The sequence below is a fragment of the Verrucomicrobiota bacterium genome (assembly GCA_016871675.1).
Lineage (GTDB): Bacteria > Verrucomicrobiota > Verrucomicrobiia > Limisphaerales > VHCN01 > VHCN01.
Map to the genome: position 1 here is coordinate 1 of VHCN01000015.1, position 57,671 is coordinate 57,671.

The following is a 57,671-nucleotide window of genomic DNA, read 5'->3' on the forward strand; positions in this document are numbered from 1 at the left end:
GCGCCACCGGCTCTTTAAGCCCAAACGGATTGCGTTCAAGGATGACCTTGAACTGCTCCTTGTTGTCCGCGCCCGAAGCCGCAACGCCGAGCATGAGCGCGAGAGCCACGCTGGTGCCGGGGCAGCGAAGGTTGCGGGCGAGTGTCATGGGGCGAATGTAGCCGACGGTGGAAAGAACACCACTCAAAAGTCCGGGTTGCGCCGGCGCGGGAGCCGTGGATTTGCTTGGCTTGCGCAATCGCGGTGTGGCTAGATGCGTGCATGAACCGATTCCTCTCCGCGCTGGTGCTGTCAGCCGTTGCCGCCGCGACTTCCAACGCGGCCCCGCTCAAGGCGCTGATCATTGACGGACAGAACAATCACGACTGGAAAAACACCACGCCCGTCATCCGGCGCATTTTGGAGACGACCGGTCGGTTCACGGTCGAGGTCGCGACGAGCCCGGCGAAGGGAGGCGAGATGGCGGGCTTCAAGCCGCGGTTCGCGGGGAACGACGTGCTTGTGTCCAATTACAACGGCGAGCCGTGGAGCGAGGAGACCCAAAAGGCGTTCGTCGAATACGTCCGCGGCGGAGGCGGATTTGTGACCGTGCACGCGGCGAACAACTCCTTCCCCGATTGGCCCGAATACAACGCGATGATCGGCGTCGGCGGCTGGGGCGGGCGCACCGAGAAGAGCGGTCCTTACATCCGGCTGCGCGACGGCAAGTTCGTGAACGACACCACGGCCGGTCGCGGCGGAAGCCACGGCAAGCAGCATGACTTCCTGGTCGAGGTGCGCGACTCCACGCATCCGATCACCGCCGGACTGCCGACCAAGTGGATGCACGTGAAGGATGAACTTTACGACCGCCTCCGCGGTCCCGCGGCAAACGTAACGGTGCTCGCGACCGCGTTCGCCGACCCCGCGCAAGGCGGCTCCGGCGAGCACGAGCCGATGCTCATGGTCATCCCGTTCGGCAAGGGCCGCGTGTTCCACACCACGCTCGGCCACGGCGTGGACGCGCTCAAGTGCGTCGGCGCCGCGAGCACGCTCGCGCGAGGCGCGGAGTGGGCGGCGACGGGCAAGGTCACGCTGAAGCCGCTCGAGAATTTCCCGACCGCCGAGAAAACGAGCAAGCTCGACTGATCCATGAACAACCGCGCTACTGGCTTCGCCGCGCTGCTCGCCTTCTCGCTGGGCGCGGCCACGGGCGCCGAGCCTTCGCCGCTCGTCGCGCAGGCGCGCGCTTCGCTGGAGAAGGCCACGGCATACCTGCGCACCATCTCGACGGAGGGCGGCTACTTGTGGCGCTACTCGCCAGACCTCACCGAACGCGCCGGGGAGGTGAAAGCCACGGCGACGCAGGTGTGGATTCAGCCGCCCGGCACGCCCGCGGTCGGCGCGGCCTTTCTCGAAGCCTTCGCCGCGACGAAAGACGCCCGCCATCTCGACGCCGCGCGCGCCGCTGCCGTCGCCCTTGCGACGGGGCAGCTCGAATCCGGCGGATGGGATTATCTCATCGAGTTCGATTCTGAAAAGTCGCGCGCGTGGTTCCGGCGCACCGACGCCGGCAAGCTTCAGCCCGCCGAAGCCGCCGCGAGGAAGAACATCTCGACCTACGACGACGACAATTCGCAGAGCGCGGTGCGATTCCTGCTCGACTACTGCGACGTCGCGAAATCATCGGCCGACCCGCGTGATGGCGGCGTCCGCGCCGCGCTCGACTACGGATTGAAGAAGCTCATGGAGGCGCAGTATCCGAACGGAGCGTGGCCGCAGCGGTTCGACGGCAAGCCGCGGAACGCCGCCGATTATCCGATCTTGAAGGCCACCCTGCCGAAGGAGTATCCGCGCGAATACACGCGCGAGAACTACTTCCGCCATTACACGCTCAACGACAACACGCAGCGTGACTGCGTCCGCACCGCGCTCGACGCCTTCCACCGCACCGGGCGGCGGGAATTCCTCGAGGCGGCGAAGCGAGGCGGTGATTTCCTGATCCTCGCGCAACTGCCCGAGCCGCAGCCCGTGTGGGCGCAGCAATACAACGCGAGGATGGAGCCCGCATGGGCGCGCGCGTTCGAGCCGCCCGCGGCGTGCGGCAACGAGAGCATCGGCGCGATGCGCACGCTCGTGGAAATCTTCCTCGAGACCGGCGACGCAAAGTATCTCGCCCCCATTCCGGCGGCGCTCGAGTGGTTCAAGCGCTCGGAAATCGCGCCGAATGTGTGGGCCCGCTACTACGAATTGCACACCAACAAGCAGCTCTTCGGCGACCGCGATGGGAAGATCTATTACCGCATCGAGGACATCAGCGCCGAGCGCCGGGGTGGCTACAGTTGGCGCGGCGAATACGGCGTGAACAGCTTCCGCAACTACTTTGAGAACGTGCAGCGCGTCGGCCGCGAGGAATGGAACGCGCGCCGCGCGCCCAAGCCGCGCACACCGCGCCGCGCGGCCGAGCACGCTCAATCCCTCGAACCGCGCGTGAAGTCCATCCTCGCCGCGCAGGACGCGCAGGGCCGGTGGATCACCCGGCGGCGCGGGACGCGCGCCGAGTTCACGAGCACGGACTTGATCGAGACCAGCGCGTTCATCGCGAACATGGCCGTGCTCAGCGAGTTCATCGAGGCGTCGCAGTGAGTCTGGTCAACACGTCCGCGCGGCGGTTCGGCGAGCTTGAATCCCCGCGCGGGTGAGCGTAACCATTCATCAGTAGCTGTGAGACCAACCTGCACCGAGAGCACCGGCACGCGACCGCCGATTCAGAGCAGGCTCGCGGATTCCGCCCGCTGTGACGGCGTTTCGCGCCGGGACTTTCTCCACCTCGGCGTGCTCAGTTCGTTCGGGCTGAGCTTGCCGGACTTGTTCCGACTTCAAGCCGCGCAGCATTCGCCGAAGCCGCAGGTGCGCTCGACATCGTGCATCCTCATCTGGCTCGATGGCGGGCCGAGTCATCTCGAGATGTTCGATCTCAAGCCCGACGCGCCGGTCGAGGTCCGCGGAGAATTCAAGCCCATCGGCACGAGCGTGCCGGGCGTGCGCATCTGCGAGCATCTGCCGCGCACGGCAATGTTGATGCACGAGGTCGCGCTGATCCGATCGCTGACGCACGAGCTTGGCAACCACGACACCGGCAGTCACTACCTGCTCACCGGCCATCGGCCAACGCCCGTGGTCGAGTATCCGAGCCTCGGCAGCATCGTCGCCCGCGAGACGGGCTTTGGCGCGGCGCTGCCGCCGTTCGTTGCGATTCCCGAGCCGGTGGCGGCATTGCGCGCGGGTTATTTGCCGGCGTCGTTCGGGCCGTTCGCGGTCGGCGGCGACCCGTCGAAGCCCGACTTCCGCGTGCGCGATCTCGAACCGCCCGCTGGCGTGAGCTTCGATCGCGTCGAACATCGCCGCGCGATGCAGCAGGCGCTCGACGGCTTCTCGCGCCACGTCGAGGAAGGCGCCGCGACAAGGAGCCGCGACACGTTTTACGAGCAGGCGTTTCGATTGCTCACGTCGCCGCAGGCGAAGGCGGCGTTCGACTTGAACGCGGAAAAACCCGGCGCGCGCGAACGTTACGGGCGGTCGCGACTTGGCACGGGCTGTCTGCTTGCGCGGCGGCTTGTCGAGTCGGGCGCGAGGTTCGTGTCCGTGGTGGACACGGGCTGGGACATGCACCAGCAGATTTTCAAGGCGATGCCCGACGCGCTTTTCCCCGGCAGCGGCAAGCTGCCCGCGCTCGACCGCGCTTACTCGTCGCTTCTCGCTGATTTGCGCGAGCGCGGACTGCTTGACTCCACGCTCGTGGTGCTGATGGGTGAATTCGGCCGCACGCCGAAGCTCAACTCGCTCGGCGGCCGCGATCATTGGCCGCGCGCGGGCTTCGTGTGCCTCGCGGGCGGCGGCGTCAAGGGCGGGCAGGTCATCGGCGCCACGGACGCATACGGTGAAGTGCCAGCAGAACGGCCGGTGCGACCGGAGGACCTCGCGTTCACGATCCTGAAACTGCTGGGCGTGGACCCGGCGAAGGAATACCAGACGAGCGCGGGACGGCCGCTGAGAATCCTGGGCGAGGGAAGTTTCGTCTCGGAACTCGTGTGAGAGCGACAAGACGCAGCGGGATGCGCGGCTCGAGACCGGACGGCGCGAGATTTCAGCGGGTGGCGAATCCGTTCGGCGCGCGTTTCATCACCACAATCCTCCTTCTTGGCTGTGCAATCACATCGCAGTCGTTCGCTGCGCCGGGAACTCCGGTCACCGCGCTCGCGTTCTCGCCGGATGGAGAAAGCGTCGTCGCATCAGCACACAAGTCCATCGTGGTGCGCGCGGTGAAGGACGGGAAAGTGCATCGCTCGATCGGCTGCGAGTTTCCGAGAGTGTCGTCGCTTGCGTTCGACCGCGACGGTTCGTTGCTCGCCGTGGCGGGCGGGACTCCCGGCGAGCGCGGTTCGATGACTCTGCTGGACTGGAAGAGTTCGAAGGTGCTTGCGCGACTCGATGGCTTCGATGACCTCGTGACGAGCGTCGCGTTCTCGCCGGACAACGCGCGGGTGGCAGTCGCGAGCGCGGACCATTCTGCGAAAGTCGCTCGGCTCGAAGGCCGGTCGCTCAAGGCCGGCTTCGCGCTCGCGGGTCACTCCGGACCGGTGCTTGGCGTGGCGTTCAGCACGGACGGGACGATGATCGTGACGGCGAGCGGGGACCGCACGGTGCGCGTGTGGGATGGGCGCGATGGGAAGTTGCTGCGGACGTTCAGCCATCACACGGCGACGGTTCACGCAGTGGCGTTCCGTCCGCCCGCGCCCGCCGGCGCGGCTGGAGTCGCGGCGTTCTGCGCGACGGCGAGCGATGACAAAACGGTGCGCGTCTGGCAGCCGGACATCGGGCGCATGGTGCGCATCATCCGCGGTCACGAAGGTCCGGTGCACTCGCTCGCGTGGAGCCCCGACGGCGCGAGGTTGTTCACCGCGGGCAGCGACGGGATGGTTCGCGCCTTCGACGGCGGGAGCGACCAACGCTTGCAAGAGTGGCGCGCGAGCGACGATTGGATTTACTCCGTGGCAGTGCACGCGAAGGCCGACACGATGGCCACGGGCGACTGGAGCGGCAGCGTGCGGCTGTGGTCAATCTTGGAGGGCGCGGCGAAACGCGTGTGGTGAAGGGCTGAATTAAGCCTTGAACCGAACCGCGCCCGTGCGGTTCAGTTTCCACACCCATTTGACCGGGGCATCGACCGCACGCGGAGCCCGGGATTCGAGGATGAGCGACGAAGTCCAATTCACGTGTGCCTGCGGCGTTTGCTCGGGGCACATTTCCTTTCCGCCGGATTACGCCGGGACGGCCGTGACGTGCCCGCATTGCAGCGAGGCGACGATGTTGCCGACACTCGACCAACTGGCGCCCGCCGAGGCGCTGCAACCGGCCGAACCCGAACCCGCCCCCGAGCCGGAGCCTCCAGCGCAGCCGCGCCGCGCCGAGGCCAGGCCCGTTCCCCGCGCGCAAGCTCGAGCCGCGGCTTCCGCCTACAAGGCTGCCGCCGCGCGTGCGAAACTGGAACCCGCGAAGGGGCCGGCGAAGCAACCACCTCCGAAGAAACCGGCCGGGCAACGGCCGCTGCCCGTTCTGGACGATCCGTTGCAGGATGAACTCACGCGGATGGCAAACACCGTGCGTTGTTCCGAGTGCGGCGCAAAGATCGAGAAGGGTTCGAGGGTCTGTCCGAAGTGCGGCGCGGTGCTCTCAACGGCCGTGAAGTTTGTGCGCCGGTTCGGCGGCCTCGTGATGCTCGGGCTGGCCGCGTGGCTTCTCGTGACGTGGCCTTACCAGTGGCCCGCGTTCCTCGCCAAGCACGCGTTGCGCCCCCCCGAGGTGCGCATCCAGGCGGAAGTGCTCAAGTTCGGGATCCAAAACGAGGCCGACAACAACCTGCGATTTGTTCGCGGCGTGGTGACGAACCACGCGCCCGTCCAGTTGTTCGACGTGAAGCTGGAGTTCACACTCGTGGACCGCAACAACGGGACGCTGAGCACGATCGCGATGGACCAGATCAAAGTGCTTGAGCCACGCAAGACTTGGAACTTCAAGGCGCTCGTGCTCGATCCTGACGCCGTGTCGGTGAAGACCAACCAGATCACGTGGATCCGGTGAACCGGCGGCGCGGGGCGGGGCGGGCGTCCGATGGAAACAACGGGGCGGTGCCCGCGGACTTTGTTTCAACGTCGAATTCTGCTAGGATCAGCCTATGAAAGACACGGCACCGGTCCCGGTCACAGTGCTCACAGGCTTCCTCGGCGCGGGGAAGACGACGCTGCTCAATCACATTCTCACCCAGCCGCACGGTCGCAAGTGCGCGGTCATCATCAATGAGTTCGGAGCCGTTTCGATCGACCACCAGCTCGTGGTGAACGCAGACGAGGAGATCGTGGAGTTGAACAACGGCTGCCTGTGCTGCCGCATGCGCGGCGATTTGGTGAAGAGCATCGCCGGACTTTTCCAAAGGCAAAAGCGGTTCGATTACATCCTCGTCGAGACGACCGGGCTGGCGGACCCAAGTCCGATCGCGCATACGTTTTTCCTTCCCGAGCTCGCGGGCAAGCTGCGGCTCGACGCGATCGTGACGGTGGCGGACGCGAAGCATCTCGAAAAGGAACTCGCCGACGCGCCGGAGGCGTCGGCGCAGATTGCGTTTGCCGACGTGGTGCTGCTGAACAAGACGGATCTGGTATCCGCCACGGACCTGGATCGCGTCGAGTCGCGCATCCGCCGGATGAACCGGCTTGCCCGGTTGCACCGCACGCGGGACTCGCGCGTGGAACTCGAAAAGATCCTCGGCATCCAGGCGCGCGAACTGGCGGCGCCGATCGAAGTCGAGGAGGCGGAACACCGGCACGATCACCACGGGCACACGTCGGAATGCGCCCCAGACTGCGATCACGACCACGGCCCTGGCGGACATCACCACGAGCCCGGTGGGCATGAACACGCGCACGACGATAAGGTGACGTCATTCCTCATCGCCGAGGAACGCGCATTGGACTTGAAGCGGACGGAAAAGTGGCTCTCGGAACTGCTCGTGGGCAAGGGCGGCGACCTTTACCGCTCGAAAGGCATCCTGCACATCAAGGGACAGCCCAAGCGCGTCGTCTTCCAGGGCGTGCAGATGATGTTCGATGCGAAGCCGGAGCGATTCTGGAATCCCGACGAGAAGCGAAAGAGCCAGGTCGTGTTCATCGGGAAGGAACTCGACGAGGCGGCGATCCGGGCGGGATTCGCCGGCTGTCTGGCGGAGTGAGGCGGCCCCAACCACTGTCACCTCACCCGATGCCCCTCTACGAATACGAACTGTGCGACGGCACGTGCGCGGCGTGCGGCGGGCGCTTCACGCTGCGACGCCCGCTGGATGCCGCGCCGTTGGAGAAGTGCCCGGCCTGCCGCAAGCCCGTTCGGAAAATCATCTCCAGCTTCAACACGCCGAAGATCATCAAGCCCGCGTCCATCTCGGACGCCAAGAAGGCGGGGTTCACCGTGCTCAAGCGCACGGGCAAGGGGGAATACGAGAAGCAGTAGCGAATCATCAGGCTGGCCAGCCGCGGGCCGTTCGTGGTTTTTCCGTATTGGTGGCGAGGCGCGGGGTGGTAACCTGCAAGCGATTCAGGTGGGCATCGCGAGGTTTGACTTTGACGCGGTCATCACTACGATGAGGCAGAGTTTCCAATCGAACCCGTCCACGCAAGAACCGACGTGCCAGTCAAAGACGACAATCTGATCGAAATCCTGTCGGACATGGGCGTCGTCACGGACGAGCAATTGTCCGAGGCGCGAGCCGGGGAGGCCGAGGCTGCGGAGCGGGGTGAGGGAGTGGTCGACCTGCTGGTGTCGAAGAAATACCTCGCCCCGATCGACATCACCCGCGCGCGCGCGATCCAGTTCGGCGCGGAATTCATCGACCTGGACGACGTGCGGCTCGACGACGAGGTGATCACCGCCGTCCCGCGCAACATCGCCAAGAAATACAACGTGGTGCCCGTGTTCGCCGACGCGAACAGCATCACCGTGGCGTTGAGCGACCCTTCGGACCTGGACAAGATCGACACGCTCCAGCACCTGCTGAAGAAGGAGCAGTTCGACTATCGCGTCGCGCCGGAGGACCAGATCGAGTCGGCGATCAACCGCTACTACGGCGCGGGCGACGATCAAGTGGCGGAGATGCTCACGCATTTCACGCAGGGCGACATTGATCTCGGCAACATCGGCACCGGGGAGAATTCGTTCTCCAGCGAGGACGAAGTGGATTCCGACGCGCCCCTGATCAAGCTTGTCAACACGATCATCATCGAGGCGTTCAAGATGCGGGCATCGGACATTCACATCGAGCCCATGGAGAAGCGGTTGCGCATCCGATACCGGATCGATGGCTGCTTGCAGGAAGTTCAGTCCCCGCCCAAGCGGCTTCAAAACGCGATCGTCAGCCGGCTCAAGATTCAATCCGGCATGTCGATCGCCGAGAAGCGCATCCCGCAGGACGGACGCATCCAGCTCACGGTCACCAACAAGCCGCTGGACTTCCGCGTCAACTGCCTTCCGTGCAGCCACGGCGAAAGCATCGTCATGCGTATTCTCGACAAGACCGGCATCCGGCTGGGATTGTCGGAACTGGGCTTCCTCACGGATGACCAGCAGACCTTCGAGCGGCTCATCGGGTTGCCGGACGGCATCCTCCTCGTCACCGGCCCCACGGGCTCGGGCAAGACGACCACACTTTACTCCTGCCTCAATTACATCAACCGGCCCGACCGCAAGATCATCACCGTTGAAGACCCCGTCGAGTATCAGCTCGCGGGCATCAACCAGGTGCAAGTCAGCGAGACCATCGGGCTGACGTTTGCGACAGCGCTGCGCGCCATGCTGCGGCAGGCGCCCAACGTCGTCATGCTGGGTGAGATTCGCGACCTTGAGACGGCTTCCATCGCGATCAACGCCTCGCTGACGGGCCACCTGGTCTTCTCGACGCTTCACACGAACGACGCGCCCAGCGCCGTGACCCGTCTCATTGACATCGGCGTGAAGCCCTTCCTCGTGGCGTCCTCAGCGCGTTCGATGATGGCGCAGCGCCTCGTTCGCAAGATTTGCAAGAAGTGCATGATGTCCTCCGTCCCCTCCGAGGAGGAACTCAAAGCGCTCGGCATCGACATGACCAAACTGACCGGCGCGAACTTCATGAAGGGGGCCGGATGCAAGGACTGCAACAAGTCCGGCCACCGAGGCCGGTTTGGGATTTTCGAGATCTTCCTCATCGACGACCACGCCCGGAAGTTAATCTATGAACGTGTGCCCGCGTCCGTGCTCCGCGCGCGCGCGTTGGAAATGGGCATGCGCAGTTTGCGCGACGACGGGGCGCGCAAGGTCGTCGCCGGCCTCACCACGGCCGACGAAGTCATCAAGGCCACCACCTCGGATCATTGACCAGCGCAGCGCGAGACTCACACACCATGTCCTACTCGATGTCAGACCTGCTGCAGCTCGTGGTGAGCGAGGGCGCCTCGGACCTTCACATCCGCGTCGGCATCCCGCCCGCCATCCGGACGCACGGCGAGCTCGAGCGCGTGCAGGGGCCGATGCTCACACCCGAGGACACCGAGGAACTGATGAACAGCATCACCGGCGAGGACCACATCCAGGCGGTGCGCACGAAGGGCGGGGCGGACTTCGGTTTTGCGTTTGGCGAACTCGCCCGGTTCCGCGTGAGCGTGTTCAAGGAGCGCGGCAACTTTGCGCTCGTTTTGCGGCAGATTCCGACGCGCCTGCTGACGATCGACCAGATCGGCCTGTCGCGGGACTTGGTGAACACCTTGCTCAACAAGCCGCGCGGGCTGATCCTCGTGACGGGGCCGACTGGCTCGGGCAAGTCCACCACGCTCGCCTCGATGATCAACATCATGAATGAAACGCGCACCGACGCGCACATCATCACCATCGAGGACCCGATCGAATTCTACCACAAGCACAAGAAGGCGGTCATCACGCAGCGCGAGGTGCACATCGACGTGCCGAGCTTCGCCGAGGCCCTCCGGCGCGCGTTGCGGCAGGACCCCGACGTGGTGCTCGTCGGCGAGTTGCGCGACTTGGAGACGATCGAGGCGGCGGTGACCGCGGCCGAGACGGGCCACCTGGTCTTCGGCACGCTGCACACGAATTCCGCGGCGAAGACCATCGACCGCATCGTGAACGCGTTCCCAATGCAGCAACAGGAAACCATCCGCATCCAGCTATCCACTGTGCTCCAGGCCGTCATCGCGCAGATCCTCGTGCCCACCTGCGACAAGCCCGGCCGCGTGGCGGTCCACGACATCATGATCAACACGCCGTCCATCAACGCGCTGATTCGCGACAACAAGACGTTTCGCATCGCCTCCGACCAGCAGACCGGCGCCAAGTATGGCATGATCACCCTCGACCAGAACCTGCTCGACAAATACAAAGCCGGCCGGATTTCGCGCGAGGACTGCATCAACCGGTGCAACGACTCGCAGACCATCCTGCAGAAGCTCCAGGAAATCGACGCCGAGAAGGCGTCCAAACAATAGGCGCCATGTCCGCCAACGTCACCGACCCGCTGCTCGCGCTCATCCGCGACCAGGCGCTGATCGACGACCTTCAAATCGAGGAAGTCATTCAGGAGAACACCCGGTCGGGCAAGAGCATCAGCTCGATTCTCATCGAGCGGCAGATTCTCGACCTCGACGGGCAGCTCCAGATGATGGCCGAACACCTCGCCACCGAGGTGGTCCGAAACGTCCACGAACTGGAGATTGCGCCCGATGTCCTCAAGGCCATGCCGCCCGCGACGGCGCGCATGTATCAGTGCCTTCCGTTGGAAATGACCGGTGACACGCTCAAGGTCGCGTTCGCCGACCCGATGAACCCGTCGCAGATCGACCAGGTCAGCTTCATCGTCCACAAGGAGATCATCCCGGTCGTCGCCGACCCGGCGCAGGTTGTCACGGCACTCACCAAGCACTACGCGGAGCAGGCCGAGAGCTTCGATGAAATCCTGCTGGAACTTGGCGGCGGCGGCGAGGAGCTGGTCAAGGAGGTTGAATCGACCGCAACCTCGGCGCAGCAAACCGAGCAGGCCATCGAGGCGATGGCCAATGAGACACCGATCATCCGGTTTGTGAACCTCGTCCTGTTTCAAGCCGTGCAGGACCGCGCGAGCGACATCCACTTTGAGCCGTTTGAGGACGAGTTCAAGATTCGCTACCGCGTGGACGGCGCGCTGTATGAGATGGCCCCGCCGCCCAAGTATCTTGGCCTGCCGGTCACATCGCGCATCAAGATTCTGGCGAACATGAACATCTCGGAGCGGCGCCTGCCGCAGGACGGGCGCATTTCGATGTCGCTCGGCGGGAAGAAAATCGACCTGCGTGTCTCGACCCTTCCGACCCGGTTCGGAGAATCGGTGGTGCTCCGCGTTTTGGACCGTTCCTCCGTGAACCTGGAACTGGAGAGCATCGGGCTGCCCGATCCCATCTACCGGCCGGTGGTTGAGATAATCAGCCAGCCCAACGGCATTTTCATCGTCACGGGGCCGACCGGTTGCGGGAAGACGACGACGCTTTACTCGTGCCTGAAAAAGGTCAACGTGATCGACACCAAGCTGCTCACATCCGAAGACCCCGTGGAATATGACCTCGAGGGCGTGATGCAGGTGCAGGTGAACGAGGCGCAGGGGCTCACGTTTGCCAAGGCGCTGCGCGCCTTCCTCCGGCAGGACCCGGACATCATCATGCTCGGGGAAATGCGCGACCTGGAAACGGCGCAGATCGCGGTGCAATCCTCGCTCACCGGTCACTTGGTGCTCACGACGCTTCACACGAACGACGCGCCCGGCGCCGTCACCCGCATGGTCGACATGGGCGTGGAACCGTTCCTCATTTCGTCCACGCTGCTCGGCGCCATCGGGCAGCGGCTCGTCCGCAAGATTTGCGCGAAGTGCCGCGCGCCCTTTGAACCGACCGAAAGCCAGCTTTCGCAACTGAACCTGTCCGCCTACGATGTCGGCGACAAGACGTTCTACTACGGGCGCGGCTGCGCCGAGTGCAACGACACCGGTTACAAGGGACGAAAGGGCATCTTCGAGCTGCTCGTCGTCTCCGAGGCCATCCGGACGATGATCAACGACCGCGCGCCCGCCGTCGTCCTGCGGCAGAAGGCGGTTGAGCTTGGAATGAGCACGCTGCGCGAAGACGGATTGCGGTGCATTTTCGACGGCAGCACGACGGTTGAAGAAGTGATCAAATACACCTAACCCAAGCCTCCCATGCCCAGCTACAACTACACCGCCCTTGACCAAAAGGGAAAGGAAACCAAGGGCACCCTCGAAGTCTCCACACAGAGCGAGGCGCTCAGCCGCCTCAAGGAGATGGGCTACTTCCCCACCAAGGTCACCGAGTCCGAGAAGAAGAAGGATGATGAGAAGGACAAGAAACAGGATTCCAAGGCAGCCAAGAAACCCGCGCCAGGGAAGAAGGGCGCGAAGAAGGGGATCGACCTCAACTTCAACATCAAGATTCCCGGTCTTTACGGGAAGGTGAAGTCCAAGACGCTCTGCACGTTCACCCGCCAGCTCGCGACGCTCATCGATGCCGGTTTGCCACTGCTCCGCGGCCTTCTCGTGCTTCAGAAGCAGGAGCGCGATGCGACGCTAAAGGACATCCTCGGACAGCTCGCGACCTCGATCGAGGGCGGCAGCACCTTCTCGGAGGCTCTCGCGCAGCATCCCAAGGCCTTCAACCGCCTGTTCGTGAACATGGTCAAGGCCGGTGAACTTGGCGGCGTGCTCGAAGTCGTCCTCAACCGTCTGGCCGAGTTCCAGGAAAAGGCGCAGAAGATCAAGGGCAAGGTCGTCGCTGCGATGTTCTATCCCGTCGCCGTGCTCGTCGTGGCCGTCGCGATCGTAGGCGTGCTGATGGTGTTCGTCGTGCCGAAGTTCGAGGAAATCTTCAAGGACCTGCTGAACGGCCAGCCCATGCCTGGATTCACCACGCTCGTGCTGAGCATTGCGCACATGATCAGGGACAACATTATGGGCACGCTGGGCATCGTCGCGGGCGTTGTGATCGTCTTCAAGCTGTTCGTCCGCACCAAGATTGGCCGGCGCCTGTTCGACCGCTTCAAGCTAATCATGCCCGTGATGGGACCCGTCATCAGCAAGGTCGCCATCTCCCGCTTCACCCGCACGCTCGGCACCCTCGTGAGTTCTGGCGTGCCCATTCTCCAGGCGCTGAGCATCGTCAAGGAAACCTCCGGCAATGTCTGCGTCGCCAACGCTGTCGCATCCGTCCACGAAAGCGTGAAGGAAGGCGAAACGATCACCGCGCCGCTCGAGGCCTCGCGCATCTTCCCCCCCATGGTCATCAGCATGGTGGACGTCGGCGAACAAACCGGCGCACTGCCTGAAATGCTCATGAAGATTGCCGACAACTTCGACGAAGAAGTCGACAACGCCGTCTCCGCGATGACCTCGTTGCTCGAGCCGATCATGATCGTGTTCCTCGCCGTGATCGTCGGCTCCATCGTCATCGCGATGTTCCTTCCTCTGATCGCGATCATGGACAGCATCGGCGACGATTCTGGCCCGGCGCCTGCGCAGAAGCAGGGCGTGAAGGGCGACTGATCCTAAGGCTCGGGCAAGTGTTCACCGCGACAGCCGCCGGCGATGCCGGCGGCTGTTTCGTTCGCGTCATCATCGGGTGAAGACCCGATTGCACCGCTCGGCGCGCGCTGGTAAATACATTGTAATCACATTGCATTGGCGATGGACTGACGCGGAGATCACATGGAATTCGATTGGGCCAACCGGCAGTTTGAACTCGAGGGCAACTTGACCACCCTCACGATCGAGGAGTCGTTCGAGGACCCGTTCGTCGTCCGGCTTCTGCCCGACTCGGGCCCCTATTCCGGGCAGGCACGGTTTTTCAGCCTCGGCAAGTCTTCCAACGGCACCGGCGTGTTCAGCGTCTACCGCACGAATGGCAAGCAGGTCCGCGTGCTGAGCGCGCGCGAATTCGAGCCCGAGGACCTCTTCTTCTATCAGCGGCGGCAAAACCAACTGCTCGCGGCAAAGGACTGATGCGCACTCTTCTTCCAACCGGTGACCGCACCGGGAACGCGGCGGCCCTGCCCGCAACCAAGCCAGCCGCCGAAGCCCTCGTCGTGCTCTCGCGGTGGGAGGACGTCCCCGTGTTCGAGTCCGAAGCCGAGGAAGCCGCCTTCTGGCAGCGCACCCGGCTGGACCTTCGACTGATGGACGCCTCCGTGGCGGACGCTGCCGAAGTTTCCGAATCCGTCACCATCACGCTGCGCATCGACCCGCGGATGCTCTCGCGCATCAAGCGCCTCGCGCGGTCGCGCTTCCTGAACTACCAGAGCATGATCAAGCAATGGCTCAGCGAAAGGATGGAGCAGGAACTCAGGGAACGATGAACATGAACGCCGCCGCGACACGAAGATCACCCGCGCTTCCGCGCACGATGCGCGGCTTCACGCTTGTCGAGATGCTCGTCGTCCTCGGCATCATCGGCATTCTTTCCGCGATCGTCGTCGGGGCCGTCTCCCAAGTCGGTCCCAAGAAGATGATCTCTGTCACCAAGGCGAAGCGCTTCGAACTCGCCACGTTCATCGAGCTCTACAAGACCGACCTCGGTTCTTACCCGCGCGACAACCCCGCCAATCCCGGCACCAACACGCTCTTTTACGAGCTGACGGGCGTCCTCTTCACCAACAACCTTGTCACGCCTGCCAACGCCACCTTCACTTCGCCGCTCGACTCGACGAACAACCTCACCTCCGCGCAGCTCAACGCGGTGTTTGGGACGGTCGGCATCCAGAACGTCGCCCGTCCCGGCAGCCGGCCGAAGTCCTACATCAAGAACCCCGTCGAGGGCCACGATTACAGGCCGGTGCGAGTCGGCGTGAACACCGTGATGCTCCTCACCCCGCCGCCCGCGGCGCAGAAGAACCCCGCGGCGACAGTCACCTGGAACTACGACGCGTCCTCGACCCGCCGGCGCAACATGGCCGGATTCGACCTTTGGGTTGAACTCGTCGTCAAAGGCACGACCAACCGCTACGGAAACTGGTAACCATCCACGCCATGAACCCCAAGACCCAACCCCTGCACTCCGCTCGACTCCGCGCCTTCACGCTCATCGAGCTGCTCGTCGTCATCAGCATCATCGCGGTTCTCGCCGGCCTCCTGCTTCCTGCGGTATCGGCGGCCAAGACGAAAGCCAAGGCCGCGCTTGTGAAGAAGGATCTTGCGGACATCAACAATGCCATCCACTCCTACAAGGCGGAATACGGCGGCCGGGTTCCGATTGGCTTCTCGACGAACGCCGACGTCACATTTGGCTCGGCCGCATTCGGCACGGGCATCTCCAACAGCCATCCCATCGGCATCCTCCTCGCCGTCACGAATTCCGCCAACGGCGTCGCCAACGCCAACACCGTCCACCGCTACAACCCGCGCAAGGTCGCGTTCCTCAACGCGAAGATGCTCGATGCCGCCGAGGTGCGGAAGCAGGGCATCGGCGGCGACGGCACGTTCCGCGACCCGTGGGAAAATCCCTACATCATCAGCATTGACGCCGACCAGGACGGGTGGTGCACCGACGGCTTCTACTCGCTCGCCGCCGTCTCGCGGAAGTCCACCACCATCGGCCACGACGGCTGGACGGAGAACAACCCCGTGGGAACGCCCAACGTGTTCCGGCTGCGCACCGAATCGCTCGCGTGGTCGTTCGGTCCCGACGGCAGGGCCGATGCGGCGGCACCGGCCGGCACGGGCGACAACAAGGACAACATCGTGAGCTGGAAGTGAGTTCATGAACGGACTTTGCACAACGCCGGGCAGGGCAGGGGACCGCCGCGCCTTGCGGCCGGCCCGCCGGCCGGCCGTGTTTCGCGAGGCCGCGTTCACCTTGCTGGAAATGCTCGTCGTCATCGGCATCATCGGCATCGTCACGGCGCTCGCGCTCCCATCGCTCCGGATGAACAAGGGCAACGTGATGACCGCCGCAAGCCGGCAGGTGCTTGAAGACCTCCAGATTGCGCGGCTCCGCGCCATCAGCGGGCGCACCACCGTCTTCGTCGTGTTCTTTCCGCACCAAGGCGCGGTCTGGAACGGCGTGTCCTACGGCATCGCTGTCAACGCGGCGCAGAGCAACTACTTCACAACCAACCGCGCCGGGAACGCGCTGCTCAACGGCCAGCTCGCCTCCTACGCGCTCTACACCAAGCACAGCGTCGGCGACCAGCCCGGCTCCGACAACCCGCGCTACATCACCGAGTGGAAGACCCTTCCCGACGGCACGTTCTTCCCGCCGGCCATCTTCATCAACACCACCATCGCACCCGCCATCTTCTTCAACATCACCAACACCACCGAGACGTTTCCCGTTCCCGACACGGCCAGCGCCATCCGGTATCCGCTGCCCTACATCGCCTTCGACGCCAACGGCCGGTTGCTCGGCCGCACGGCGGACATCGGGATTCCGCTCACGCTCGGGAGCGTGTTCCTGTTCAAGGATCCCACGGGCGAGACAAACCAGGTCATCGACCCCGACGTGATCGAGACGCCGCCGGGAAACTGGACGAACAACTTCGTGCGGCTGCGCATCAACTGGATCACCGGCCGCGCCAAGGTCGAGCGGCCCGAACTGCCATGACCACCCGCACGACCCCATGCCGCCGCCGGGCGCACGACGCGTTCACGATGATCGAGGTTGCGATCAGCATCGCCATCGTCGCCTTCGCGCTCGTCGCCATCATCGGCGTGCTGCCCACCGGGTTGAGCGTCCAGCGCGAAAACCGCGAGGACACCATCATCACCCACGACGCGAACTTCTTCCTCGAGGCGATGCTCAGCGGTTCCAACAGCGCGAGCTTCGCCATCCTCGCCACGAACATGGACTTCATGGACGTCTACATTTCGGGCGTCCACCAAGGCACTCAAACGCCGTCGTTCACCAACGGCAACCTCCCCGTGGATCGCATCGTGAGCTTCCTCTCGATGCCGCAAGCGGGCGGCAACTCGGCGGTCGGCCGGTTCCGGTCGCTGAGTTCCTCCCTCTCCGACCGCGCCGCGGGGACCAACGGGCTCGCGTTCACGTATCTCGTGACCTCGGAAATCGTGCCGATCACGGATTACACCGCCACGCTCACGGCCTACACGAACTACGCGCGCTACCTGACGCAAAACCTGTTCGAGGTGCGGCTCAACTTCCGGTGGCCGGTCTTTGGCGAAGGCACCAACTACACGCTCGGCGCGGGCAAGCTCACCGTGCGCCGTCTGGTTGCCGGGGCGCTCACGCAGGACACCAACGCGCTCTACTACTTCCAGCCGGGAAGTTACTTCGGCCCATGAACCGCGCGACAAACCCACGCCGGACGCTGCACGCGGTGACGCTGCTGGAACTGCTCATCTCGGTGAGCCTGACCATGCTGATCATCCTCGCGCTCTACCAGATGTTCGCGCGCACACAGAAGGCGATGCACGGCAGCATCGTGGCCGGCGACCTCACGGAGAACGGCCGCGCCTGCCTCGACATGATCCGGCGCGAAGTCGAGACGCTCACGCCCGCCGGCACGCCGCTGAACCCCTCGCCGTTCGTGACCAACCTGTGGATCGACACCGCGACCTACGGGACCAACGCGCTCCGGTTCGGGGGTGGCGGCCCGCTGCTCAACAGCGAATTGCACGACTTCTTCTTCCTCGGCTTCGACCCGAGCGCGCTCGCCACGCCGAAGAACTGGACCGCCGTCGGGTATCGCGTCGCCGACCCGAACAACGCGCTCCTGCCCGTGGCCAACGGCGTCGGCACGCTCTACCGGTTCTACACCAATGCCACGCGCGCGAGTTCCAACATGGCGTTCCTGCGTGACTACATCAGCCCGCCCTCGATGGCGGTCACGAACTACTTCCAGCGCGTCGCCGACGGCGTCGTGCACCTGACCCTCCGCGTGGTGACCAACGGTGTGCCCGTGGCGCCGCTCGGCGGCACGAACATCACCTTCACCGGCACGAACGCGCCGTCGCTCGTCGAGCTGGAAATCGGGTTCCTCGAATCGCCCATCTTCGCGCAGGCGCGCGGCATGCCCTACGTGACGGCGACGAACTACCTCTCCAGCCGCGGCAATCACGTCCACTTCTTCCGCACGCTCATCCCCGTGCGCGCCACACCGCAATGAGAACGCGCCCCCCATCCTCGCGGCGCGCCGTCGCCCTCATCGTCACGCTTATCATGCTCTCGGTGGTCACGTTTCTGGCCATCGCGTTCCTCGCCATCTCGCGGCGCGAACGCACGTCGGTGATCATCCAGGGCGCGTCGCAGGACGCGTATCACATGGGCGTGACCGGCTACAACCGCGCGCTCGCCGAGGTCATCTCCAAGATCCTCGCCACGGGCGACAAGGCGAACTACGGGCTCGTGGTCTCGACGAACTTCATCAACCTGCTTCAAGGCAGCCCGTTCACGCCGGGCAACTACACGAGCGTGAACTATTACGCCGTGGCCAATGGCGCCGACCAGCTTACGAACCTCGCCAACCTGCTCTACAGCCCGCGGCCGCCCGTTTACGTCGTCACCAACTTCGCCACGGGCGCGAGCGAGTTCCGGTTCTACCTCGATTTCAACCGCAACCGCCGTTACGAGAGCAACGGCGTGCTGTGGGAACTCAACGACCTCGGCACCACCAACGGCTTCGGCACGGCGCGGTTCTTCGTCGGCGACCCGGAATGGATCGGCCTCCTGCTGTATCCCGGCGTTCCCCACGGGCCGACCAATCCGTTCGTCGGGCGCTTCGCGTTCATGGTGCTGCCGGCGAGCAAGTCGCTCGACCTGAACTTCATTCACAACCGCGCCAAGCGCCCCGTCGGCGTGGGCGGCGCGACGCGCGAGGGTTTCTGGCGCAACCAGGGCGTCGGCTCGTGGGAGATCAACCTGGCGGGCATGCTCGTGGACTTGAACACGAACGTGTGGCTGCCCGGCGGCTACGGTTACACGCTCGGGCCGGGCTTCTCGGTCGGGGGCGCGTTCGGCGACGCCAACGGGCTGCTCACCTACCGGCTGCAAAACTGGGCGTTCCTCGACTCGATGGCCGGCATGTATGGCGCACTGGGCGCGAGTGGTTGCACGAACGCGGGCACGGATCTCTACACGGACGGCGACACCGCCGGCACGCTGATGCTCAGCCCGTCGCCCGCGCCGAACTACGAGGTGTCGCCCAAGCAGAATGCCAACTGGCCCGGCGGCGACAACACCAACGCCAACGCGCGGCCCTACCTCGACTTCCAGGAACTCTTCAACACGACTCGCCCGTCGTATGCGCTGTTCGTCACGAACTTCCTGAACCTCGGCGGCAGCAACAGCACTTACAATCGCTACACCGCGTATCGGCTCCTGGAGCAACTGGGCGTGGACTCCGACGTGCCGCGCGGCAAGCTCAACCTCAACTGGACCAATGCCCTTGCTGGGCCGCCCGAGACGGTGACGGCCTACCAGAACTGGAACGGCACCAACTTCTTCCTCGCGGCCGCGCACCAGATGATCCGCGCGAGCCTCGTCACCCAATACGTCACCGTCCCCGTGCCCGGCACGAATTACTACTTCGGCACCAACCTGCTCAGCACCAATCTCCCGCCGGTCCTTTCCTCCACGAACATCACGATCTGGCCGTATTCCGAGTATTCGCCCGAGGTGCACCGGCTCCTGCAAGTTGCGGCAAACATTTACGACTCGACCACGAACCGCCCGCTCGGCGCGCTGCCCGCCAATGCCTACGGCCCCTTCTTCCCCACCGTGCTGCGGCCTTACTTCGACACGGTTGTCGCCGGTGGCCTCACCAACATCATCGTCGCGGGCTACGTGCAGGAATCGGCGACCAACTTCCTTTCCTACACGAACCTCGACCTCTCGATCTCCAACCACGTGGACGCCATCCTCACCAACGGCACCTACGTGGACACGGTGAGCGGGGCGACGCTCTCGTTCCGATCGCAGAGCCTGGTGAACGGCCAGCCCGTCATCATCGGCGCGAAGAAGGGCTTCCCGAACTTCAACGAGTTCGTGATGCAGACCGTGGTGCAGGGCACGCGCAAGCTTGAGTTCGTGAAGTCCAACGCCGTGGACCGGTTCCCGTGGCAGACCAACCAGATGCTCATCCTCGGCATCTCCAACCGGTTCGGCGTCGAGTGCTGGAATTCCTACGCGCTCGCCTACCCGCGCCGGCTTGCGGTGATGGTCACGAACCGCTTCACCTACGTGCTCACGAACGAGTTCGGCCTCGTGCTTTCCAACTCCATCGTCGTGAGTTCCAACAAGACGCTCGCCGCGGGCGCGTGGACCGGCACCGGCACGCCGCTCACGTTCCAGCTCCCGCTCTTCAACACCGCGATCCTCCTGACCAATTCCGCCTACAGCACGAGCTACCCGAGCGCGTTTCCGGCGACCAACCTTGGCGGCTTCACGCTCGTCACCTCGAATTCCTTCGACCGTGGCAACGGCTTCCAGGTTCCGCAATTCGGCCTGCTCGTCACCAACCACCTGCGCTACACGCTGGTGGACCTGGACGCCGTGCCGCCGCGCGTGGTGGACTACGTGAACCTCACGAACCTCAACGGGTTCGTGGACGTGATGCGCTCGCTCGGCGTCACCACCGGGCCGTGGGATTCCGTGACCGTGTATCAATCCGGCGATGTCGTCATCACGAACGGCTTCTACTACACGTCCATCCGGCCGAGCACGAACATCCCGCCCATCGGCAGCCCGCTCAGCGTCGGCTACTGGCAGGTGCAGACCCGCCCCTCGACGAACTACAATGCCGGGAGCTTCTGGAACAACCTGCGCGTCGGAGGCGCGGCCTCGACCAATACGGCGGCGCCGACCGTCGGCATCACGAACCAGATCTGGGTCGGCCTCAACACCAATCTCGCCATCGTGGCCAACTGGCGGCAATGGAGTTCCGACACGCCCATCACGCGCGAAATCCAGCGCTTCCAGTATTTCATGAACACCACGGCGACGAACTTCGGTTCGTTCACCAACCGACTCGGCCCGTTGCAGGCGCGGATGCAATGCCCCTTCAGCCCCACGCGCAAGATCGTCCAAAACCTGAGCTGGGAGGTGAACGACCCGTTCGTCCACTACACCACGCGCGACATCACGCCGTTCTCGCGGACCAACCTCGCGCAGCAGATCAACTACATCATCCCGCCGTTTGCCTCCGTGCTGCCGCCGATGAGCTTCGGCCTCACCAACACCACGTATCGCCCGTGGGGGGGCAACCCGAATTCAACCGTGCAAGACGGGACCGAGTTCGCATTGTGGCTCAAGGACCCGGGCATCTGGCGTTCCGACGACTGGGATTTCCCGTCCGCGAAGTTCCCGAACATCGGCTGGCTCGGCCGGGTGCACCGCGGAACGCCGTGGCAGACGATTTACATGAAGTCCACCGTGATGAACGTGAGCAACTGGAACCAGTGGGGCCGCAGCCCGGAGACGCACCCGACGAACGACTGGAAACTGTTCGACCTCTTCAGCGCGTGGCCGAACAACAACGCCGCCCGCAGCCTGCTCTCCATCAACCAGACCAACCTCGCCGCGTGGTCCGCGGTGCTCTCGGCGGCCATCGTCCTCTCCAACAACGTCACCGCCGCCACCGGCCCGTTCACCCCGCCCAGCGCGAGCGCGATCGTCGCCAACCCCGCCGGCGTGGACACCAACGTCCATTACATCTTCCACGGCATCCAGCAGCGCCGGATGCAGATGACGAACTTCTCGCGCCTCGGCGACGTCCTCTCCGTGCCCGAGCTCACCACGATTTCACCCTACCTCAACCTCTTCAACGGGGACATCAACCGCACGTTCGGCTCGCTCACGAACGTGCGGCCGCAGCTCATCAACTCGCTGACCTACGAGCAGATGTATTCGCTCACGGACGCCATCTACGAACGCATCCCGCAGCAGATTCTCGGATTGCTCACGGTCGAGGACTCGCCGCGGTTTGTCATTTACGCGTGGGGGCAATCGCTCCGGCCCGCGGACCGTTCGGCGGTGGTCGCGCCGGGGCCGTTCTTCGGGATGATCACCAACTACACGATTTCCGCCGAGTATGCGTTGCGCGCCGTGGTGCGCGTCGAAAACCTCCCGACGCTCCGCATGGCGCCGCCCATCGGTGGCCCGCGGGTGATCGTCGAGAGCTTCCGGCAGTTGCCAAACGAATAGCGCGGGAAGACTTGCGAATGGGCACGATGCGCAAAGCGATGATGACGCGGGACACCGGGAAGGGAGACCGCGCGGCAGCGGCGTCGCCGTGCTTTTGCCCAGACCGCTCCGGAATCGCCTGTATTGGCGCGGTCCAACAAAACTCCCAAACTGTGAACAGCCTCCGGCCAACCGCTTGAGCCGCGTATGAACTGGCGCCCACGAACCTGGATGATCATCAGCCTGCTGTGCTTCGCGGCGGCGTGGGTCTTCTGGCACCTCGGCGAGCGGCGGCGCGCGGGCGGTTCGCCCCCACCGGCCACCGCGCCCAAGTCCGAGTCCACGCCTTCGCGCTGGTCCTCGTGGCTGCCGGGCACGCGCAGCTTCAAATCCGCCCCCGCCGATCCCCGCCACAAGCCGTTCGCGCTCATCGCCTCGGGCGCCGATCCGCGCTTCCCGTTCCGGCTTTCGAACACGACCCGGCAGGGCGACGCCATCTTTCGCAGCGAAACCGCAATCCTCCTGCGGCACGCGCACTACGACACCGCGGACGGCCCGCTGCCCGCGATTCCGGCGCACCTCCGCGCCGGCCCGAACCCGGGCAGTTACATTGTGCAGGTTCGCGGCGTGATCGACGTTCCCTTCCGCGATGCCCTCCACGCCTCGGGCGCGGCCATCGTCAGCTACATTCCGAACAACGCGTATCTCGTCGTCGCCACGCCCGACAGCGCGGCGCAGATCGCGCGGGACCCGCGCACGCAGGCGGTGCTGCCGTTCGAGCCCTACTACAAGCTCAGCAGCAGCCTCATCGGCGACGCCGTCAACCGCGTCTCGCAGGCGCCCGACCGCGAATTGAACATCGTGCTTTTTCCCGGCGGGCGGCCGCGCGTCGACGCGCAGCTTGCCGCGCTTGGCGCCGAGACGCTGGCCGAGCAGCGGTCGCCGTTCGGCCCCGTGTTGACGGTCCGCGCCGGCGGCGAGAGCTTCATCACGCTCGCGCAGATGCCGGAAGTGCAGTTGGTCGAGCTGAGCAAGCGGCGCGTGCTGATGAACGACCTCGCGCGCACGCGCGTCGGCGTGTCGAGCAACTCCATCGCGCCCGCAAACTTCCTCGGCCTCACCGGCACGGGCATCCGGATTGCGATCAATGATTCAGGCGTTCAGGGAACGCATGGAGATTTGGCGGGCCGGATCATCATTGACGGAGGCAACCCCGGCGCAAACGCGGACGGGACCGGCCACGGCACGCACGTGGCGGGAACCGTCGCCGGTTCGGGTGCTGGTTCCGGGGGCGTCACCGTCACGAATGGCACTATTCTCGCAGCCCAAGTCCGCGGCATGGCGCACGCGGCGCGGCTGTATCCGCAGAACATCCTTGGCCTCATCACCGACGAGCAGCTCCAGACCAACGCGGCGCGGACCAACATCATCATTTCCTGCAATGCGTGGGGCCGGACCATCTACGAATACGACATCAGCTCGGCGAGCTGGGACGCCGCGACGCGCGACGCGTGGCAGCAGTTGCCGGGCGACCAGCAGACGACCTACGTCTTCTCGGCGGGCAACGATGGCAATGGCAACGCCGGCGGCTTCGGAGGCGTGCAGTCGTCGATCACCTCTCCCGGCAACGCCAAAAACGTGATCACGGTCGGCGCCATCGAGCAGGAGCGGCTGATCATTTCGACCAACGGCTTCCTCGACGGCGGCGCCGACTCGCGCGATCAGGTGGCTGACTTTTCGAGCCGCGGCAATGTCGGTCCCGGCGTCGAGGGCCCGTTCGGGCGGTTCAAGCCGGACGTGGTCGCGCCCGGCACGTTCGTCCTTTCCTGCAAGGAGAGCTCGTTCGTGAATCCGTTCCCGCAGCTCGCCGCGCTCGACGCGGCCATGAACCCCTCGGGCACCTACCGCTTCGAGTCGGGCACGAGCATGGCCGCGGCCGTGGTGTCCGGCATGCTCGCGCTCATGCAGCAGTATTTTACGGCCGCACCGTATTCGCGGACGAACAGCCCCGCGCTGAACAAGGCGCTGCTGATCAACGGCACCCGGTCCGTGAACGGTTCCTACAACCGGCAGGTGAACAACCAGCTCAACTATCAGGGCTGGGGTCTCGTGCAGTTCACCAACAGCATCCCGAGCAACAACGTCGCTTCGAGCGCGATTCAGTTCGTGGACCAAAGCCCGACGAACGCCGTTGCGACGGGCGACGTGCGCGTCTACCGCGTCACGATAAACAATCCGACAGCATCGCTTCAGACCAACTTCCCGCTCCGGGTCTCGCTTGTCTGGACCGACCCGCCGGGCAATCCGGCCGCCGGACCGAAGCTGGTCAACGACCTGGACCTCGTGGTTTCCAACTCGGTCTCCGGCACGAACATCTTCGTTTACGAGGGCAACAACATCGCGGGGAGCGACTTCACCTCGGTTTCGACGCCGGGATCGGCCCGCGTGAGCGACATTCTCAACAACGTCGAGAACGTGTTCATCCAGGCGCCGCTTCCGGCGAACGTTTTCGACATCTACGTCATCGGCCGCCGCGTCAACGTGAACGCCGTCACCGGCAACACCAACGGCATCGTGCAGGACTTCGCCCTCGTGGTCTCGACGGATTATCCGAACAGCATCGCGCTCGCGCAGCAGCTGTCCTTCGTGACCAACACCACGCTGCTCAATGTCACCAACGGGCTGCCGCTCATCGACCAGCGCGTGGGGGCCAACTTCCAGACGTCCAATGTTCCAAACGGACTCTTCACGAGCGTCGGCTCCACCAACCAGTGGCGGTTCTACGTGTTCAGCAACCTGTTCATCCCGGCGTTCACCAACATCACCACCAACTTCTTCGTCGGCACGACCAATTTCTTCACCAACGTCGTGCGCGTCCCGATCACCAACGGCTCGAACGTCGCCTTCTCCCTCGTCCTCCCCCCGAACCTCTCCCGGCCGCGGCGCAGCGCCGAGGCGGACATTGACCTTTACGTGACCCGCGGCGACCCGACGCTCACGAACCTCTCGCCGACCGTCATCAGCAACTGCCTCCGTGGCGCGCCCGGCTACTTTGCCTCCACCAACCGCGGCGGCAGCGAGTCGATCATCTTCAGCCCCGCGACTCCCGCCGACGTGTTCTACATTGGCGTGAAATCGGAGGACCAGCAGGGCGCCTCGTTCGCCCTCAGTGTCATCTCGACCGACCAGCCCTTCGCGAGCACCAACGCAAACGGGGGCATCACCGTGAACTTCTTCCCCGTGCCGATGGACATCCCCGACGGCTCGCCGGACTCGCCGAGCGGCATCACGCTCTTCGGCATCTGCCCGACCGCCACGAACATCAGTTCCATTCGGATTACGAATGTGCTCGTCCACGAAAACCTTGGCGACCTCGTGGGGCGGCTCGGGCACAACGGCATCTACGTCACGCTCAACAACCATTCCATCGGTTTGAACACCGCGGGCGGTTACGTCACGAACACGCTCGTTTACGACGACTACCTGAACCCCACCGACGGGCCGGAGTTCATCACCGACTTCGTGGGGCAGAACGCCATCGGGCTGTGGACGCTGACCTTTGTGGACAGCGCGCTGGAGCACACCGGGCGCGTGGACCGCGTGAACTTCACGCTCAGTCCCAGCACGAACCAGTTCACCAACACCGTCACGCTCTTCTCCAACCAGTGCACGGTTCAATTCGTGGACGTCCCGGTCGGTGCCACCAACCTCATCATCAACGTGCAGCAGGTCAGCTCGTCCGGGACGAGCGTGGACTTCTTCGTCGGCTACGGCTACACGCCGACGGCGCAAAGCAATGACTTCAGCCGCCTCGGCGTCACGACGAACTTCACCTACAACATCAACACTCTCAGTTCACCGCCGCTCCGGCCGGGGGTTTGGTTTGTCCAAATCTGCAATACCACGCCAAACACCAATCAGGTCACGATCAGCTTTACCCTGGAGTTCGACTATTCCACGACCACGACCATCACCTACGACGCCCGCGCGCCAACCGTCCTGCTGGACGACTACCGCACGAATGTCTACATCACCAATCTCGACAATCGCGTCATTACCGGCGTCGAGGTCGGCATGGAGATTGATACCCCGATGGGTTCGGACTACGCCGTGTATTTGGTGAGCCCGGCGCTGCGCAAGGTCCTGCTCTTCGAGAATCGCGGCGGCACCAACGGCGGCATCTTCGCCAACTTCACCGAGGACACCAACAAGGTGACCGTCGTCATCACCAACCTCGCGCCCGTCGGCTACCAGACGTTTCCGACGATCGTGCCGATCAAATGGATCCGGCCGCCGTTCACGAACCTCCTCTCGCCGCCGCAGTTCGTGAACAGCAACCTGCACAGCTACGGGCTCTCATCGAGCGACAGCGCCTTCGGCATGGCGTTCCTTGGAAACCAGCTTGTCATCGCCGGCCAGCTCACCAACGGCCAGCCTTACAGCGACGGCCAGTATGTCGCCTACCGGACGCCGGTGACGAACAACGCGGTGTCGCGCCTCTCGTTCACCAACTGGCCCGGCCCGCTCGGCGGCCTGCGCAACGGCGATTCGTCGTTCGGGTCCGCCGCCATCACCACCGAGGGGATGTTCCTCGCCGGAGTCACGCGGGATTATTTCCCGACGCCGCAGACACCGAGCGGCGGCGCCAGCCCGGACATCTACGACCTCGACACCGGGTGCACCAACGGCACGCTCACCATCACCTACCAGTTCTTCACCGTGCCCGACCAGATGACGGTCTATTACCAGGGCGTGCTGCTCACGAACACGGGCTTTGTCAGCAACGGGCCGGCCAGTGGGCCGTTCCCGCCGCAGACGTTCAGCATCAACTACGCGGGCTCGAACTCGTTCGTCCGCATCATCATGAACGAGTTCAGCGGCAACACCGGGACCGCGTGGAACTACAGCGTGTCCGTGAGTTGCGCCACGTTCCCGCTGTATTCGTGGGCGACGGTCGCCGGCTTGAACGGCTCTCCCGGCTACGTGGACGCCGCGGGAGCGGCGGCGCGGTTCACGAGCCCCGGCGGCGTCGCGCTGGACACCACGGGGCTCGCCTACATCGCCGACACACTCAACCACCGGCTCCGCAACATGACCACCGTCGGCAACGTCACTTTTCTCGCGGGCACGGGCGTGCCGGGATTCTTCGATGGCCCGGTGGGCGTCGCGATGTTCAACACGCCGCGCGGTCTGGTGGTCAGCAACAACGCCGCGGTGTTCGTGGCCGACGAACTCAACCACCGCATCCGTCGCGTCTCGGGCGGCGCGGTCTCGACCTTCGCGGGTTCGACCGCTGGCTTTGCGAACGGACCGGCAGCGGCGGCACAATTCCAAAGTCCCTACGACGTGAAGTTTGACGCCGCGGGCAATGCCTACGTCGCCGACTCCGGCAACCGGCGCATCCGGATGATCGACACCGCCGGCAACGTGACCACCTACGCGGGCACCGGCGCCGCGGGTTCCGCGAACGGCCCGCGCCTGACCGCGACCTTCACGACGCCGCGCGCCATTGCCATCGACGTAGCGGGCAACATGTATGTGGCCGACACCGTGGCGAACAATGTCCGGCGCATCAGCGCGGCGGGCATCGTGACCACGCTTGCCGGCGGCTTCAACTCGCCCGAGGGAATCACCGTGGACCTCACGGGCACGGTCTTCGTGTCCGACACCGGGGGGCACGTCATCAAGAAAGTCACGCCGGGCGGCCTCGTCTCGATCATCGGCGGCAGCGGCGTGCCGGGCGATGCGCCGGGCGTGGGGACCGCGGCCACGTTCAACCTGCCGCGCGGGATCGCCATCCGCCCGGACGGCAACCTCGTCATCGCAAACTCCGGCGCCCACACCATCCGCGAGTCCGTGAACACCGTCAGCCCCAACCGCGAGAAGGCGGTGGTGCTGAACTATCCGAACTCCGGTCCCGTCGTCGGTGGCGCGGCCGGCAACGGCGGTGCCTGGGTGAGCCGCATCGTCACCAACAACGTCTTCGGCGTCGACCGCGACGACCGGTTCAACGCCGTGCTCACGCAGAACGAGAACGGGACGAACTACATTTATGTGACCGGCGCCTCCGGCAACATTCCCGGCACGAACAAGTTCTTCATGTCCAAGGCGCGCACGAACGGCGCCGGAATCTGGATCGCGCAGGACAACCCCGCGGCGTTGCCGCAGTTCTCGGCCACGAACCGCTTCCACAGTTTCGGCATGGCGCTCGCGAGCCTTTACACCACGAACATCGTCGCCGTGGGTTACACCAACGGCGCTCTCAGCGTGGACTTCCCGTATCTCGTGATCGTCTCGACCAACGGCACCGTGAACCTCGGCCGCACCAACCCGGCCGCCGGCCGCTACCACGGCGTCACCGTTCTGAATTCCAACATCTTCGCGGTCGGCACGTCCTCGACCAACACGGGCGGCTCGAACATCGTGGACAAATACACGCTCAACGGCACCTTCGTCGACCGCCTCTCCGTCAAACTCTCCCCGCTTCAGAACGACACGCTCTTCGGCGTGACCGGCGCGGGCTGCTCCGGCCGGCTCTACGCCGTCGGCGTGCGGTCCAACGCGGTCGGCACTTCGGACGGCATCCTGCTCGAGATCAACCCCGGCCTGACGGCGACTGCGGGAACAATGTCCATCCTTACGACGAACATCGTGAGCGTGACCGGCAATCCCGCAAACGCAGCCACCGCGGTCACGACCGATGGCAACGACCTTTACGTGACCGGCCACACTTACAACGGCAGCGAGCGCGACATGTTCCTGTTCCGTTACCGCATCAAGAACTGGTATCAACCCGAGGAGTCCCTGCGGCAGTTCATCGGCGACACGACGCGCGTCACCAACGGCGCCGTCATCAACGGCGCGTGGTCGCTGGAGATTTGGGACAACCGCATCAGCAACGCGCTGCCGGTTCCGCCGCGCGTGATGTGCTGGAATCTCACCTTCAGCTACGCGCCTGTCGGCACACCCGCGGGTTTGGTCGTCTCGGGCGGCGTCATCACCCCGCTGCTGCTTTCCACGGGGCCGCAATATCTCTCGGTGCAGACTCCGGGCGTGGCGTCGCGCGCGACAAACACCATCACCGCGAGCGGCCCGGTGACGGTCGTTTACAATCTCAACGGCGTTCCAGTGCCCGGTGCGAACGGCAACGTGACGCTGCAAACCTTCACGAACGGCGGGACATTCGTGCTCGGGACGGGAGGCGTGGCATCCTTCAAGGCCGGGCAGCGTTACTACCTCGGGATTCTCCCCGGCGAAGGCGCGTCGACCGGAACGATCAAGGTGAACTTCGACCAGGAAGGGCTGCCGCCCGTGCCCTCGCTCGGCAACGGGATCTTGACTTCCGGTTCGCTCGTGAACGGGGCGGGCATGGATTACTGGCAATTCAACGTCCCTCCGGGCGCGTCGGCCACGCTGTTCGAACTCACGCCGGCGGGCGGGAACCTGGACCTCTACGTGCGCAAGGCCAACACGGGCTTCCCACCCTCCGCGCAACTCGACACGACGCAGTTTGACTACCGCAGCATCAACCTCGGAACCCGCACCGACCAGATCCTGCTCGTGCCAGGCACGGGCTTCGTCCCGCTCTCCTCCGGTGTCTGGTATGTCGGCGTCGGCAACGCGGACTCGCGGCCCGTCGCCTACAACCTGCGCGCGACAAGTTACGGCGGCACACCCTACAGTGTGGTGCCGGTGGTCACCGGCGTTGCTTCCGCGGGCACCACGCCGCCGGGCAACGCGCCAAGCACGATGTTCAAGCTCACGGTTCCCGCCGGCACGCCATCAGCGCTCTTCCAAGTCACCAGCCTGACTGGCGGCGGCGATCTGATCGTCCGGCGCGGTGCGTATCCCACGCGATCGACGAACGACTTTTTCAGCACGTTGCCCGGCACGGCGCTCGAGACGGTCGTCGTCCGGACGAATGCAACCGTGGCGGGCCTCGGCGGCGACTGGTTCTTCGGCGTCCTGAACAACGACCCGTATCACATCAACTACTCCGTGCTCGCGCGGCTGCCAACGAACGGACTGCTTGTAAGCGCTGCGCCCATCGTGCTGCCGAACGCCGCCCCGCCGCCCGTGCTGTTGACGAACCGCCACTTCGGCCTCGATGTCGGCACGTTGCCCGGTGAGAAATACCGCGTCGAATACACCACCAACTTCATCAACTGGATTGCGCTTGGCACTTACGTTTCCCCGGCGAACGGTTCGCTCTCCTTCGTCCACACCAACGCCCTGACCAACCGCACCCTCTACTACCGCATCCTGCAGGTGCCGTAACCCCGGTTGTTCCGCGGTGAACCCTTGCCGACGCGGAGAGCTTCCGATAGCTTCCCGCGCATGGACAACCCGCTGCCCCAATTGCCACCGCAGATTCCCACGCCGCCCCCCTCCGCGCCTGCCGCGCCGCCCCGCGCGACTACTCCCGCCCCGCCGCCGCGCAAGGGTGGCCGCGGCTGGATGATCCTCTCGCTGTTCCTCGGCGCGATCCTGCTGCTGACCTGGATCGCCAGCCTCCTCAGCATGTTCACGGGCATGGGCGGCGGCATCGCGCAGGTCGAGAACAAGATTTATGAGGTCCACGTCGTAAAGCCCTCGAAGGACCGCACGGACGACAAGATTGCGCTCATCGAGATCAACGGCGTCATCATGAGCCTCGGCGGCGGTGCGCATGACCCCGTCACGCTCATCAAGGACCAGCTCCGCCTCGCCTCAAAGGATGACGATGTGAAGGCCGTGATCCTGAAAGTGGACTCGCCCGGTGGCGAAGTGCTCGCATCCGACGACATCTACCGCGCGATCCGCGAGTTTCAGAAGGAGCACAAGAAGCCCGTCATCGCGTGCATGGGGTCGCTCGCGGCGTCCGGCGGCTACTACGTCAGCGCGCCGTGCCGCTGGATCGTCGCGAACGAACTCACGCTCACCGGCAGCATCGGCGTCATCATGCAAAGCATCAACTTCCGCGGCCTCATGGACAAGGTGGGCGTCGAACCGATGACGTTCAAAAGCGGCAAATTCAAGGACATGCTCAGCAGCACCAAAAAGCCCGAGGAAATCCTCCCCGAGGAAAAACGGATGCTTCAGACGCTCATCGACGAGGTTTACGGCAAGTTTCAGTCCATCGTCGAACAGGGCAGGGGCGAGGCGAAGACCGCGAACGGCTCCGACGGTCGCGCGCTCGTCGCCAACTGGAAGGATTTTGCCGACGGCCGCATCTTCTCCGGCAAGCAGGCCCTCGAACTCGGTTACGTCGACGAATTGGGCACGCTCGACACCGCGCTCGCCCGCGCCAGGAAAATCGCGGGCATCTCCGACGCCACGCTCATCAAGTATCAACCCCCGTTCGATTTCGGAAGCCTGTTCCGCCTGCTCGGCCAGAGCGAGGCCAAGTCCGTGAAAATCGACATCGGCATGGACGTTCCACGGCTCCAGCTCGGCCGCCTCTACTTCATTTCCACCTCGGTGATTCCGTGAGATGAAGGGCGTCACCGTCATCCACCACCCGCTCATCCGGCAAAATCTCTCTCGCCTTCGCGACGAGCGCACCGGGCCGCAGGAGTTCCGCCGGTTGCTCGGCGAGGTCGCGGCGCTGATGGTCTACGAGGCGACGCGCTCCTTCGCGCTGCGGGAAACCACCGTGCGCACGCCGCTCGCGCGGACCCGCGGCCACGAGCTCGAGCGCGAAGTGCTGCTCGTGCCCGTCTTGCGCGCGGGGCTCGGGATGCTCGAACCCATTCTGCAACTCATTCCGCACGCGCGCGTCGGGTTCATCGGTCTCAAGCGCGAAGAAACCACGCTTCACGCCGTCACCTACCACAAAAGTCTTCCGCGCCGGCTCGGCAATTTCGAGGTCATCCTTATGGACCCGATGCTCGCCACCGGTGGCAGCGCCGTCAGCGCCATGCAATTGCTTGCCGAGCGAGGGGCCCGCCACGCGCGGATGGTGAACCTGCTCGCGGCGCCCGAGGGCATCCGGGCCGTGCGGCGTCACTGCCCAAATCTGCCGATCTTCACGGCCGCCATTGACGAGCGATTGAACGAGCGCGGTTTCATCGTCCCCGGCCTTGGCGACGCCGGTGACCGGTTGTTTGGCGTGTAAGTCCGCCGCCCGCGGCGTGGCGATGCGGGATCTGAAGGGCGTTTCGACTTTGCCGGCGCGTTTCCAATCTCTCGCTTGCCAAACCACTCGCGAGGTCTAATCTCCGAACCCGTGCCCCGAGAGAATTTCCTGATGGTTTCAGACAGCGAGCGTGACGCGGACATGCTCTATGCCGTTGGGATGTTCGTGCCGGACGCCTTCATTTGCCTTCGCATCAACGGCCGCTGCCACATCGTGATGAGCGACCTGGAGATCGACCGCGCGCGCCGTGAAGCTCCGCATTGCCGCGTGCTCTCGTGGACGCACTACTCGAACCACCTTCACAAGGCGGGTGTTCGGAATGTCACCCATGCGCAGGTGATCAATGCCATCCTCCGCGAGCGCGGCCTGCGCAGCATTCAAGTGCCGGAGCAATTCCCCGTCGGCCTTGTGCGACGGCTGCGCGACCTCGGGCTGCGCGTCGGATTGATGAAAGGCCCCTGCTTCCCCGAGCGCCAGCACAAGCGCGCCGACGAGGTGAAGAAAATCTCCGCCGCGCTCATGATGGCCGAGGTGGGCCTGTCCGAGGCGCATCAAGCGTTGAAGAACGCCAAGGTCGGCCGCAACCGGCGGCTCCTCTACCACAACGTCCCGCTGACATCGGAGAAGCTCCGCTCGATCATCGACACGGCCATCATCCAGTCCGGCGGGTTGGCGGCCCACACCATCGTCGCGGGCGGACGCCAGTCCTGCGACCCGCACGAGCGGGGCCACGGCCCGCTCCGGGCCAACGAGCCCATCGTGGTGGACGTGTTTCCGCGATCGCAAAAAACGGGATACTTCGGCGACATCACCCGAACCTTCGTGAAGGGCCGTGCCGCGGAGCCGCTTCGGAAGCTGTATCACACGGTCGCGCTCGGTCAGGCGCTCGCGTTCAAGCAATTCAAAGCCGGCGCGCGCGGTGTCGAGGTCCACAAGTCGATCGAAGACTTTTTCACCCAGCAGGGCTACAAGACTTGCAGACACAACGGCCGGATGGAGGGATTCTTCCACGGCACCGGCCACGGGCTCGGCATGGAAATCCACGAGGCGCCGCGCGTCGCGCCGAACTCGCGGGACATCCTGTGCCGCGGGCACGTCGTCACGGTTGAGCCGGGGCTCTACTACCCCGAACTCGGCGGCGTGCGGTTGGAGGATGTCGCCCTCGTGACCGCGAATGGCGCGCGCAACCTGACGAAGTTCGAGAAAGTGCTCGAAGTGTGACGCGGCGTGTGCCGTGGCACGGGGCGACGGGCGTGCGGGTCGCATCAGCGGGCTTCCGCGGTTTGTTTCCGATGGATTTGTTTACGCGCCGGCTGGCATCCTGATAGCTTGATGGCCCGTGCGGCGGCGGGTTCGAGATCAAGAAGAAGCCGGTTTGCCGGAGATGGGCGAAACAAACCAGAATACAATTCCATTATACAGACATGACTTACATCCTGTTCATCCTCCCCGCACTGCTGCTCGCGCTCTACGCGCAATACAAGCTCTCGTCCACCTACGGCCGATACTCGAAAATCGGCTCGGCGGGCGGCATCACCGGTGCCGAGGCCGCAAGGGAAATCCTCGACCGCGCCGGGCTGTCAAGCGTGCCCGTTGAGGAAGTCCCCGGCCACCTGACGGACCACTACGATCCTTCGAAGAAGGCGCTGCGCCTCTCCTCCGAGAACTACCACGGCTCGTCGATCGCGGCGATTGGCGTTGCGGCGCACGAAGCCGGGCATGCGCTTCAGCACAAGCAGGCCTACTCGCTGTTCGAAGTCCGCATGGCGCTTGTGCCCGTGACGCAGTTCGCCACGCTGGCCTCGTTCGGCCTCTTCCTCGTCGGCATGTTCATCCAGATGTCCAACCTCATTCTCCTGGGCATCGTGATCTACGGCATCCTGTTCGCCTTCCAACTGGTCACGCTCCCCGTCGAGTATGACGCCAGCAGCCGTGCCAAGGCCGAACTCATCCGGCTCGGCCTCGTCCGCGACCACGAGCGCGCGGGGGTCAGTTCGGTGCTCAGTGCCGCGGCGCTCACTTACGTCGCCGCGATGGTGATGGCATTGATGCAGTTGCTTCACTGGGTGCTCATCTTTACGCACTCGCGCGACCGGGATTGACGTGGCACTCACTTCTGCGCGGCGCGCCCGCCGGATTACAAGCCATGCCACGAGCCTTGAAGCCAAGAGCCACGTCCAAACCCGCGCCGCGCCGCAGGCGGGCCGTGCGCCCGGAGCCGGCGTTGCCCGGCACCCCGGCACCCGCGCCCCGCGTCGTGGTTGTCCGCGAGGAAGTTCCCCCACTCAGCGCCCGCGAGCGCGGCTCCTACGATGGCGACAGCGCGATCAAGCTCTACCTTCGCGAAGTCGGCCAGGTTGCGTTGCTCACACCGCGGGAGGAGATCGAACTCGCCGCCAGGATCAAGAAAGGTGACAAGGCGGCGCGCGAGCACATGATCAAGGCCAACCTCCGGCTGGTGGTGAAGATCGCCCACGATTACGAGTTCTTCGGCCTGCCCCTGCTCGACTTGATCAACGAGGGCAACATCGGCCTGATGAAGGCCGTGGAGCGCTTCGACCCGAAGAAGGGCGGCAAGCTCTCCACCTACGGGGCATGGTGGATCAAGCAGTCCATCAAGCGTGCGCTCGCCAATCAGTCCAAGACCATCCGGCTCCCGGTCCATCTCGTGGACAAGATCGCCAAGATGCGCCGCGTGGCGTTGAAGCTCCAGGAGGCGTTCGGCCGCGAGCCCACCGACGAGGAACTCGCCGAGGAAATGGGGATGACTCCGCTGAAGGTCGCGCAGATGCGCAGCGCCGCCATTCGCCCCACCTCACTCGACGCGAACATCAACGACAACCCGGATTCGGCCAACTACTCCGAGGTCATCGCCGACGAATCCGCAACCACCCCTTACGAGGATCTTGAGGACAAGACCGTCACCGCAATGCTCCAGGAGATGGTCAAGACGCTGCCCGAGCGCGAAGCGACGATCATCCGGTTTCGATTCGGCCTCGACGGCGGCCCCGAGCGCACGCTCGAGGAAGTCGGCGTGAAGTTTGGCGTCACCCGCGAGCGCGTCCGCCAGATTCAGAACTTCTCGCTGCGCAAACTGCGCCGGATGATCGAGAAGCTTGAACGCACCCCGGAATAGTGGTATCGCTCCCGCCGCCTTTTCATGAGCGAATCCCGCGTCACGTCCGCCGAATTGGAGCGCGCCATCCGCAACGTCCCGGACTTCCCCAAGCCGGGAATCCAGTTCAAGGACATCACGCCCGTCCTCGAAAACGCCCGCCTTTTTGCCGGGTGCATTGACCTGCTCACCGACCGCATCCGCCCCGGCACGGTGGACACCGTGGTCGGCATCGACGCCCGGGGCTTCATCTTCGCCGCCGCCGCCGCCCTCAAACTTGGCGCGGGCTTCGTCCCCGTCCGCAAGAAGGGCAAGCTCCCCTACGCCACCTTCGAGCAAAGCTACGATCTCGAATACGGCAGCGCGACCGTGGCCATCCACACGGATGCGGTGAAGTCCGGCGCGCGCGTGTTGCTCGTGGACGACTTGCTCGCCACGGGCGGAACCGCTGCGGCCGCGGCTGCGCTGCTCCAGCGGGTGGGCGCGCAAATCGTTGCGATCAACTTCTTCATCGAACTCGCCGGACTCAACGGCCGCGAGAAGCTCAAGGGCCTGCCCGTCCACTCGCTCGTGACGTATTAGCGCGCGGCGATTCCGGTGCTCGCTCCGAAACCCGCGAGTTGTTCGGGCGCCCCGAACCGATTGGACCAGCACGGAGTGTGGATTGCAGCCGACGGCAGTGGTTCGATCAGGTGTAGCGTTGGCGCTGTGCGCCAGCATGCCGGTTCACAGCGCCGACTCAGCGTCTCAAAATGAGCCGTGACCGGGCCGACGCGATTCTTGACACCTCTTCGCCTTTTCAACAGCCTGACCGCGACCTTTGAACCACTCGTTTCACATGATAGCCGCTGCGCTCAAACGCCACCGTGCCACCGCCGCAACCTTCTCCGTTTCGACGGCGCTCGCCCTGTTCGCAGGCTGCGCCACCACGGACCGCGACGCGGGCTTCGTCGACCTTTTCAACGGGCGCAATCTTGACGGCTGGCAGCACGTCGGCAAAGGCTCCGGCTACGTCGTGAAGGATGGCATGCTCATCTGCCCGAAAGGCGGCGGCGGAAAACTCTTCTCCGAGAAACAATACGCCGACTTCGTGCTGCGACTCGACTTCCGCCTCGAGGCCGGCGGCAACAACGGCATCGCCATCCGCTGCCCGCTTTCCGACAACGCACCGCACCTGCTTGGCACGGAAATCCAGATTCTCGACGACAACGACCCGAAGTATTCGAAGCTCAAGCCCGCGCAGTATTGCGGATCGATTTACGACGTCATCCCCCCGAAACGCGGCGCCGTCGCCGCGGCGGGACAATGGAATTCCTACGAGATCACCTATCGCGGCCGTCGTGCCCGTGTGGTGCTCAACGGCAAGGTCATCGTGAACGCCAATCTTAACGACGTCACCGACGCCGAGACGCTCACCAAACATCCCGGCCTTCTGCGCGACAAGGGCCACGTCGGGTTCCTCGGCCACGGCGACCAGGTGGAGTTCCGAAACATCCGCATCAAGGAACTGCCGGTCATCGCGCTGCACAACGTGCCGCCCGAGGGATTCGAGCGCCTCTACACCGGCCGCGACCTCGAAGGCTGGCGCGGCGCGCTCAAGGGCAAGGCAGGCAGCCCGCCCGGCCGCGCCGCGCTGCCGAAGGACGAACTCGGAAAGCTCCAGAAGGAGGCCGACGATAACATGCGCGCCCACTGGCATCCCGTCGCCGGCGGCGACCTCATTTTCGACGGCAAAGGCCGCAACCTCGTCACCGCGCGCGACTACGCGGACTACGAATTGCTCGTGGACTGGAAGATTGCGCCGCTCGGCGACAGCGGCATCTACCTGCGCGGCCAGCCGCAGGTGCAGATTTGGGACCGCGAAGACAAGCGCGGCAACCCGAAGCGCCTCGGCTCCGGCGGCCTTTACAACAACCAGAAAAACCCGACCGACCCGCTCGTCTTCGCCGACCACGCGCCCGGCGACTGGAACCGTTTCCGCATCCTGATGATCGGCGAGAAAGTGCACGTGTTCCTCAACAGCGAGCTCGTCGTGAACAACACAACGCTGGAAAACTACTTCGAGCGCGGCAAGCCGCTGCCGGCGACGGGCCCCATCGAGCTGCAAAACCACGGCAACACGCTCTGGTTCCGCAACGTCTTCATCCGGGAGATCAAGCGGGGGAAGTAGGAGCTGTCGGACCTCGTTCCCCGCCCAGCGCTTCACGAGCAGCTTGGGCCCACACGCTCGCTGACACCTGGTCCGGGGCGTCGTTTGGGTAGGTGTCGGTGATGGGGCCGCCGGCGAGCCGAACTTGCTCCAGATAATCCAAACAGCGCTATCCATCGTTGCTTCCGCAGCTTCGAGCGCCCCTTGAGTATCGGCCTGACGCAGCGCTTCAGCCACAGATTTTGCACTATAGTAATTCGAATACTCAGAAAACAGTTGATGTGCAACTAGCCGGGATTCAGTTCGCTTACTTGCCTTTGTTGCAGAAATCCATGCCACAATTATGCAGCATCCGATGCTGACTGATATCGTGATGAACTGTGATTTTATCGCATTCTTGAATGAACACATAACACTCCTTGCGTAAGAGTTTGTCGTTGAGGAAGAAAAAGGCGTCCGGGGTGGGCGGACGGGTTTTGGGCGAGGAAGAAATGGCGTCCGGGATGGCGGGATGGGTTTTCCCGGAAAGGAAGAGCAGCGTTCGGGCAAGGGGAACGGCTTTTTTGTCTCGTCGCAGATGCGTCCTGCGCGGCGGACGTGTTCGACTCGGGGGTGAGAAAGCCTCCGCCTATCGGGCGAGAGGGCGAGAGTATATGAGCCCCACCTTCATCTGGATCGTAGATACGCCTACCAGCAGGACTCCTCCAGGTGCAAGCCTCTTCTTCAATCGGTCGGCTCACAGAGCCGACGCTACACCGGACAGGGCTCCTTCAAGCCGTCGCGTCCCCTCCGGCAAAGAGCCGTGTGCTGCCGGAGTGGCGGCTTGGGCGCGTTCGGTCTACTGCTTTCCGTTCTTCGCCTCCAACTCTTTCCAGAACGCATCCGCGGTCTGGACCGAGTCCCAGTTGGTGCCCTTCGGTTCGCGGCCGATGCGCTTGAGGGCCGGAAGGTCGCGAAGGGCCTCGATGTTCTTGTATCTGGGCGGGAGCGAAAGGTGCTCGAGACGCGTGCACTCGGCAAGCGGCGCGAGATCGAGCACCGCCACGATGCCGTCGAGACGCAAGGTTCCGAGCGGCAGGCCACGCAGGGGCGCAAGGTCGGTCACCGGCGTGCGGTGCAAGTTGAGGTTTGTCAGTTGCAGTTCGCGAAGCGGCCGCAGGTCGGAGACGCCGGTGGCGGAAAGGTCCAGTTTGCCGAGCGGGCCCACCTGCAGCGGCGAAAGGTCGCGGATGCGCAGGTTGTTGGACAGGTTGAGGTCCTCGATCGGCGCGCGCGTGAGCGGGGTGAGATCGTCCACGCGCGTCCCCGAGAGGTCGAGCCAGGCGAGCGGCATGCCGCGGAGAGCGGCGATATTGGTCACGGCGGTGCGCGCGAGATTCAGGCTCGTCAACGGCATGTCCCGCAACGCAGAGATGTCGGAGAGACGCGTGTTTCCGGGCCGGGCGCCGGACAGGTCGAGCTGGAGAAAGCCATCGGCGTTGCGGGTGAGCTCCCCGTGGAGGCCCGCCTTGCGGAGGACGGCCTTCCAGGAGTCGTGAATCTGCTGCGCGCCGCGCCCAAAGCGCGGCATCAGCGCGGTGAGCTCCGCGTCGCGCCCCTGATTGCGCATGGCGACGAACAACTCGCTGAAGCTCTCCGCGGACAACGTCTCGCGGCTGGGATTGTCGCGGAGGATTTTCTCGCAGACTTCAAGGTTGTCGCGGGCGAGCAGGTGGGCGGGTGAAAGCTGGAGTGCGCTCGCAAAATCGTCCCGGGCGTCCGCGAAGCGCATCTGGCTCTGGTAAAGCTGGCCGCGCAGCACGTAGTAATCGGCTTCCTTGGGATCGAGCGAGATGGCGTAGGAGATTTTCTGGATCGCGCGCGCGAACTTGCGCTCGCCCATGAGCAGCCGCGCCTCGGCGTAGATGCTCGGTGCCGTCGCACGCAGTTCCTCGAGCGTCCGGGTGACGTTGATGAACGTCGCGATGCCGAGCGAGAGCAGGAGGATTCCCGCGATGCCCACGAGCGTGAACTCCGTGCGGCGCCGCTTGAGGGCGAGCAGGAAGAGCGTCACCGTGGTCGCCTTCTCGGCGCTGGTCGCGTAGCCGTTTTGGAACGCGGTGATGTCGCGCTGCAAATCCGCGACGGTCTGGTATCGCCGTTCGGGCAGTCGCTCCATGGCCTTCATGGTGACGGCGGACATCGCGGCGGGGATGCGGCGGTCCGGGCAGTGCACGAGCGGCGGGATGACGTCCCCGAAGACCTTGAGCGCATCGCGGTCCTGCACCGACGTGCGGGTGTTGAACTGGGTGGGGGGCAGGATCCTGCCGGCCGCGACGTTCTCGAGCACTTCGCGGACGTCGTCGCCTGTGACCGGCGGGTGCAGCGTCAGGATCGTGTAGAGGATCGCGCCGAGCGCGTAGATGTCGGTCTGGACGTCGATGGCATCGGTGCGCGCCTCGGCTTGCTCGGGCGCCATGTAGCGGGGCGTGCCTTTGACCTGTCCGTCGAGGGTGCGGAAGGAGTCCCGGCCGGCGAGCTCGGAGGGCAGCATCGGCGCGGCGGGCGTCGCGCCGGCGTTGGCGAGGCCCGTCGGGAGCACCTTCGCCAATCCCCAGTCCATCACGAGCACTTCGCCGTAATCGCCGACCATGATGTTGTCGGGTTTCAGGTCGCGGTGAATGACGCCGCGGGAGTGGGCGTAGGCGACGCCGTCGCAGACCTTCTGAAAAATCGTGAGCAACTGGCCGAGCGGAAACTTGGCGACTGTGTCCGTGTCGTTGTTGCGAATGTCGGTGAGGATCTGGCTCAAGGTGCGGCCCCCGACCATGCGCATGGTGTAGAACAGCGTGCCGTCGGCGGTGACGGCCATCTCGTAAAGCGGGACGATGTTCGGGTGCTCCAACTGCCCGGTGATGCGCGCCTCGGTCACAAATCGCTGCACTTTTTCCTCGGACAGCGCCGCGCCCGGCAACATGACTTTCAGCGCGACTGTGCGCAGCACATTCTTGTCTTCCGCGCTCAGCACCGCGCCCATGCCGCCGAGTGCGATGACGTTCTTGATTTCGAAGAAGCCGCTGTCGTTTACGGGGCGCGGGACGACCACAAGCGCGGTTGCCCCGCCCGTGCCGGAGCTGGTCTTGGATCGCGCGGTGAGATACCGCGAAACGGTCACATTCCCGCGGCCGGTCTCCGTCTCAAGCAGCGGCCTGAGGCGGGCGAGGAGCGCATCCGCGGAGATTTCCTCGGACTCCTGCTGGTCTGGGTTGCCTGTCCCGTTTGCCATTGTTGAGGAGGCTACGGGCACTCACGCCCGGCTGCAACCTCCCGCTCCCGCGCACCGTAACTGGTGTGATGACGCCCGAGAATACAGGAAACTACGTGGAAGCCCGCTCAAGCGGACTGGGAGGCGAGCTGGCGCAGCGAAGTCTTCAACACCTTTCCCGTGGCGTTTCGGGGCAGGGCCGAAAGGAACCTCGCATGGCGCGGCACCTTGTAGTCGGCAAGTTTCTCGCGGACGAATTGCAACAGCGCCTTCTCGTCGATCGTCACGCCCTCGGCGGGCACGACGAACGCGAGCGGTTGCTCGCCTTTGCGCGCGTCGGGGATGCCGATGACCGCGGCTTCCTTCACTCCGGGAAACTTGTAGAGAATCTCCTCGATCTCGCGCGGGTAGACGTTGATGCCGTTGACCAGGAGCATGTCCTTCTTGCGGTCGGTGATGTGGAAGTAGCCGTCGCTCGCGCGATGCCCGATGTCGCCGGTCAGCAGCCACCCGTTGCGGATGGCGTTCGCCGTTTCCTCCGGTTTGTTCCAATATCCGGCCATCACGTTTCCGCCGCGGACGCAAATCTCGCCGGTCTGATCGTCCCCGAGCATCGCGCCCGCCTCGTCCTGCACGCTCATCTCGACATTCGGGATCGGCAGTCCGATCGAGCCGGCCTTCCACGGGCCGCGCAGCGGATTGAGGCTCACCACGGGACTCGCCTCGCTCAACCCGTAGCCCTCGATCAACGGCACCGGCATCTTCGCGTTGAACTCGTTCAGGATCTCCATCGGCAGCGGCGCGCCCCCGCTGACACACACACGCAACGGGCTGTTCGCCGGCATCCCGGCGTGCGCCAGCGTGCGGAAGAACTGCGGCACCGCGGGCAGCAACGTGGCCTGCCGGTGGAGAATCTCGGCGAGAATGTTCTTCGGCGGATGCAACGAACGGATGATGACCATCGAACCGCCGATGAGCATCGGGAGCAGCATCCCCACCGTCATCATGAAGCTGTGGAACAGCGGCAGCAGCACGACGAATCGGTCGTGCGGCACGGCTTCCAGCACGCGCCGGCAACTGTCGATGTTGTGAAGCAGGTTCCCGTGGGTGAGCATCGCGCCCTTCGGATGGCCGGTGGTCCCGCTTGTGTAAATCAGCACGGCAAGATCATCGCGCGCCCGCGCCGGGAGTGGCAGGGCAGGGGACGTCCCGGCTGCGTCCGCACCGAACGACTCCACGGACCACACGCGCAGCGACGGCCGGGTCGCGGTGAGCTTCGCGATCGACTCCGCCATCGACCCGTCACTGATGAGGACGTCCACGCCGGCATCCTCGAGCATGAACCGCACTTCGTCCGGCTTGAGGAAGTTGTTGATCGGCACCGCGACCGCACCCGCGAACTGGATTGCAAACCACGCCGGAATGAACTCCGGGCAGTTCTTCAGCCACAACGCAACCCGGTCGCCGGGCTTCACACCGAGCGGACCCGCCAGGGTCCCGGCAAGCGAAACCGTCTGGCGCAGGACCGTCGCGTAGGTGATCTCGATGTCGCCGTAGAAAAGGGCCGTGCGCTCAGCGTGCTTGTCCGCCGACTCCGCGAATGCGCGTGCGAGGTTCATGACGCGAGCGTAGTGCGGCCGAACACGGCCGAGAAGCGGGAATTGCAATCGAAGCGTGCGGCCCTAGAATGCTGCGTCCTCCGGGTCGCACGACAGTTTGCGCGCCGGGGTCTTGTTGACTCCGCCAGTTGCCACAACCGCCGCGTCACGCCAGAATTCAGGCCATGGAATCCAAGCCCGACCCGCTGGTGCAGCCCGTCACGAGTCTCGCGCGTCGGGACTTCACCGCGCTGCCGCAGGAACTCACCGTCGCGCAGGCGCTCGACCACATCCGCACCCAGGGCGTCGGCGAGAAGATCATCTATTTCTACGTCGTGGACGCCGACGGCTGTCTCGCGGGGGTGCTCCCGACGCGCCGCCTGCTCACCGGCGTGCTCGACCAGCGCATCCGCGACCTCATGATCGAGCGTGTCATCGCCATCCCGCACACGGCCACGGTCATGGACGCCTGCGAGCTCTTCCTCTGCCACAAGTTCCTCGCGTTTCCCGTGGTGGATGCGGAGCGCAAACTCGTCGGCGTCGTGGATGTTGGCCTCTTCACCGAGGAAGTCGTGGATGTCTCCGAACGCGAGCGCATGGATGACGTGTTTCAAACGATCGGCTTCCGCGTGGCCGAAGTGCAGAACGCCTCGCCCGCAACGGCGTTCCGCTTCCGCTTCCCGTGGCTGCTCGCGACCATCGCGAGCGGAACGGTCTGCGCGATGCTGGCCGGGGCTTACGAAACGACGCTGGCGGGAAGCCTCGTGCTCGCGTTCTTCCTCACGCTTGTGCTCGGCCTCGGCGAAAGCGTGAGCGCGCAGTCGGTGACGGTGACGGTGCAGGCAATCCACGGGTTGAAGCACACGTGGGCGTGGTTCTGGAGCGCGTTCCGGCGCGAACTCGGGACCGCGTCGCTGCTCGGCGGCACGTGCGGCGCGGCGGTGGTCGCGGTCGTGTGGTTGTGGCGCGGCGAGGCCGCTCCCGCGCTCGTGATCGGCGGCAGCGTGTGCGCGAGCGTGGTGACGGCGAGCCTGCTCGGGGTGGCAATCCCGGCGTTGCTGCACGGGCTCAAGCTCGATCCGAAGATCGCCGCCGGCCCGGTCACGCTCGCGGTGGTGGACATCTTCACGTTGCTCTTTTACTTCAACCTCGCGAGGGTGGCGCTGTAGTCCGATGCACCCGCTGATCCACGAAGCCGCCACGTCACACACGCCCGAGTCGCTCGTTGCGCGACTCGCGGGCGAGCCGGGTGTCGTGCTGCTTCGCAGTCACGGGTCTGACCCGGGACAATCGCGTTACTCGTTCGTCACCGCGCGGCCGATGCTGACGTTCCGCTCGTTCGCGTCGCGCTGCGAGATCACCACCTCGCGGACGCCTGACGCGAGACCGCAAACCCAGTTCGGCAACCCGTGGCGCGTGCTCGACTCGCTGATGTCGCGTTACGAGTTGCTCGACGCCCCCGACTTGCCCTTCCCGCTCGGAGGGTGCTTCGGCTATTGGGGCTACGATCTCAAGAACTTCGTCGAGCCCAAGCTGTCGCGCCGCGCCGTGGACGACCTCGAATTGCCCGACAGTCACGTGGGGTTTCACGACAGCCTCGTCGTGTTCGATCATCGACTCGGAAAGACCTGGATCATCGCGACCGGCCTCGGCGTGGACGGCTCGCGCTCGGAGGAACGGACGAAGCGGCAGTTTGAATTCTGGGAGGAGATACTGGGGCATGAAGACCTTTCCAACTCCCCCTCACCCGCGCTTCCGGCACGCCCACCCCTCACCCCATCCCTCTCCCCCCGTCCGGCGAGGGGAGAGGGTGCCCGAAGGGCGGGTGAGGGGTGCGCGGATGACGGGTTCACGGCCACGGATGGCGCGGTCCGTGTCCGTTCCAACCTCACCCGCGCCGCGTTCCTCGCCCGCGTCGAGCGCGCGCAGCATTACATCCGGCACGGCCACATTTATCAGGTGAACCTGTCGCAGCGGCTCTCGACGCCGAGCGTCCTCGGTGGATGGGAGTTGTTTGAGCGGCTCTGTGACGTTTCGCCCGCGCCGTTCGCGTCGTTTCTGGACTGCGGAGATTTCCAAATCGCGTCGTCGTCGCCTGAGTTGTTCCTGCGGCTGAGCGGCGCGCTCATCGCCACGCGGCCGATCAAGGGCACGCGCCCGCGCTCGACCGACGCGACTCGCGATGCGCAGCTTACCTACGAGTTGCAAACGAGCGCGAAGGAAATGGCCGAACTGGTGATGATCACCGACCTGTTGCGGAACGACCTCGGGCGCGTGTGCGAGTTTGGCAGCGTGCAGGTGCCGGAACTGGTTCGACTGGAGCGGTTCGCGCAGGTGCAGCATCTCGTGAGCACGGTCGAGGGGCGGCTGCGCGCGGGTGTGACGCACTTCGCCGCGCTGGCGTCGTGCTTTCCCGGCGGCAGCATCACGGGCGCGCCGAAATTCCGAGCGATGGAAATCATCGATGAGCTGGAGCCCGTCGCGCGCGGGCCTTACACGGGATGCCACGGCTACCTCGGCTTCAACCGCGAGAGTCAGCTCAGCATCACCATCCGCACGGCGGTGCGCACGACGGACGCCACGCATTTCAACGTCGGCGCCGGCATCGTGGCGGACTCGGTGCCGGAGACGGAATACGAGGAGACGCTTGCGAAGGCTCGCGGCTTCCTCGCCGCGCTCGCGCTGGATGTGCCGCTCAATCCTGCGCCGGCGTTGCGCCGGACTCAATCTCCCGCCTGAGGTCTTCGAGGTCGCCGAGCAGGCACTTCTTCATCGGTCCCATCATCAGCGCGCCCAGCGGGGACATCAGCCTCGCGAAGAACGTGAGCGGCTTCACGACCCTCGTCACGGTAACCCTCGTGCCGCCGTTTTCCGGGATGAAGTCGAACGTCGTCTTGTATTCCGCGCCGCAGGACTCGCAGCCGGCCGTGTCGGCAATGGGGGTTGCTGCGAAACCCTAATCAGCCGCGCGCGGAAGTGGCGAGCGCAAGTTGCCGGTGGCAGGAAGTTTCCTCGGCGCGGCCGCCTTTACGAAAGACACTTGACGCAGGTTGATCGGCTCAAGTTGCTCGATCGTGGACAACACGTTTCGTCCGCCGGCCAATCGCGCCAGCGCGGACGCGTCCGGAAACATCGGCCGGCCTTTCGCGCCGAGGCGCCCGGCCCCGGGGCCGACGCAAACTGCGCTTCCCACCATCGAGCCGGCCTCGTTCGCGCTCATGAGCCGAAGCGGATAAGTCGCGCGCCAGCCCGTGTCGTCGATCTCGTATCCGGCGGCGTAGAAGTCACCGCGTTGCGCGTCGAGCACCGCATGGATCACACCGCGAAGTCCGGCCTCGTGCGCTTGCGCGGCGAGACACTCCACACTGCTCACGCCCTGCACGGAAACGCCGTGCGCGAGTTGCCAGCCCTGGGCCAGTGCGATGGCGGAGCGGATGCCCGTCAACGAGCCGGGCCCGAGGCCAATTGCGATGCACTCCACGGCCTCGCGCTCAACGTGTGCCGCAGTCAACGCTGACGCAACCAGCGCGAGGGAGTGAATGTGCCTCGCGCCTTGCTCGTGGGCTTCGCCCAGCACCACGGGCGGTTTGCCCATCGCGCAGCGGGCGATCGCGACGCTGTGGCGGTCCGATGAAAACTCAAGCGCGAGGATGATCATGAGTGATTTGGCGCACGGAGTCCGAAATGACTTCGAGCCGGGCGGTCATGAGTTGCGGTGGACGTGGCGCGTGGTGCGTGGGGCATGAAAGGTCCGTGAACCAGCGCTCGGCCCACTCCACCACGGTGATGCCGCAGGGGCCGAAGAGGAATTCGTCGAGACCCGCAGCGGCAACTTGCGCGGGCGTGTCCAGCCGGTAGAGATCGATATGAAACAGCGGCAATCGCCCGCCGCGATATTCGTTGAGGAGCGCGAACGTCGGCGAGTGCACGCGCGCCGTGATGCCGAGCCCGCGCGCGAGGCCCTTCACAAGCTGGGTCTTGCCCGCGCCGAGATCGCCGCACAGCGCGATCACGAGCCCTTGCTGTGCCTCGCGGCCCCACTGCTCGCCGAGCGCGAGCGTCTCCTCGGGTGAATGCGTCTGGACGGTTGTCATGCGGCTCCGTTCCCGTCGGATGCGAAATGCTCGAAACTGCGTGCGGCCAGGCTCCGCACACCGCGCTCATCACGAAGCCGCAGCCCCGGTTCGGCGGTGACTTTGCCGATGCACGTGAGCCGCACGTCGGTGAACTCCCGCTTCCACGCGTCCGTCAGCGGGACGGCATCGGCGCCGGCGACGGTGAACAGCAGTTCGAAGTCCTCGCCGTCCGTGAGTGCTGCGACGATCGGCGGCTTGGCGCGCGAGGACGACTTGGCGCGCAACTTTGCTTCGCGGCTGACCGGGATCGAGGCCGCGCGCAGTTCGGCGCCCACTCCGCTGGAATTGAGGATGTGGCCGAGGTCGCCCGCAAGCCCGTCGCTTACGTCGATCATCGCGTGGATGTGGAAACTGGCCGCGAGCCATCGGGCTTCAGTGAGGCGCGGCTCGAAGTCGAGGTGACGCCCCCCTAGCGAGCCTCCGAGCGTGCCGGTGACAAAGATCGCATCGCCGGGTTTCGCGCCGGAGCGTAGGAGGCATTTGTCCTTCGGCACGGTGCCAAGCAGGGCGACGGAGAGGATCAACCCGGCTGGATTCGAGGTCGTTTCGCCGCCGACGATTGCGACGTTGTGCTGCTCCGCGAGCGCGCGGAGGCCGCCATAGATGGCCTCCACCCGGGCCGGGTCGAAGTGCGGTGGGAGCCCGAGCGTAACGAGCGCGTGGGCAGGCGTGCCGGCCATCGCGGCGATGTCGCTGAGGCATCGCGCGAGCGCCTTGCGGCCGATTTTCCCGGGCGGGGTTCGAGCCTCGAAGTGGACGCCCTCGACTACGGCGTCGGTCTTGAACAGCACCCACGAGCCGGTCAAGCCGAGGTCGAGCACCGCGCAGTCGTCGCCCACGCCGCGCACGACGGACGCGGGCGCCGGCAGGCCGCGGGTGAGCTTCGCGATGAGCTCAAACTCAGTCATGGATGCGTTGGAAAGGCGCGCGACAACTCCGGTTGAAACGTGAGCAGGAGGTAATTGGCGAGGTTGAAGAGCATGTGCGTGGAGAGGGGCGCGAGCAAATTGCCGGTGCGTTCGTAGAGGAGCGTGAGCAGCAGCGACAAAACAAGGAGCGGGAGGAACGTCATCGCGTTCGCGTGAATGATGGCGAAGAAGAATGAAGTTCCCCAGAGCGCGAGTCGCGGATGACCGAGTTGCTTCACGGCCGGGTAGAGGATTCCGCGGAAGAGCATCTCCTCGACCACGGGTGCGAGCACCAGCGCGGCGAAGGCGGCGTAAGCCTGCTGGTCCGGCGCGACGATGCTCTGGATGGCCTGAACTGTGAACTGCGGCGCGGGAGCTTGCTTGAAATGCGTCATCAACCACGCCGAGAACTCACCGAGGGCCCAGCACACGGGCAGGATGAGCACGCCCGCGAGCAATCCGAATCCAATCGACCGCATGGCATTGCCCGAATCGAATCCAAATGCCTCCCGCGCCTTCATCCCATGGGCGCGAACAAACAGCGCGATGAAGAGCAGCGCAGCCCAGTGGAACCCCACCGTCCCGCCGAGCAGTTGAAGGAATCGGCCCGAACCTGTCTCGTGCAATCCCGGCGGCAGCAGTGCGGCCATCGCGAGTGATACCACCGACATGCTGACCACCACCGCGAGCATCAGGCGGAGGACCAATTCGGGACGCCAGGGTTTTGTTGCGAGCATGGAACAAAGGTATGTCGAATGGCCAATGAGGCAATGCCGCAATCGCGCGTCACGCCGTTGCAAACACTTCCAGATACTTCGCGGTGGTCTGGCCCCACGAAAAATCCGCGGCCATGCCGTGCCGGCGATATTCGCGCATGATGTGCGGGTGATACCACAGCACGAGCGCCTTGCGGATGGCCTTGGTGAGGGCGCGCGCGCTGAACTCGTGCAGCTTGATCGCGTCGGCGCGCGCGGGGTCCTCGGTGGCGTCCACGGTCGAGTCGTCAAGCCCGCCGACGGCGCGCACGATCGGCACCGCGCCGTAGCGCAGCGAATACATCTGGTTCAATCCGCACGGCTCAAAGCGCGACGGCATCAGGAAGAAATCGCTCGCGGCCTCGATGCGGTGCGAAAGGCCGTGGTCGTAGCCAATCTTCACGGCGACCTTCTGCGGGAAGCGCCGGGCAAGCTGCTGATACGCCTTCTCGAACGCCGGCGCGCCGGTGCCGAGCAGCACGAACTGAAAGTCCGCGGGCAGCATCTCCTCGAGCGCGCCGAGCTGGATGTCCACGCCCTTCTGGTCCACGAGCCGCGTGATGCTGGCGAAGAGCGGGATGTCGTCGCGGATGGGCAGGCCGAGCTCGCGCTGGAGGTCGAGCTTGCAGTCGAGTTTGCCCGCGAGGCGGCGGGGCGTGTAAGCGTGCTTGAGGTGCGGGTTTTTCGAGGTGCGCCATTCATCGTAGTCCACGCCGTTCAGGATGCCGGTCAGTTTGTGCTGCCGCGCGCGCAGCACGGGGTCGAGCCCGCAGCCGAATTCCTCCGTGGTGATCTCCCGCGCGTATCGCGGACTCACCGTCGTGACTTGGTCGGCATACACGATTGCGGCCTTGAGGCAGTTGAGTCCGCCGTGGAATTCCACGCCCTCGGGTGTGAAGTATTCCCACGGCAGGCTCGTGAGTTCGTGGGTCTCGCGGCTGAAGTGGCCCTGATACGCGAGGTTGTGAATCGTGAGAACCGTGCGCGGCGCGCGCGAACCGTCGCGCATCGAGAGGTCGCGCAACAGCGCGGGGACGAGGCCGACCTGCCAGTCGTGGATGTGCACGACCTCGGGCTTGAGCGGCAGTGTGCGCGCGAGATGCGCGACGCACTTCGCGAGGAACGTGAACCGCTCCGCGTTGTCGGGATAGTCCACGTTGTTTTCGGCATACAGGGCGGGCCGGTCGAAGAATCCCGGCTGGTCCACGAAGTAAATCGTGAGCCGCGGGTGCGGCTGGAGCGTGAGGATGCGGCCCTGCACGCGCGCCGCGCCAAGCGGGAGGTTCACGACGAGGTCCGTCTGCTGCAAAGGGAACCTGCCGTGGATGCCGCGATACAGCGGCGTGACGACGCCGACGTCGTGGCCTTCATGCGCAAGCGCCTTGGCGAGCGCGCCGACCATGTCCGCGAGGCCGCCCGTCTTGGAATACGGGAAGACTTCGCCGCTGGCCTGGAGAATTCTCACGCGGCGGTCTCCGGTCGGAGGCCGCGGGCGAGCGCGTCGGCGGCGGTGTCGTAACTGGCGAGTGCCGCGGCCTCGCTCTGGGCGTGGAAGCGCACGTCGCGCAGCAAGCCGTCGCGCAAGCTGTAAATCCAGCCGTGCACGTCGAGCGGATGGCCTTGCTGCCACGCTTCGGAAACCACGGAGGTGAGGCACACGTTCATCGCCTGCTCGATCACGTTGAGCTCGCAAAGCCGGTCGGCGCGGGCGTCGTCATCCGCAAGCTCCGCGAGCGTGCGGGCGTTGCGCCGTCGGACGTCCTCGACATGGCGCAGCCAGTTTTCACTGACGCCGACCTGTGTGCCGTTCAATGCGGCGCGCACGCCGCCGCAGCCGTAATGGCCGCACACGATGATGTGCCGCACGCGCAGCACGGCCACCGCAAAGTGGATCACCGAGAGGCAGTTCAGGTCCGTGTGCACAACGACGTTTGCCACGTTGCGGTGGACGAAGAGTTCGCCCGGCAGCAAACCGACGATCTCGTTCGCAGGCACGCGGCTGTCGGCGCAACCGATCCACAGATACTTCGGAGCTTGAAGCTGCGAGAGGTTCTCGAAGAACTTCGGGTTGGCGGCGCGCATCCGGTCCGCCCAGCGGCGATTGTTGGCCAAGAGGTGTGGGAGCTGGCTCATTCGGCTTGATCGGGGGTTGGATTCTCAGCCGCGCGTCATGCGGGCGCGATGTGGTCGGCTTTGATGAACGCGCGAAGCGGTTCCGGGATCGCAATGCCCCCGTCCGCCTGCTGGTGTGTCTCGATGAGCGCGACAAACAGCCGCGCGAGCGCGGTCCCGCTCCCGTTGAGCAGATGCGGGAAGACATTCTGCCCGTCGGCCTCGCGCTTGAAGCGAAGGTTCATGCGGCGGGGCTGGAAGTCCTCGCAGTTGGAGCAGCTCGAGACTTCGAGCCACGCGTCCTGTCCGGGCGCCCACACCTCGATGTCGTAGGTCTTCGCGCTCGCGAAGCCCATGTCGCCGGTGCAGAGTTGCACGACGCGATAATGCAGGCCGAGCAACTGCAGCACTTTCTCCGCGTCCGCAACCATCGCGTCGAGTTCGGCTTCGCCGCGCGCGGGCGCGACGATTTTGATGAGCTCGACCTTGTCGAACTGGTGCACGCGGATCATGCCGCGCGTGCCGACGCCCGCGGCACCCGCCTCGGCCCGAAAGCACGGTGAGTAGGCGCAATAGTAAGTCGGAAGCTGGCTTTCCTTCAGGATCTCCTCGCGATGAATGTTCGCCACGGGCGCCTCGGCGGTGGGCACGAGGTAGAGCTTGCCAAGCGTCGAGGCGTCCGCGCCTTCCTGCACGGCGTAAGCCTGGTCGGTGAACTTTGGGAACTGCCCGACGCCGACCATGCAGTCACGCGTGACGACGAACGGCGGTGAAATCTCGGTGTAACCGTGCTGCGTGGTGTGCAGGTCGAGCAGGAACTGAATGAGCGCGCGCTCGAGGCGCGCGCCCCAGCCGGTGTAGAGCAGGAAGCCGCTGCCGGAAATTTTCGCGCCGCGCGCGAAGTCCACGAGCTTGAGCGATTCGCACAACTCGACGTGCGACCTCAATGTGAACGCGGGCGCGGGCTTCGTGCCGTGGACGCGGATGACGGGATTGTCCGCCGCGTGTTTGCCGATGGCGACACTCGGGTGCGGCAGGTTCGGCAGGCGGATGAGCACGGCGTCGCGCGCGGCCTCGGCTTCCGAGGCGGATTTGTCGAGCGCGTTGATGCGGTCGCCAAGTTCGCGGGTTTCCTTCTTGCGGGCCTCGGCTTCGTCGAACTTTTTCTGGGCCATGAGCGCGCCGATTTCCTTCGAAGCCTTGTTGCGCTGCGACTTGAGCTGCTCGACCTCGGCAAGCGCCTTGCGGAGGGTTCCGTCGAGCCCGAGCAATTCGTCCACGCGGGCCTCGTCGCCGGCATGGCGCGAGGCGAGGCGTTCGCGGACGAATTCGGGTTTGTCGCGGATCAGTTTGATGTCGAGCACGCGGGAGTTTTAGTGGGGAGGAGGGGAATTGCCAATGCCCGAGTGCCGCAGCTCGACCTTCCGACGTGGTGCCTGGTCTGTGTGAAACCGAGGCGGACCTCGACATTGAAATGTCGAGCCGCGGTCACGCCGACTTGGTCACGATGCCGAGGCGCGACTTGAGGGCAAACATGATGGCCTTGACAGCGAGTGCGATGGGGAAAATGGGCTTCGCGACGAGGTCGTTGCCGCCGCTGGGGGCGGCGCGCGCGCAGCGCTCGAAGCCGGAGAGGCTGGTGACAAACACAATGGGCGTGCGCGCCCGCGAGGGGATGGCGCGGAGCTTCACGCAAAGTTCGTGGCCGTCCATCCGCGGCATGTTCACGTCGAGGATGAGGAGGTCGAACGGCTGTTTCTCGATGGTGCGGAGCGCCTCCACGGGATGCTCGATGCCGGTGGCGATCATCCCGGCCTTCCCGGCGAGCCCGTGCGCGACGTCGAACATCTCCTTGAGGCACTTGTTGGCGCCGGCCGCCCACGCCTGTTGCCCGAGGTTTCCGAGGCAGGAGTTGGTGAAGACGACGACCGGCACATCCATTGTCGTGGGTTGCGCCCGTGGTCGACGGTAGTTTGCGCGGCGGGTTCTTACGGAAGTCATTCGAGCACCGCAGGGTCAATGCGCGGGGCAGTCAGTTCCGCGGTGGGCGCACTCTTGCGTAGGCGGCCGATAACTCTCGCCTTGCAACCCCGCGAGGGACATGGTGTTGAATTGCAGCAACTCAGCGAGCCTCCCATGAATGCCAGAATTCTGTCCGCACTCTTGTTGCCCGTCGTCGCCACCTTCAGCGCCGTCGCGCAGGGCGGTTTCCCGCAACGCGGGCCCGGCGGAACCACCGGGTCCAGCGACGCTTCGCCGCCGATGCGGATGTTGCCGGGCGATTGGACCTCGAAGCTCCGGTGGCGCACCATCGGTCCGAGCGTCACGGGCGGCCGCATCGTGGACCTCGCGGTCAACGAGTCCGACCCCGCCAATTATTACATCGCCTCCGCGTCCGGCGGCTTGTGGAAGACCACCAACAACGGCGTGACGGTCGAGCCCGTGTTCGAGAAGGAAAACACGGTGTCGCTCGGCGACGCCGCGGTCGCGCCTTCGGATCCGAGGATCGTCTGGGTCGGCACCGGCGAACACAACGCGCGCAACTCCGCCTCGTGGGGCGACGGTGTTTACAAGTCCACCGACGCCGGCAAGACATGGAAGAACATGGGCCTCGAGAGAATCTTTCAAACCGGCCGCATCGCCATCCATCCGAAGAATCCAGACATCGTGTATGTCGGCGCGCTCGGCCGCTTGTGGGGGCCGAATCCGGAACGCGGCGTCTATCGCACGAAGGACGGCGGCAAGACGTGGGACCGCGTGCTGTTCGTGGACGACAAGACGGGCTGCATTGACCTCGTGATGAATCCGGCGAACCCCAACGAACTCTTCGCCGCGATGTATGAGCGCTTGCGCGACCCGTTCGACGGCAACGACCCGGTGAAGCGTCATGCTCCAGGCTCCGGCCTCTACAAAACCACCGACGGCGGCGCGACATGGAAGAAATGCACCAACGGCCTGCCCACCGTGAACTTGGGCCGCATCGGCCTCACCTATTTCCGGAAGAATCCCAGGACGCTCTTCGCCGTCGTCGAGTCCGAGAAGATCGGCACCGGTCCCACGAACGCCACGCGCACCGGCACGGCCTACATGGGACTCACAGGCGAAAACGCCGACGGCGGCGCGAAACTCCTCACGGTCATCCCCGAAGGTCCCGCGGATTCCGGCGGGCTCAGGCCCGGCGACATCATCACCACGCTCGACGGAAAGAAGATCGAGTCCTACGAGGCGTTGCTCGACCGCATCCGCGACCAGAAACCGCAGGACAAGGTGAAGTTCATCGTCAAGCGCGACGACAAGCCTCAGACCATCGAAGTCACGCTCGGGCAGCGGCCGCAGGGTTTTGGCGGCGGCGGTGGCGGTGGAGGCGGTGGGAACAACGCCTTCGCCGCGCAGCTCGGCGGTCAAAATGCCAACGTGCAGGAGCGGCAGGGCAAGGAGGGCTTCCAGACCGGCGGCGTTTACAAGTCCACCGACGGCGGCGAGAAGTGGGAGCGCATCAACAGCCTCAACCCGCGCCCGTTCTACTTCAGCAAAATCCACGTGGACCCGAACGACGACAAGTTCATCTTCGTGCTCGGCATCTCGCTGCACATGTCCACCGACGGCGGCAAGACCTTCCGTTCCGACGCGGGCCGGAGCGTCCACGCCGACCATCACGCGATGTGGATCAATCCGCGCGACGGCCGTCACATCATCCTTGGCGGCGACGGCGGCTTTTACGAGACGCACGACCGCGCGAAGACGTGGGAGTTCGTGAACACGCTGCCCCTTGCGCAGTTCTATCACGTGGCCGTGGACTCCCGCAGGCTCTACCGAGTTTACGGAGGTTTGCAGGACAATGGCACGTGGGCGGGCCCGAGCATGTTGCGCTCGCGCACCGGCCCGACCGCCGAAGACTGGCTGCCCATCGGCGGTGGCGACGGCTTCATGTGCGCCGTGGACCGCGACGACCCCGACCTCGTTTACTTCGAATCCCAAAACGGCGTCATGGGCCGCGTGAACATCCGCACCGGCGAGCGCGGGCGCATCCGGCCCGAGGCACCACGCGGCTCGACGCTCCGGTTCAACTGGAAGACGCCCTTCACGTTATCGGCTCACAACGCGAAAGTCTTCTACTGCGGCGCCCAGTTCGTCTACCGCTCGCTGGATCGCGGCGAAAAGCTCCGCCAGATTTCGCCCGAGCTCACCCGGACGCGCCGCGGCACCCTGAGCGCGCTGTCCGAGTCGCCCTTGAATCCCGACGTGCTTTGGGCCGGCACCGACGACGGCTGGCTCTGGATCACCAAGGACGGCGGCCACACTTGGAACAACCTCACCGCGAACCTCAAGGACATCCCCGGCCCGCGATGGGTCAGCACCATCGAAGCCTCGCGCTTCAAGGAAGGCCGCTGTTACGTCACGTTTGACGGGCACCGCTCCGATGACGACAAGCCGTGGATTTTCGCCACTGAAGATTTCGGCGCCACGTGGAGGCCGCTCATGGCCAACCTCCCCGAGCATACCACCCGCTGTCTCCGCGAGGACATCGAGAATCCCAACCTGCTCTTCCTCGGCACCGAGTTCGGCGTGTGGACCAGCGTGGACCGCGGCCAGTCATGGTCCAGCCTCAAGTGCAATATGCCCACCGTCGCCGTGCATGACTTCGCCATCTCCGCGAAGGCCGGCGAACTCGTCGCCGCCTCGCACGGGCGCGGACTGTGGATTCACGACCTCGCGCTGCTCCGCCAAGTCACGAAGGACACTTCGCTCGCCGACGTGCAGCTCTTCAAACCCCAGCCCGCCACGCTCTGGGCCGGCAGCATCACCCGCCGCTACTATGGCGAGCAGTTTTTCACCGGCCAGAATCCCGCCGCGGGCGCGAACATCTTCCTCTCGCTGCCAAAGGACGCCAAGCAAGCCGCGCTCAAGATCACCGACACCGACGGGAAACTCGTGCGCGACCTGCCCGTCCGCACCAACGCCGGACTCCAAGTCATCACGTGGGACCTCCGCCGCGCCCGCACCGGCGGTGGCCCTGGCGGCGGCTTTGGTGGACTTGCTGGTGGCGGCGGCGGACGCGGCCCCGGCGCGGGGGCCGAAGGTGCCGGCCCGCAAGCCACACCGCAGCGACCCGCCGGCGGCCCCGGCGGCAGCGGACAAGGCAAAGGCCGTCCCGGAGGCGCCCAAGCAGGCCAAGCCCGCGGCACCAACGCGCCACCGGCGGGCGCGGCCGGCGGCCTCGGCGGGCTCTTTAGCGGACGCGGCCCCGGCGACTTGTTCGACCGGCTCGACACCGACAAGAACGGCACCCTCACTCCAGACGAAATCAACACCGACCCGGTGGCAGCCGAGACCCTCCAGCGCTTCGGCCTCGACCCCACGCAATCCATCGCCAGAGACGCGATGGAACGCGCCGTGCAAGAGACGATGGGCCGCCTCGCCGGCGGCGCGTTTGGACGCCCCGTGGAGACCGGCCGCTACCGCCTCGAGCTTGCCGTGGACGGCGTCGTGAAGATCGCCGACCTCCACGTCCATGCCGACCCCGACTACCCCGAAGCCACCACCATGCTCCAGATGCAGGAGGAGGAATTCTTCCTCTGGCTCCGCAAGCGCGGCAAAACGGCGGACTGACAATGGCGCTCCGGCATCCCGGTGCCCCTCCAGCGGCAAGCGGTGTCGCGCCATACTTTCCCACCACACTCCGAAAGGCCGCGATTCACGCGGGTTCGATCGGAACCACTTCGCTTTGGCGTCGGGTGAATCGCAGGCTCGTGGTGTAGCCGACGCCGCGCGCGAGTTCGACGGCGTCGCCGAGATTCAGCCCGACTTCGGCCGCCGCGTGCGCATCCGAGCCGAAGGTGACGGGCACGCCGAGGCGGAAGGCGACTTCGAGCAGCGCGCGGTTGGGATAAACCTCGCGACAATCCTTGCGCAGGCCCGCGGTGTTGAGCTCGATTGCGGTGCCGGTCTGCCTTGCGACGGCGAGGAAGCGTTCGTAGAGCGGCGTGCAATCGCGCTGCGGCCGATGGCCGAACTTCTTCGGGAGGTCCGCGTGGCCGATGATCTCGAATAGCCCGGTCGCAGCCGCCATCGTGAGCCTGTCGAAATAGACGGACCACACTTCCCACGCGTCGCGGTGCTTCCACTCGGAGAGTTTGTTGGGGTTGTCCACGGCCCAAGAGTCGGAGACGTAGTGAACGGAGCCGATGAAGTAATCCCACGGGTGGCGCGCGGCGAGGTCGCGAATCCAATCCTCGTGGCCCGGCAGGTAATCTACTTCGAGGGCGAGCTTGATGGTGAGGCGCGGGTGGTCCCGGCGGGCCTTGCAGACCTTGTCAACGTAGTCGTCGAGCTGGTCGTTGCGCATGCGCCAGTCGTCGAAGTCGTCCCGCAACATCGGCGAGTGATCGGTGAAGCCAATCTCGGTGAGGCCAAGTTCCAGCGCGCGCGCGGCGTATTCCGTGGGCTCGCCGGTCGCGTGACGGCACAGCGGCGTGTGCATGTGGTAATCGGCGGGCAGGCGCACGGCGGAGACTTAGCGGGGAAGCCCGCGGGGTGAAAGGGGAAAAGGCGTCTACCGCGCGAGCCCGCGGGAGAAGTCCCCGAGGTGCGCGCGCAACGGCGGGGCGCCGGTGCCGCGACGGAGGGATTCGGCGCCGGACTCATTGAGCGGGAATTGGGCGATGACTTGCGTGCCCTCGCGAGGCGCGGAGATGACGCGGACACGGCCGCCGAGGGGGTGGGCGCGTTCGCCATGCCGATGAGTCCCGCGCCGTGGAGGCGGTTGGGCTTGCGAGCCGGGTCGAACCCCGCGCCATCCCTCGGTCTTCAAAAGGGCCTGGAGCAGAAAGGTGAGGTTGGCTTCATCGTCCACCACCAAGACCCGGCGGGGAGATGCCGAAACCGCGAACGTCAATTTGCCCATGCAGCGCGGCAGGACTCTGGCGACGCTTGCGACACGCAAGCTTGCGCACACGCGAATTCAAACAGGGGAATGCAAGATTGACTTCGACCAGGTCGCCTCCTAGCGTCTGCGCGTAAATAGCGCGGCGTGCCCCGAGTTTACACTTCGGGGTTTTTTCTTGCCCGCGCGGGCAGAGGACTTATGGCGAATACGATTCTCGTCGGCGCCCAGTGGGGCGACGAAGGCAAGGGCAAGATCATTGACGTGCTCACCGAGCGCGCGGACATCGTCGTCCGCACGCAGGGCGGCAACAACGCCGGCCACACGGTCTTTCTCGGGCCGAAGAAATACGTGCTGCACCTCATCCCCTCGGGCATCCTGCGCGCCGGCAAGCAGTGTGTGATCGGCAACGGCGTCGT

41 protein-coding genes and 2 pseudogenes (1 of these 43 running past the window's edge) are annotated in these 57,671 nt (G+C 65.0%); 31 read left to right on the forward strand and 12 right to left on the reverse strand.

From position 1 onward, the window contains the following. Positions 1-261 precede the first annotated feature (261 nt). The 27 genes and pseudogenes from FJ386_05225 (at position 262) to FJ386_05355 (ending at position 37,637) form a co-directional block, all read left to right on the forward strand. A complete protein-coding gene (locus FJ386_05225; protein MBM3876107.1) occupies positions 262-1,128 on the forward strand; it encodes a ThuA domain-containing protein in 867 nt (288 codons plus the stop codon). A gap of 3 nt (positions 1,129-1,131) precedes the next feature. Beyond that, positions 1,132-2,625 carry a hypothetical protein gene (locus tag FJ386_05230; protein ID MBM3876108.1) on the forward strand — a complete coding sequence of 498 codons (1,494 nt, stop codon included), beginning with the start codon at positions 1,132-1,134 and terminating at the stop codon, positions 2,623-2,625. 120 nt (positions 2,626-2,745) lie between these two features. Continuing rightward, positions 2,746-4,074 carry a DUF1501 domain-containing protein gene (locus tag FJ386_05235; protein ID MBM3876109.1) on the forward strand — a complete coding sequence of 443 codons (1,329 nt, stop codon included), beginning with the start codon at positions 2,746-2,748 and terminating at the stop codon, positions 4,072-4,074. Between the two features lie 20 nt (positions 4,075-4,094). Beyond that, positions 4,095-5,132 (forward strand): WD40 repeat domain-containing protein, encoded by a 1,038-nt coding sequence (locus FJ386_05240; protein MBM3876110.1) that lies wholly within the window; start codon positions 4,095-4,097, stop codon positions 5,130-5,132. A 100-nt stretch (positions 5,133-5,232) separates the two neighbouring features. After that, positions 5,233-6,120, forward strand: a complete 888-nt coding sequence (locus FJ386_05245) for a zinc ribbon domain-containing protein (GenBank protein MBM3876111.1) — start codon at positions 5,233-5,235, stop codon at positions 6,118-6,120. A 94-nt stretch (positions 6,121-6,214) separates the two neighbouring features. Beyond that, positions 6,215-7,264 (forward strand): GTP-binding protein, encoded by a 1,050-nt coding sequence (locus FJ386_05250; protein ID MBM3876112.1) that lies wholly within the window; start codon positions 6,215-6,217, stop codon positions 7,262-7,264. A gap of 29 nt (positions 7,265-7,293) precedes the next feature. After that, positions 7,294-7,539 carry a zinc ribbon domain-containing protein gene (locus tag FJ386_05255; GenBank protein MBM3876113.1) on the forward strand — a complete coding sequence of 82 codons (246 nt, stop codon included), beginning with the start codon at positions 7,294-7,296 and terminating at the stop codon, positions 7,537-7,539. Positions 7,540-7,713: 174 nt separating this feature from the next. Further along, positions 7,714-9,435 carry a type II/IV secretion system protein gene (locus FJ386_05260; GenBank protein MBM3876114.1) on the forward strand — a complete coding sequence of 574 codons (1,722 nt, stop codon included), beginning with the start codon at positions 7,714-7,716 and terminating at the stop codon, positions 9,433-9,435. 26 nt (positions 9,436-9,461) lie between these two features. Next, positions 9,462-10,556, forward strand: coding sequence for a type IV pilus twitching motility protein PilT (locus tag FJ386_05265; protein ID MBM3876115.1), 1,095 nt, complete (start codon positions 9,462-9,464; stop codon positions 10,554-10,556). Positions 10,557-10,561: 5 nt separating this feature from the next. Further along, complete coding sequence (locus FJ386_05270; protein MBM3876116.1) at positions 10,562-12,280, forward strand: type II/IV secretion system protein; 1,719 nt, start codon at positions 10,562-10,564, stop codon at positions 12,278-12,280. A 12-nt stretch (positions 12,281-12,292) separates the two neighbouring features. Beyond that, positions 12,293-13,648 (forward strand): type II secretion system F family protein, encoded by a 1,356-nt coding sequence (locus FJ386_05275; protein ID MBM3876117.1) that lies wholly within the window; start codon positions 12,293-12,295, stop codon positions 13,646-13,648. A 162-nt stretch (positions 13,649-13,810) separates the two neighbouring features. Continuing rightward, positions 13,811-14,104 (forward strand): hypothetical protein, encoded by a 294-nt coding sequence (locus tag FJ386_05280; protein MBM3876118.1) that lies wholly within the window; start codon positions 13,811-13,813, stop codon positions 14,102-14,104. Next, positions 14,104-14,457, forward strand: coding sequence for a hypothetical protein (locus FJ386_05285; GenBank protein ID MBM3876119.1), 354 nt, complete (start codon positions 14,104-14,106; stop codon positions 14,455-14,457). Before FJ386_05280 ends, FJ386_05285 begins: the two co-directional genes overlap by 1 nt. Next, positions 14,454-14,588: pseudogene (locus FJ386_05290) on the forward strand (prepilin-type N-terminal cleavage/methylation domain-containing protein). Before FJ386_05285 ends, FJ386_05290 begins: the two are co-directional and overlap by 4 nt. A 539-nt stretch (positions 14,589-15,127) precedes the next feature. After that, complete coding sequence (locus FJ386_05295) at positions 15,128-15,853, forward strand: type II secretion system protein (GenBank protein ID MBM3876120.1); 726 nt, start codon at positions 15,128-15,130, stop codon at positions 15,851-15,853. 4 nt (positions 15,854-15,857) lie between these two features. Further along, positions 15,858-16,700: a prepilin-type N-terminal cleavage/methylation domain-containing protein gene (locus FJ386_05300; GenBank protein MBM3876121.1), complete on the forward strand. Its 843-nt coding sequence runs from the start codon at positions 15,858-15,860 to the stop codon at positions 16,698-16,700. After that, entirely contained in the window at positions 16,697-17,398 is a 702-nt protein-coding gene (locus FJ386_05305) for a hypothetical protein (protein MBM3876122.1), read from the forward strand. Before FJ386_05300 ends, FJ386_05305 begins: the two co-directional genes overlap by 4 nt. After that, the gene (locus FJ386_05310; protein ID MBM3876123.1) at positions 17,395-18,222 is read left to right on the forward strand and encodes a hypothetical protein; all 828 of its coding nucleotides are present in this window, start codon (positions 17,395-17,397) and stop codon (positions 18,220-18,222) included. The genes FJ386_05305 and FJ386_05310 overlap by 4 nt, the downstream gene beginning before the upstream one ends. After that, positions 18,219-22,256, forward strand: a complete 4,038-nt coding sequence (locus FJ386_05315; protein ID MBM3876124.1) for a hypothetical protein — start codon at positions 18,219-18,221, stop codon at positions 22,254-22,256. Before FJ386_05310 ends, FJ386_05315 begins: the two co-directional genes overlap by 4 nt. A gap of 186 nt (positions 22,257-22,442) precedes the next feature. Beyond that, positions 22,443-30,512, forward strand: a complete 8,070-nt coding sequence (locus FJ386_05320) for a hypothetical protein (GenBank protein ID MBM3876125.1) — start codon at positions 22,443-22,445, stop codon at positions 30,510-30,512. A gap of 60 nt (positions 30,513-30,572) precedes the next feature. Beyond that, positions 30,573-31,706, forward strand: a complete 1,134-nt coding sequence (gene sppA / locus FJ386_05325) for a signal peptide peptidase SppA (GenBank protein ID MBM3876126.1) — start codon at positions 30,573-30,575, stop codon at positions 31,704-31,706. Between the two features lies 1 nt (position 31,707). Next, complete coding sequence (locus FJ386_05330; protein ID MBM3876127.1) at positions 31,708-32,331, forward strand: uracil phosphoribosyltransferase; 624 nt, start codon at positions 31,708-31,710, stop codon at positions 32,329-32,331. Positions 32,332-32,463: 132 nt separating this feature from the next. Beyond that, entirely contained in the window at positions 32,464-33,573 is a 1,110-nt protein-coding gene (locus tag FJ386_05335; protein MBM3876128.1) for a M24 family metallopeptidase, read from the forward strand. A 203-nt stretch (positions 33,574-33,776) separates the two neighbouring features. Beyond that, positions 33,777-34,454: a zinc metallopeptidase gene (locus tag FJ386_05340; GenBank protein MBM3876129.1), complete on the forward strand. Its 678-nt coding sequence runs from the start codon at positions 33,777-33,779 to the stop codon at positions 34,452-34,454. A gap of 44 nt (positions 34,455-34,498) precedes the next feature. After that, on the forward strand, positions 34,499-35,488 hold the full coding sequence (locus tag FJ386_05345; protein ID MBM3876130.1) for a sigma-70 family RNA polymerase sigma factor: 990 nt from the start codon (positions 34,499-34,501) through the stop codon (positions 35,486-35,488). A gap of 24 nt (positions 35,489-35,512) precedes the next feature. Continuing rightward, positions 35,513-36,049, forward strand: coding sequence for an adenine phosphoribosyltransferase (locus FJ386_05350; GenBank protein MBM3876131.1), 537 nt, complete (start codon positions 35,513-35,515; stop codon positions 36,047-36,049). Positions 36,050-36,305: 256 nt separating this feature from the next. Beyond that, the gene (locus FJ386_05355) at positions 36,306-37,637 is read left to right on the forward strand and encodes a DUF1080 domain-containing protein (GenBank protein MBM3876132.1); all 1,332 of its coding nucleotides are present in this window, start codon (positions 36,306-36,308) and stop codon (positions 37,635-37,637) included. A gap of 817 nt (positions 37,638-38,454) precedes the next feature. Here FJ386_05355 and FJ386_05360 read toward each other — a convergent pair. After that, the gene (locus tag FJ386_05360; protein ID MBM3876133.1) at positions 38,455-40,881 is read right to left on the reverse strand and encodes a hypothetical protein; all 2,427 of its coding nucleotides are present in this window, start codon (positions 40,879-40,881) and stop codon (positions 38,455-38,457) included. A 107-nt stretch (positions 40,882-40,988) separates the two neighbouring features. Then, positions 40,989-42,479, reverse strand: coding sequence for a long-chain fatty acid--CoA ligase (locus FJ386_05365; protein ID MBM3876134.1), 1,491 nt, complete (start codon positions 42,477-42,479; stop codon positions 40,989-40,991). A gap of 164 nt (positions 42,480-42,643) precedes the next feature. Here FJ386_05365 and FJ386_05370 point away from each other — a divergent pair, with 164 nt between their 5' ends. Both FJ386_05370 and FJ386_05375 read left to right on the forward strand, forming a co-directional pair. After that, positions 42,644-43,627 (forward strand): magnesium transporter, encoded by a 984-nt coding sequence (locus FJ386_05370; protein ID MBM3876135.1) that lies wholly within the window; start codon positions 42,644-42,646, stop codon positions 43,625-43,627. Between the two features lie 4 nt (positions 43,628-43,631). Further along, positions 43,632-45,197 carry an anthranilate synthase component I family protein gene (locus tag FJ386_05375; GenBank protein ID MBM3876136.1) on the forward strand — a complete coding sequence of 522 codons (1,566 nt, stop codon included), beginning with the start codon at positions 43,632-43,634 and terminating at the stop codon, positions 45,195-45,197. A gap of 217 nt (positions 45,198-45,414) precedes the next feature. Here FJ386_05375 and tsaB read toward each other — a convergent pair whose 3' ends face one another. The 8 genes from tsaB to FJ386_05415 form a co-directional block, all read right to left on the reverse strand. Continuing rightward, complete coding sequence (tsaB, locus tag FJ386_05380; protein ID MBM3876137.1) at positions 45,415-46,116, reverse strand: tRNA (adenosine(37)-N6)-threonylcarbamoyltransferase complex dimerization subunit type 1 TsaB; 702 nt, start codon at positions 46,114-46,116, stop codon at positions 45,415-45,417. Next, entirely contained in the window at positions 46,097-46,552 is a 456-nt protein-coding gene (gene tsaE, locus FJ386_05385; GenBank protein ID MBM3876138.1) for a tRNA (adenosine(37)-N6)-threonylcarbamoyltransferase complex ATPase subunit type 1 TsaE, read from the reverse strand. The genes tsaB and tsaE overlap by 20 nt, the downstream gene beginning before the upstream one ends. Next, complete coding sequence (locus FJ386_05390; GenBank protein ID MBM3876139.1) at positions 46,549-47,502, reverse strand: thiamine-monophosphate kinase; 954 nt, start codon at positions 47,500-47,502, stop codon at positions 46,549-46,551. The genes tsaE and FJ386_05390 overlap by 4 nt, the downstream gene beginning before the upstream one ends. Then, on the reverse strand, positions 47,499-48,239 hold the full coding sequence (locus tag FJ386_05395; protein MBM3876140.1) for a CPBP family intramembrane metalloprotease: 741 nt from the start codon (positions 48,237-48,239) through the stop codon (positions 47,499-47,501). The genes FJ386_05390 and FJ386_05395 overlap by 4 nt, the downstream gene beginning before the upstream one ends. Positions 48,240-48,288: 49 nt before the next feature. Beyond that, positions 48,289-49,887, reverse strand: coding sequence for a glycogen synthase GlgA (glgA, locus tag FJ386_05400; GenBank protein MBM3876141.1), 1,599 nt, complete (start codon positions 49,885-49,887; stop codon positions 48,289-48,291). After that, complete coding sequence (locus tag FJ386_05405; protein ID MBM3876142.1) at positions 49,719-50,390, reverse strand: carbonate dehydratase; 672 nt, start codon at positions 50,388-50,390, stop codon at positions 49,719-49,721. The genes glgA and FJ386_05405 overlap by 169 nt, the downstream gene beginning before the upstream one ends. 35 nt (positions 50,391-50,425) lie before the next feature. Further along, positions 50,426-51,733 (reverse strand): serine--tRNA ligase, encoded by a 1,308-nt coding sequence (serS, locus tag FJ386_05410; GenBank protein ID MBM3876143.1) that lies wholly within the window; start codon positions 51,731-51,733, stop codon positions 50,426-50,428. Positions 51,734-51,857: 124 nt separating this feature from the next. Then, positions 51,858-52,370: a response regulator gene (locus tag FJ386_05415; GenBank protein ID MBM3876144.1), complete on the reverse strand. Its 513-nt coding sequence runs from the start codon at positions 52,368-52,370 to the stop codon at positions 51,858-51,860. Between FJ386_05415 and FJ386_05420 the strand changes: the two genes are divergently transcribed. Then, a complete protein-coding gene (locus FJ386_05420; protein MBM3876145.1) occupies positions 52,155-55,979 on the forward strand; it encodes a PDZ domain-containing protein in 3,825 nt (1,274 codons plus the stop codon). The genes FJ386_05415 and FJ386_05420 overlap by 216 nt on opposite strands. Before the next feature lie 85 nt (positions 55,980-56,064). On the opposite strand, the gene FJ386_05425 is transcribed toward FJ386_05420, so the two are convergent. Together FJ386_05425 and FJ386_05430 are read right to left on the reverse strand one after the other, a co-directional pair. Next, positions 56,065-56,874 (reverse strand): histidinol-phosphatase HisJ family protein, encoded by an 810-nt coding sequence (locus FJ386_05425; GenBank protein ID MBM3876146.1) that lies wholly within the window; start codon positions 56,872-56,874, stop codon positions 56,065-56,067. A 288-nt stretch (positions 56,875-57,162) separates the two neighbouring features. Then, positions 57,163-57,273, reverse strand: a pseudogene (locus FJ386_05430) (response regulator transcription factor). A 180-nt stretch (positions 57,274-57,453) separates the two neighbouring features. Between FJ386_05430 and FJ386_05435 the strand changes: the two are divergent. Further along, positions 57,454-57,671: the 5' portion of an adenylosuccinate synthase gene (locus FJ386_05435; GenBank protein MBM3876147.1), read on the forward strand. The gene runs 1,057 nt beyond the window's last position; the window shows 218 of its 1,275 coding nt (coding positions 1-218); the start codon lies at positions 57,454-57,456; its stop codon lies off the right edge, out of view.

Bases quoted from the DNA above. Each gene is read 5' to 3' on its own strand.
- FJ386_05225 (MBM3876107.1), top strand. From the start codon at position 262: ATGAACCGATTCCTCTCCGCGCTGGTGCTGTCAGCCGTTGCCGCCGCG.
- FJ386_05230 (MBM3876108.1), top strand. From the start codon at position 1,132: ATGAACAACCGCGCTACTGGCTTCGCCGCGCTGCTCGCCTTCTCGCTG.
- FJ386_05240 (MBM3876110.1), top strand. From the start codon at position 4,095: ATGCGCGGCTCGAGACCGGACGGCGCGAGATTTCAGCGGGTGGCGAAT.
- FJ386_05245 (MBM3876111.1), top strand. From the start codon at position 5,233: ATGAGCGACGAAGTCCAATTCACGTGTGCCTGCGGCGTTTGCTCGGGG.
- FJ386_05250 (MBM3876112.1), top strand. From the start codon at position 6,215: ATGAAAGACACGGCACCGGTCCCGGTCACAGTGCTCACAGGCTTCCTC.
- FJ386_05255 (MBM3876113.1), top strand. From the start codon at position 7,294: ATGCCCCTCTACGAATACGAACTGTGCGACGGCACGTGCGCGGCGTGC.
- FJ386_05265 (MBM3876115.1), top strand. From the start codon at position 9,462: ATGTCCTACTCGATGTCAGACCTGCTGCAGCTCGTGGTGAGCGAGGGC.
- FJ386_05270 (MBM3876116.1), top strand. From the start codon at position 10,562: ATGTCCGCCAACGTCACCGACCCGCTGCTCGCGCTCATCCGCGACCAG.
- FJ386_05275 (MBM3876117.1), top strand. From the start codon at position 12,293: ATGCCCAGCTACAACTACACCGCCCTTGACCAAAAGGGAAAGGAAACC.
- FJ386_05280 (MBM3876118.1), top strand. From the start codon at position 13,811: ATGGAATTCGATTGGGCCAACCGGCAGTTTGAACTCGAGGGCAACTTG.
- FJ386_05285 (MBM3876119.1), top strand. From the start codon at position 14,104: ATGCGCACTCTTCTTCCAACCGGTGACCGCACCGGGAACGCGGCGGCC.
- FJ386_05295 (MBM3876120.1), top strand. From the start codon at position 15,128: ATGAACCCCAAGACCCAACCCCTGCACTCCGCTCGACTCCGCGCCTTC.
- FJ386_05300 (MBM3876121.1), top strand. From the start codon at position 15,858: ATGAACGGACTTTGCACAACGCCGGGCAGGGCAGGGGACCGCCGCGCC.
- FJ386_05305 (MBM3876122.1), top strand. From the start codon at position 16,697: ATGACCACCCGCACGACCCCATGCCGCCGCCGGGCGCACGACGCGTTC.
- FJ386_05310 (MBM3876123.1), top strand. From the start codon at position 17,395: ATGAACCGCGCGACAAACCCACGCCGGACGCTGCACGCGGTGACGCTG.
- FJ386_05315 (MBM3876124.1), top strand. From the start codon at position 18,219: ATGAGAACGCGCCCCCCATCCTCGCGGCGCGCCGTCGCCCTCATCGTC.
- FJ386_05320 (MBM3876125.1), top strand. From the start codon at position 22,443: ATGAACTGGCGCCCACGAACCTGGATGATCATCAGCCTGCTGTGCTTC.
- sppA (MBM3876126.1), top strand. From the start codon at position 30,573: ATGGACAACCCGCTGCCCCAATTGCCACCGCAGATTCCCACGCCGCCC.
- FJ386_05330 (MBM3876127.1), top strand. From the start codon at position 31,708: ATGAAGGGCGTCACCGTCATCCACCACCCGCTCATCCGGCAAAATCTC.
- FJ386_05335 (MBM3876128.1), top strand. From the start codon at position 32,464: ATGGTTTCAGACAGCGAGCGTGACGCGGACATGCTCTATGCCGTTGGG.
- FJ386_05340 (MBM3876129.1), top strand. From the start codon at position 33,777: ATGACTTACATCCTGTTCATCCTCCCCGCACTGCTGCTCGCGCTCTAC.
- FJ386_05345 (MBM3876130.1), top strand. From the start codon at position 34,499: ATGCCACGAGCCTTGAAGCCAAGAGCCACGTCCAAACCCGCGCCGCGC.
- FJ386_05350 (MBM3876131.1), top strand. From the start codon at position 35,513: ATGAGCGAATCCCGCGTCACGTCCGCCGAATTGGAGCGCGCCATCCGC.
- FJ386_05355 (MBM3876132.1), top strand. From the start codon at position 36,306: ATGATAGCCGCTGCGCTCAAACGCCACCGTGCCACCGCCGCAACCTTC.
- FJ386_05360 (MBM3876133.1), bottom strand. From the start codon at position 40,881: ATGGCAAACGGGACAGGCAACCCAGACCAGCAGGAGTCCGAGGAAATC.
- FJ386_05365 (MBM3876134.1), bottom strand. From the start codon at position 42,479: ATGAACCTCGCACGCGCATTCGCGGAGTCGGCGGACAAGCACGCTGAG.
- FJ386_05370 (MBM3876135.1), top strand. From the start codon at position 42,644: ATGGAATCCAAGCCCGACCCGCTGGTGCAGCCCGTCACGAGTCTCGCG.
- FJ386_05375 (MBM3876136.1), top strand. From the start codon at position 43,632: ATGCACCCGCTGATCCACGAAGCCGCCACGTCACACACGCCCGAGTCG.
- tsaB (MBM3876137.1), bottom strand. From the start codon at position 46,116: ATGATCATCCTCGCGCTTGAGTTTTCATCGGACCGCCACAGCGTCGCG.
- tsaE (MBM3876138.1), bottom strand. From the start codon at position 46,552: ATGACAACCGTCCAGACGCATTCACCCGAGGAGACGCTCGCGCTCGGC.
- FJ386_05390 (MBM3876139.1), bottom strand. From the start codon at position 47,502: ATGACTGAGTTTGAGCTCATCGCGAAGCTCACCCGCGGCCTGCCGGCG.
- FJ386_05395 (MBM3876140.1), bottom strand. From the start codon at position 48,239: ATGCTCGCAACAAAACCCTGGCGTCCCGAATTGGTCCTCCGCCTGATG.
- FJ386_05405 (MBM3876142.1), bottom strand. From the start codon at position 50,390: ATGAGCCAGCTCCCACACCTCTTGGCCAACAATCGCCGCTGGGCGGAC.
- FJ386_05420 (MBM3876145.1), top strand. From the start codon at position 52,155: ATGCTCGATGCCGGTGGCGATCATCCCGGCCTTCCCGGCGAGCCCGTG.
- FJ386_05415 (MBM3876144.1), bottom strand. From the start codon at position 52,370: ATGACTTCCGTAAGAACCCGCCGCGCAAACTACCGTCGACCACGGGCG.